The organism is Roseibium porphyridii, assembly GCF_026191725.2.
Classification (GTDB): Bacteria; Pseudomonadota; Alphaproteobacteria; order Rhizobiales; family Stappiaceae; genus Roseibium; species Roseibium porphyridii.
Genome location: NZ_CP120863.1, coordinates 1 through 56,330, shown reverse-complemented (window position 1 = coordinate 56,330; position 56,330 = coordinate 1). Strand labels below are relative to the sequence as shown.

The window sequence follows — 56,330 nt, the reverse complement described above, 5'->3', positions numbered from 1 at the left end:
CGCTGGCAGAACACGGTCGGTGGGCTGCAGGACGCCTTGCGCGTGCAGGCCGGTGTCGTCGGCAATATCGAGACCAATCGGGCTCAGATGTCCGCGCTGATCGGACAGAGCCAGGGCGCGACCGGTGCGCTCCAGACCGCCCAAGCAGGCAATCAGCTCCTGGCGCTCCAGGCCCAGCAGCTTTCCGACCTCACGGCAGTGGTCGCCGCCAATGGCCGGGCGATCGCCTTGAGTGAAGCGGAACGAACGGCCGCCGTCGAACAGGGCCGCATCCAGCGGCAGCGTTTCCTGACGCCGGGCTTCGGCTACCAGCCGGGCAACGCACGCATGTTCAACAACTGACTTTTTTCGGAAGGAAGTCCCGATGGACGGCAAGATGCTGGCCCGGCTGGCTGCAATCGTCTTCGTGGCGATCGCCATCACCGCGAGCCTGATCGAGATGTCCCGCAAGGACGAGCCGGCGCCCGAATTGTCTGCGCCGGCCGCACAGCCTTCTGACGATCCTATGCTTGCCGATTTGCGCCGTTGTCAGCAGATGGGCAGAGCCGCGATCGATGACGAAGACTGTCTGGCAACCTGGCAGAAGACCCGAGATCGGTTTCTCGGCCGGGGTCCTCGAACCGTCGAGGAGCGGTGATCCATGGGCGGGACGGGGGTCATCGACAACTTCCTTGGGGTCTTCACAAGTTACATCGACAGCGGCTTCGGCCTGCTCGGCGGTGAGGTGGCGTTCATCGCGACAACGCTGATCGTCATCGATGTGACGCTGGCCGCGCTCTTCTGGTCCTGGGGTGCCGATGATGACATCATCGCCCGGCTCGTAAAGAAGACGCTGTTTGTCGGTGTCTTTGCTTACCTGATCGGCAACTGGAACAATCTCGCCCGGATCGTCTTCGAGAGTTTTGCGGGTCTCGGTCTGATGGCGTCGGGCACAGGCTTTTCCGCCGCCGATCTGTTGCGCCCTGGCAGGGTGGCGCAGGTCGGCCTCGATGCCGGCCGGCCGCTGCTGGAATCAATCTCCGACCTGATGGGCTGGGTCGCCTTCTTCGAGAACTTCATTCAGATCGCCTGTCTGCTCTTTGCCTGGGCGCTGGTGATCCTGGCCTTCTTCATTCTTTCCATCCAGCTCTTCGTCACCCTGATCGAGTTCAAGCTGACGACCCTGGCGGGCTTCGTGCTCATTCCCTTCGGCCTCTTCGGCAAGACCGCGTTTCTCGCCGAGCGTGTCCTCGGCAATGTCATCTCTTCCGGCATCAAGGTGCTGGTGCTGGCTGTCATCATCGGCATCGGCTCGACGCTGTTCGCGCAGTTCACTGCCGGTTTCGGTGGTATCACGCCGACCATCGACGAAGCGATGGCCGTGGTCCTCGCGGCCCTGTCGCTGCTCGGCCTCGGGATCTTTGGACCGGGCATCGCGAACGGTCTCGTCTCCGGTGGACCGCAACTGGGTGCCGGCTCTGTGGTCGGCACAGGACTTGCGGTTGGCGGCGCTGCCGTTGCCGGAGTTGGGGCCGCCGGGCTGGCGGCCCGTGGTGGCGCGCTCGCCTTGTCCGGGATAGCTGCGGCTGCACGCGGCGGTGCCGCTGTCGGGGGCGGAGCCTCGACTGCCTACAGCCTTGGCTCGGCCGGAAAGTCAGACGCTGCCGGTGTCGCTTCCGGAGTTAGCGCTGTGGCAAGTGCCGGGGCGCGAGCTGCGGCTTCGCCGCTCAAACGGCTGCAGTCAAAGGCATCCGGGAGTGTACAGGCGAGCCATCAGTCCGGGGCCCGGACAGCCTTCGATGCGACAGGTGGCGCGGTTGGCAACGCAGGTGGTTCGGACGCCTCGTCTGCATCTCCTGCTCCAGCATTGCCTGCTGCCGATGGCCCGCCTGCCTGGGCAAGGCGCATGAAGCGTTCCCAGCAGCTTTCTCACGGTGTGTCCGCAGCCGCCCATGCCGTCCGTTCCGGCGACAGCCACGGTGGCGGCGCTTCCATTAATCTCCAGACAAGCGATCGCACATGAGCCTCTTCAAACGATCTTCCGTTCATTACGGCAAATCCCCTGAACCCGTCACGCCCTACCAGAAAGCTGCTCAGGTCTGGGACGAGCGCATCGGCTCGGCCCGTGTCCAGGCAAAAAACTGGCGACTGATGGCCTTTAGCTGCCTCATTCTCTCTGGTGGCTTTGCCGCGGCGCTCATCTGGCAATCCGTCAACGGCTCTGTCGTGCCCTGGGTGGTGCAGGTGGATAAGCTGGGCGAGGCGCAAGTTGTTGCGGCCGCCACCGCCGACTATGAACCGTCGGATCCGCAGATCGCGTTTCATCTGGCGCGTTTCATCGAGAAGGTTCGCAGCATACCGGCCGATGCCATCATTGTCCGGCAGAACTGGCTCCGGGCCTATGAATTCACCACTGATCGTGGAGCGCTCACGCTCAACGATTACGCACGTTCAAACGATCCCTTCACCAGGGTCGGCAAGCAGCAGATCGCGGTCGAGGTTTCCAGCGTCATCCGCGCCTCGCCCGGCAGTTTCCGAGTTGCCTGGGTCGAGCGACATTACGAGAACGGGCAGCTATCGGCGACAGAACGCTGGACGGCGATCCTGACCATTGTAATCCAACCGCCCCGCGATGCGGAGAGGCTGCGGGCCAATCCGCTCGGCATCTATGTCAACGCCATCAACTGGTCTCGGGAGATGGGGCAATGAAGACGGTTTTCCGTAAACCCGCATTTCCGGCATTCCGGATCTCCGCATGTGCGGCTCTGCTTAGCGCAGCAGCGTTGGCGGGCTGCGCCAGCTACACGCCGCCGCAGATCAGTTACGATCAGACTGTGCCGCCGTTGCTGGCGGTACCCAGAACCGTGGGCGAAGAGCGGCCCAAGCCTCTTCATGTGCCACCGGCCTGGTCCCCGGCAAAAGGTGGCAAGGCGGCAAAAACGTTAGCCGGCAGGATCGAGAATGCCAACGCAGCCGCACGCATCGAGCCGCGGCGCGAGGGCTACTACAATGCCATCCAGATCTATCCCTGGTCGGAAGGCGCGCTCTATCAGGTCTATACGGCTCCCGGAAAGATCACCGACATTGCGCTGGAACCGGGCGAAGCCCTGACAGGCACCGGCCCGATCGCGGCCGGCGATACGGCCCGCTGGATCATCGGCGATACGACCAGCGGCTCGGGTGAAGAGCCCCAAGTCCACATCCTCGTCAAGCCGGCGCGTCCGGACATCGACACCAATCTGGTCGTTACCACCGACCGGCGGATCTACAGGATCGAGCTGCGCTCGAGTGAGGGCTCCTATATGCCTGCCGTTGCCTGGAACTATCCCCGGCCACCCAGCTCGCAGCGTCCTGTCGTCCCGGCAACGCCGCGCATTCCGGCGGTCGCGGCACGGAACTATCGCTATGGGCTGACCGGCGACTCCCCGCCCTGGCGCCCGGTCGCCGTCTATGACGACGGCAGGCGGGTCTATGTCGAGTTCCCGGGCGGAATCGTTCAGGGGGAGATGCCGCCGGTCTTCGTGCTCGGACCCGATGGCAAACCTCAAATCGTCAACAGCCGCGTTTACAGGAATATCCTGATCGTCGATCGGATTTTTGGGGCCGCGGAACTGCGCCTCGGCAGCGACAAGCGCCAGCAGACGGTTAGGATCGTTCGGACGGAAGAACGACGCGAGGGTCCGACAGAAGGACAAAGAGGCGGTCCCCATTCCGGGTCAACAGAGTTCGGCAATGGAGGTGAGGGGGCGTGAACGATCAAGAGCAGAAAAACGAAGACGGCGAAACGCACATCAACGCTGATGTCAGGGCTGCGATGCGGCTGCGACCTGATCCACCACGTGTGACGCGTCTCTCGCGCAAGGTGCTGGCCGGGGTCGGGTTCGTCGCCTTGCTCGGCATCGGAGGAGCCTTGATCTACGCGCTTCAGGCACCGGACCGAAACGGTGAAGGTGAGGAGTTGTTCTCAACGGAAAACCGGAACACCGCTGATGGGCTGAGCACTCTGCCAAGTGACTATACCGGCCCGGTTCTCGGCCCACCCTTGCCGGGGGATCTCGGCCGGCCGATCCTCAAGGCGCAGGAGCGTGGACAGCCTGTTGTGCCGCCGGCGATCCAGACGCCCACACTAGATGAGAAGGAACAGCGCCGTCTTGCCGAGGAAGAGGCTGCCCGCACCAGCCGTGTTTTTTTCCAGACGGGGCAGGCGGCATCAAGTAGGGCAGGGCTCGGCGCATTGTCATCGATCAGCGGCAGTGCTCCAGGTGGAGTTACCGCACAAGACAGCAATACCGCGTTTCTGAATGCGGCTGTGGACCGCCGGACCACGGCTCCCGATCGTGTCATGGCGTCGGCATCGCCCTATGTGCTGCAGGCCGGGACCGTCATTCCCGCCGCGCTCATCACCGGGATCCGCTCCGATCTGCCCGGGCAGATCTCTGCCCAGGTCACCCAGCATGTCTATGACAGTCCGACCGGGAGATCGCTTCTGATCCCACAGGGCACCCGTATCATCGGCGAGTATTCCAACGATATCGGCTTTGGCCAGCACCGTGTGCTGCTCGTCTGGAACCGGCTGATCCTCCCGAATGGCCGGTCCATCGTGCTCGAACGTCAGCCGGGAGCAGACACGCTTGGGTATGCCGGCCTGGAGGATGGGGTCGACTATCACTGGTGGGATCTTGCCAAGGCGGCCGGGCTGTCGACGCTGCTCAGCGTCGGTGCAGAACTGGCAGCAAGTGACGACGACCGCCTGGTTCAGGCGATCCGCGAAGGCGCTCAGAACACGATCGACGATGCCGGTCAGCAGATGATCCAGCGTCAGTTGCAGGTCGCGCCCACGCTGACGATCCGGCCGGGATTCCCGGTGCGTGTGATCGTCACCCGTGATCTTGTGCTTGAACCTTACGGAGGTTGACTATGGCAAAGCTGAAACTGGGGCCGCTACCGGACGACAAGCCGGTCAAGGTGAGCGTGGAACTGCCGGCGAAGCTGCATCGGGATCTGGTGGCCTATGCCGAGATTCTTGGAAGGCAGAGTGGGCAGACCGTCGAAGAGCCAGTCAAACTGATCGTTCCGATGCTGGAACGGTTCATTGCAACGGATCGTGGATTTGCGAAGGCGAAGCGCACGGTTAGTCAAGACCGGCAAGTGAGGGATAACGCTCTTCCAGGAGAGCAATGAAGTTGGCCAGCGCTGGGTTGTGGTTGTCACCACGCCAATGAGCGGCATAGCTGATCCGGCTCGGGCCGTTTCCGCCCCGGAGTTCGCGATAGGTGACACCAGGTATTCTGGTCCCGATACTGGCCTCTGTAACGAGGCTGATGCCAAACCTTGCACCCACCAGGCTCCCAATGCTTTCTTGGCTCGCATCGTGAACAACTAACCTCGGCTGAGCTCCAAACTGTGCGAACTTGGAAACAAGAATATCTCGAAACTCAGCTCCTGGGTCAGCGCTTCTGAGAAGGAATGTTTCATCTCTCAAGTCGCTCCAATGAACCTGCTTCTTCTCTACCATGGGATGGATTTCAGGCAGGACTGCCATGACCCGCTCTGTCCAAAGACACATCGCATTTTTCTCTCCCGGCTCCGGGTCTCCGGTTACAACTGCGACGTCAAGAACCCCGCTCTCCAGATCGGAAAACAGATGTGTTCGAGAGGCTTCGACTGTTCGGAAAATGATCCTTGGGAACTTTCCTGCGAACTCCGTCAGGGTCGCGCGCAAGTTACCAGCTGAAAGAGAGGTATAGAATCCGACAGTGAAGTGACCTGTTTCACCTCGGCTGAGTGAAGCTGCGCTCGACTCCATTAGATCGATGGTTTCGACGAGATACCGGCAAGTTCGTATTATCTCTGAACCAACTTTTGTAAGTCGTACTCCACCATGGGTACGCTCGAACAGTATTAGGCCGAGTCGATTTTCCATTTGAGCAATCGTACGACTGAGTGTCGATTGCTTCACACCCAGAGCGAGTGAGGCTTTACGGAAGCTTCCGTGTTTTTCTGCTGCAGCGGCGTATTGCAAGTGCCTGATCTCAATGGATCTGGTAAAACTTTGCGGATTATTTTTTGTCAGTTCTGCAAATCTCCCCTGTAGTTAACGCTATTGCGATAGATGGGAGCTTCTGAGGCTTCTTGGAATTGCTCGGCTAGGATGTAAACCGCTTTTGCAAACGAAACCAAAATTCCCTCGGGATATGGTCTTGAGTCAGCATGTTCAGGAGGATCGCTTATCCGCCGTAGATGCTCCATTCTACTCAAGAGTTGGAGCCTCCGACAAAGCCGGGGCGGCCACTCGTTGCAATATAGCAGACTTTGCTTCAGGCAAATAACAACGGCCGGCGTTGGTAAGACGAACACTGGTATTGCTGCGCTCCAATAGCGAAACTCCCAGTTTAACGATTGTACGGCTGATGCTGGGTTCTCCCATACCCAGCGCTTTTGCCACCTTACGCAGACTTCCGTTTTCGGCAGCAGCGGCGAAGCACGTTAATTCCAGTAGTTTTGGCATGATTCATTCAAATTAAGCTTGTTATTTAGAAGTTTAAGATCTGCAACATCAGCCGCAAGTTCTGTGGAATTTACAGCACTTCAACAGATATAAAATAAATTTATCAATATTTTGTGCTTTTCATGGCGGAATCGTGTCAGGCAAAAAATTCACTTGCAAATCAAAATTGATATATTTATCACTTGTAAAAAGCAAGTGAGATAGAGGCCTCGAAAGAGGGAGGATCAATTGGCACCTTCAATTGTTGACCGATTTATTGTCGGGATCGTCCGGTTTAGGTGGATGGTCATCATCGCTGCCATCGTTGCTTCTGCAGCAGCATCTAGTGGAGTGACCAAACTAGAATTCATCAGCCACTACCGGATCTTTTTCGGAGAGCAGAATCCGGATCTAAAGAAGTGGGACGAATTTCAGGCGACCTTCGCCAAGAACGATAACGTCAACTTCATCCTGCAGCTTCCGGAAGGCAACGCCTTTGACAAGAGAATGGCGGTGATAGTTGAGGGGCTGACTGAGCGTGCCTGGACAATACCAAATGCGTCCCGTGTCGACTCCATAAGCAATTTTCAGCACACGACTGGTGACGAAGAAGGTTTGATCGTTACGGATCTTGTCGAGAGAGCCGAAGCGCTTACCGCTGCGGAGCTGAAATCGAGAGGCGAATATTCAATCTCCGAGCCCGCTCTTTACAAATACATGGTCTCTGAAGACATGCGAACGACGGCTGTCAATGTAACCATCAACTTTCAGGAAAATGATGCCGAAGGGTTGAAGAACACAGTCGCCGCCGCGCGCGAGATCGCTGCGGACTTACGGGCAGAACACCCGGACTTGAGAGTTGCACTCACAGGCGTTGCTATGTTCAACAATGCCTTCAATGAGTCAGGAGAGCGGGACGGCGCGACACTTGTTCCAATTATGTATGGGGCAGTTGTCCTGCTGACATTGCTGCTTCTGCGCAGTTTCGTGGGCACACTAGCAACACTTGCGACAATCATCCTGTCAACCTTTGTTGCCCTTGGCTTGGCGGGGCACCTTGGTATGTCGCTCGCGCCGATCACGATTATTGCTCCGAACATCATTCTGACGCTCGCGGTCGCGGACTGTATTCACATAATTAGCGCCGTGCAGAGAAACTTGCGAAACGGGCTTGAGAAATTCGATGCGATCCGGATCGGGTTGAAGAAAAACTTCACAGCCTTGTTCGTGACTTCAGCAACCACGACAGCGGGGTTTTTGAGCCTGAACTACTCCGATGCGCCTCCGTTTCAGTATCTGGGAAACATTACAGCTCTTGGCGTTTTGGCCGCATGGATTCTCGCCATCACATTGGTCCCTGCACTGTTGGCAGTTTTTCCGCTCAAATCCGCCGCAGAGCCAAAACCGGGACTGCTCGATAAACCGCTGGAGCGATTTGCTGAATTTGCCATCGCCTTCAAGGGGCGCATTCTGATTGTTGGCACTTTCGCGTCGATCGCGCTCGTTGGGCTCGCTTTCACAAACGATCTTGACGACAGATTTTCGCTCTACTTCTCGGAAGACCTGCAGATCAGGCAGGACAATGACTTCTCGACCGCCAATATTCGCGGAAACGACTATCAGGAATTTTCATTTGAATCCGGTCGCCCCGGCGGTGTTAGCGATCCGGAATATCTTCAGACGCTCGACAATCTCATGTCCTGGCTCCGCGAGCAGCCAGAGGTTCAGCATGTGTCGTCTTTTTCAGATACGATCAAACGCCTCAATCAGAACATGAACAATGATGATCCGGCGTTCTATCGGATCCCTGAAGATGCAGAGCTTTCAGCCCAGTATTTGCTGCTTTATGAACTGTCTTTGCCATATGGCCTTGATCTGAACGACCGGATCAATATCGACAAGTCTGCGTCCAGAGTAACTATCAGCCTTCACGATATGCGGGTGTCCCAGCAGCAGGCCTTCACTGCACGTATGGATACCTGGCTTGCGGACAACGCACCAGCCCGCATGGCGGCTTCGCCAACCGGAACCAGCGTGATCTTCGGGCTTCTCGCGCAGCGCAACATAGATGCGATGATCGTCGGAAACATTATCGCAGTGGTGTCGATCGCTCTTATGATGATGGTTACTTTGCGTAGCGTTTCCCTGGGTGCTTTGTCCGTGGTCACCAACATGGTGCCAGCGCTTGCGACATTCGGCTTCTGGGCGATAGCGGTTGGTTATATAGGAATGGCCGCCTCAGTGATCGGGGCGGCGTCCCTTGGCATCGTCGTAGACTACACTGTCCATTTCCTGACCAAATACCTGAATGCACGCCGCGAGAAGCATCTCAGCCGTGAAGATGCGATCCGATATGCCTTCAAGGAAGTCGGTGAAGCGCTTGTTTATACCAGCGTCATTGTCGGGATCGGATTTGCAATCATCGCTTATTCCTCATTCCAGGTGAATGGGCAGCTCGGCCTGCTGACGGCAATCACAGTCGTCGTCGCACTTGTCTTCGACTTCCTGATGCTCCCGGCCCTCCTGCTTTTGGGCGGCCGCAAGTCAGAAACCTCCTCTTCAAACATCAAAGACAAAGGAACAAATGACCATGCACTTTCCGCTTCCTAATACTTCAATCCGAGGCATCGCACTTGCCGCAACATTCTCAGCGCTCATCATACCTGGAGCACAAGCCGACTCGGCAAAAGGCAAAGAAATTGCAGCCCGCTATGATCAGATCGACAACGGATTTGGTGATCATGTCGCCACGGCAACCATGGTTCTCAAGAATTCAGGAGGACAATCATCAAAGCGCGAGCTGACTGTTCTGACATTGGAACGGGGTGGCGGCAAAGTCGGCGACAAGACGATCTCGGTGTTTCAGTCACCTAAAGACGTGAAGGGTACGGCTGTGCTGTCTCATGCCAAGCTGACCGCGAATGACGATCAATGGATCTATCTTCCTGCCGCCAAGCGTGTGAAGCGGATATCTTCTTCGAACAAATCCGGTCCTTTCGTCGGCAGTGAATTCGCCTACGAAGATATCACGGGTCAGGAGCTCGGAAAATACAGCTACAATTGGCTCAAAACCGAAAAGTGTGGCTCTGCCACTTGTGATATTGTTGAACGCGTTCCGCTCTACAAAAACTCCGGCTACTCGAAACAACATGCCTGGTTCAACCAGGGCAACGGTATGATCATGCGGATCGACTTCTTCAATCGTTCCGGTGATCTGGCCAAGCGGCTCTCATTCTCGAAGTACAAGAATGTCTCCGGCTATCTGCGTCCGCATCTAATGCGCATGGAGAACCTGCGAAACGGCAAAAGCACGGACTTGATCTTCAACAACTACCGCTTCAAGTCCGGTTTGTCCGCCTCCGACTTCAAGTCCGGCAGTCTCAAGAATTTGAGGTGGTAGCGAATGAGGCCACCTTTAATTTTGTTGGCTGGCGCAGTCTTTGCAGTGCAGGCTAACGCTGGAGAACTTGAGTTTTCGGGGTATGTCGGTGCCGACGCGACTTATTTTCCAGAGACCGGATTTAGTGCCGGTCAACTGGCTCACTTTCAGGGCGGTTTATTGGCAAGGCCAGAGCTGAAATGGACGACTGAAGAACGCGACACTCTCCTGAAGTTTGCGGCGTTCGGCCGGCTCGACAGCGCTGACACAGATCGGTCGCATTTTGATATTCGCGAAGCGTTTGTTTTTCATGACTTTGGCGAGTTGGAGACCCTTGCCGGGATCAACAAGGTTTTTTGGGGTGTAACCGAAAGTCGCCAACTGGTGGATATCATTAACCAGCGGGACGCTCTTGAATATAACGACCGGGATGCGCGCCTTGGCCAGCCAATGGTTCAACTAACCACCAGACAAGACTGGGGCGAACTCTCTTTTTTTGCCATGACAGGGTTCAGAAAGGTTCAGTTCCCCGGCGACAATGGGCGATTCCTGCTGCCGCTGCCCATCGACGAAGGGGCCGCAGTCTTTGAAGATAGTGCCGAAGAATGGGCACCTGACTTCGCGGCGCGCTACTCCAACACGTTTGGAAATCTGGATGTTGGCGTAAGCGCGTTCCATGGCACATCCAGAGAACCACGGTTGGTGCTCGACGGGGCCGGAACAGCGTACATTCCATACTATGATCGTATCACCCAGGGCGGCTTGGAGGTTCAATATACCTGGGATGCGCTGCTTCTGAAGTTTGAAGGTATTGTCCGCGAAGGGCAGGGTGACACGTTCGGCGCTCTGGTAACTGGCGCAGAATACACTCTCTCGCAGATTGCCGGTACGGACGGCGATCTGGGGCTGATCGGTGAATACCTTTATGACGGACGGACAGTTTTTCATCCGTTTACACCCTATGACAACGACGTGTTTCTTGGCCTTAGATATGCTGCGAACGACGAACGTGATACTTCCGCTCTTTTGGGTAGCGCGATCGATCTCGACGACGGCTCTATGGCTATCCGAGCCGAATTTGAAACCAGGATTGCCGAAGGGTTCACCCTGGATGCCGATGCTCAGTTCTTCGTCCCTCATGGCTCAAACAGCGACCTGAAGCCGCTAGAGAATGACGGGTTCATATCCGTAACCATCAAACGTCATTTCTAGCCTCCCCAGACGGCCCGGCTCTATTCGCCGGGCCGCCACCATCTTCAGCCGACCGAAACCAGTTTATGCCTAATAATCATGTCCTTCATCTGAACAACGGCGCACCGGAGGGCTGGCAGGTTCTCTTGGGCTTTGCCTTTAAAAGATTGCCCTGGGAAGGGGCGTTTGTCGGGAACTTCCTGGGAGACAATCTCCCTGTCGAAGTACTTGATCTGAGCCCAAGGGGCACGATGCCGGTGCTTCAGGCAGATGGCCACGTCATCCGGGGTGCGATTCCTATCTTGGCCTGGCTCGATCGAAAGTATCCGGAAATTCCATTGTTTGGAGCGACCGCCGACGGGGCCGCCTTGATTTGGGACTTAACCATCGGCTTCGCAAAGAACCTGGGCGAGGCCTGCACGAAAACTGTTCATCCCTTCCTGAAGCAGTCCACCTCCGCACACGAAATGCTGTGGGGCGGTCCGGATGCGCTGACGTATCGCATCGCATTGGACGATTTGTTTCAGGAGCTTACTCAGCTCGAAACGCTCCTCACGGACTACTCTCATCTCACAGGTCCGAACCCGACTGCTGTTGATGCGGTCGTGTTTCCGGAGCTGGCGATGCTGGATCTGTCGGTGGTGATGAACCCAGAGGACATGAATGAAATAGGCCTTTCGAATTGGCGCAGCAAGTTTCCCAGGTTGTCTGAGTGGGAGGAACGACTTCGCACTCTTCCATCGGTCGAAAGGACCTATCCGCCGAACTGGATTGCACACAGGAGTTAGCTTTGACAGATCACAATTCAGAATCAGGTCGCAAAAGCGACAAAAGAACCTCATATACATCGACAATAGACTTGGATTTTAAGGAGGCTGAACGTCTTTGGAGAGCTTCCTTCAGGAGATTGCAAAAGCACTTTGACAGCGATCCGGAAAAGCAGAAGTCTGCACCTTCAAACCAAGGTTAGCAGCAGTCGTTCAAGAATGGCGTTTGATCGAAATACGTATCTGTAAGTTCAGCGAGCCGAGGTAAATCATCGGCCGGTTTCTGCCCTCAACTGTGTAGTTAGGAACAACCTATGGCGAGTAAGGGCAACCAGGTAATCGATGTGTATCGCCGCCATGCCAATACGTGGACCAATTTGCGTGGAACGGATATGCCGGAGCGCAAATGGATCAACCGGTTCGTATCGGTTATGCCCGAGGCTCCGTCCGTGCTCGACCTGGGCTGTGGTTCGGGAGAACCTATCGGTCGGCACCTTGTAGACATGAGCTGCAAGGTGACAGGCATTGATGCTGCACCGGAATTGATTGAAATTGCAAAAAAAAGGGTTCCAGAGGCCAACTGGCTCCTCGCAGACATGCGCGACTTTCGACTGGATTTAAAATTTCACGGAATTTTAGCTTGGAATAGTCTGTTTCATCTCTCACCGGACGAACAGAGCCATATGTTTTCAACCTTTAAACAGCACGCGTTGCCAGGCACTGCGTTGATGTTTACAAGCGGTCCGGCTCGTGGAGAGGTTATGGGAGAACTTGGAGGGGATCCTCTTTACCACTCCAGTTTAAGCACAAAACAGTATGCAAATTTGCTAAAACTGAATGGCTTCGACGTGATTGCCCATGTCATTGAAGACCCTGAATGCGGTCAACATACAGTGTGGCTTTCGCGGTTCAATGTAGACCCTCCTTGAAACCAGAGAACCTTGTTGCAACGTCCGTAAGCGTTGAGCCTGTTCACGCTACGATTTAGGTACGGGTCGGGACAGAGAACAAAAAATCACGCTGCTGATCATCAGGACAGTCGGCTCGCCGAACTTTTCGCCCCCAATCCTTGCGAGTATCCACCTGTGCCGAGGATCTCTTTTGTCTGTTTGAGTTCTATCATCCAAACGCCGAAATCCGACAGGTGCCATGATCCCAAATCCGATTTGAGGCGCGTCCACGTCTGGCCGGGTGATAATGGCCCGCCATATGTCCTTGAGGCATCCTTATCAATGTAGAACCTTTGATAGGCATCGAGCCCGCATTTGCCTGGTGGGACCAACGGTAGCCGCTTGGTTTCAAATTTAGGGATTTTCGTGGCAAGCATTTTCAGCTCACGTGATTGCGAGCGTAGGAGCTAATTTTTCAACATAGAATGAAACGACATCGCCGGTTCGTTCCAGCGGATTAAGTTCACCTGTTGGCTCATCTGAAAGCATGACTGATAAGGTGCTCTCTGCCAACTCTTCGACCTGCGCGGAAATCACGTCTGAGATTACCCCGCACTGGATAGTCTTGAGGATTTTGCCTTCGCTATTGTTTTTTGAAACTGCGTAGAGATGAGAGGAATCCAAATTGACGATATCGCATCCATTTGAGCGAAATTCATCTAGCATTCGGTCATCTTCGCGATAGATAGCGTCGCCAGTAGCCGCGTTTACCGGATGCATTTTCACCGCTTGCGTTTGGTCCCACAGGTCTGCGACCTCGTCTGCCAGGGGGAAGTCTGGTTTGAATTTGCTATCGGGTGAATAATGACGAGAAGTACCATCGAAGGCGGTTGCCGAATTAACGACATAGAAGTCCCCCATGGCCAGCCCCTTCGTTCCCAGCCCACCTGCAAGACCATAGGCAAGAATGTAGTCAAATCCGTAAAAGGCCAGCTCTTCCACGGTTGAAGATGCGACAGGCCCTCCATAGACATGCTCAAGAGAGAGGAGCTTCAGTGATCCACGCTTGATGGTCCTCACGCTGCGTGGGGAAACGTGGATGAAGTGTTGATCGGTTTCTGACCGAGGTTGATACGCTTCCAAACTGCGAGGAGGAGGGCAAAATCCCATCAGTGCTATTCTGATATCGCCAAACGTGTTGGGAGCAAACCTTTGCCCCACGAGGTCTTTGGGCGTCAGGTGAAATCTGGTGAGTGATGTCATGGGCCTGTCTTCAGGGAGCGGCTTATAGGTTTGGCCGGATTTCCTACCACTATTGTGTTTGCAGCGACGTCCTTCGTCACGACGCTGCCTGCGCCGACAATAGCACCGTCGCCAATCGTGACACCTGGAAGGATCACAGCAGCGCCACCAATCCAAACCTGATTGCCGATCGTTACTGGCAGGGCGATTTCGAGACCGGCAGCCCGCTTGTCTGGGTTCTGATGATGTTCAGCGCAATAGATTTGGACGTTCGGCCCAAGCTGACACTGGTCGCCAATCGTAACGGAGGCGCTGTCCAAAATTGTGCAACCTGCATTCAGGAACGTATCATCACCAAGCGCTATGTTGAAACCGTATGGGCAATAAAAGGGGGCTTCGATAATGGCCCTTGGAGCGTTAAGCAACTTTCGCAATGATGGGCCCATACCATCGCGATCGGCTGGATGCATAAGGTTGTGCTCGTGGACCGCGGACTGCGCGACTTTTCTGAGTGCGTCCAGCTCGGGATCCAGGCAGGAATACCAATCTCCTGCCGCCATTTTCTCTCGTTCGGATTTCATTCTGGTGCTTGTGTGCTTTGAAGCGAGCCGCGGAGGCATAACGATTTTCTCAAAATGGTAATGCGTTTTGATTGCAAATCAAAAGTAATATTTGTGCTCATGCTTCACCTTGAGGATTCGGGGCGCTCCCGGCAACCAAGTTGGCGAGGTAATCCTGCGGAACCAATGTCTTGTCGTCCCATTTCTGCGACCATTGGATCATAGCCAGAAACACGGGAGCCAGATCTTTTCCTTTGCTCGTCAGCAGGTAGATCGATTTTCGGGCATCGTCCGGATCTGGCGTCTTTTCGAGGATCTCGTTGTTTACCAGGTGCTCAAGCCGGTTTGCCAACACGTTCGTGGCGATACCCTCTTCCGAACTCATGAAATCCGAATAGCGCATTGCCGTCCCGAACATAATGTCGCGAAGGATTAGCAAGCTCCATTTGTCACCAAATGCAGCTGCGGCATATCGAAAGGGGCAACCCACCCATTGTTCTTTGGATATTTTAGCCATACCTCTTTGGGTAGCACAGTCGATCTTAGTTGTAAAAAAGAAGTGGAAGATGCTTCAGGTAAGAGTCCTGATACCGTGCACGGTTTTGATCTGAGCTTGCAATTGAACTGGTCCGACTGCCACTTGAGTTCTTCCTCTCTCCAACCTGTTACCAAGCCAACTTGTAATTTTCTCAGCTTCAGGGTGTGTCACTCCGAGTGATTTCAGGCGACAGCCACGATCACTCATTTGGGCCGCGACGTGATCGTCAGACGGCCATTGTAACAACGTGGGAAAAGCGCCATCGAGCGGAAGTGAGCCATCGGCTGGCACGGAGATTTTCCAGGTTAGGCTGCCTCGTGATACTTTGACGACATTTCCTGCCAGGCCGTTCAGTGCTTCAACCTCCTGCTGAATTGATTTCGTGCCGACGATCCAGGTCAAGATTCGGGGCGGGCCCCGAAAGCTGTCAAGATTGTACCAGCGAGGGCCGCTTGGGCTGGAGGCTGCTGGATCTATCGCAATGACCTCAAGAAACGAGGTCGGTCCCAACGACATGAGCAGGTTATGCGTGCTCATACGCGGGTGTTTCCCACCTGGTGGCATCTCGATTCCCAGGCACTTATGGACATGAGCAGCACCTTCGCTAAGTGACACCGCACCTATAGCAATATGGTCGAAGAACAGGGGCGTAGACGAGGCACTGACGACGTCGTTTTTCTCGGAATTCAAGTGATATCCTTTATCGACAGGTCAGGACTCAAGCTATGCTTCCCAACTCTTCCGACTACGGACCTTTGCAGACCAATAAACGGCATTTACGCAATCGTTTGGAGCAGCGAGGTCAAAAATGTCGGCCAGCATCAGAGCGGTCATGCCTTGAACATCTGCAAATGTGAAAGTGTCACCCGTGATAAAAGGTCTCCCATCTGAAAGCTCTTGATCGAACCATTGCCACTTCTTCGGCATCAGCCGCCGTTGGGCGGCGGCAAATTCCGGGACTTGTTCGATAACATCTGCAAAGAGCGGCAACTGGTGGCGCACCATCAGGCCTATGGGAAGGAACAGTTCCTGATAGACCCTCTGGCTCCACATCTCAATTCGCCCGATCTCAACGGGGCTGCGCCCCATGAGGGGAACGTCGGGAAAGAGAGCATCCAGATACCGGCAAATGGCGATGCTATCGGTTATGACGTTCCCGTTGTCGAGCTCCAAAACAGGTACCTCGCCGAGCGAGTTCAGCTTTCTAAACTCGGAGGCCCGGGTGTCTTTACCGAGTTCTAACTCCACTTTTGGGACTTCAATCCCCTTTTCAGCTATGAATATTCTTACGCGTTTCGCGTTTGCAGCCTGAGCATCATAGAGTTTCATGTCTATTTCCAATGTGGCGGCCGGGTAGTGGCAACACCTTCAAGATTCAATATTCTTCTTTGCCACGCTGACAGAAGCGGGAACATTTCATCGAAATTCTCAATTCCAAACAGCTTCATCGATGTTGGTTTCGTCTCCAAAGCCCGCATCACGCGCCCTACGTCCGGAAAAGCCACCGCATCAGCCGCCGATGGTTCTTCGCCACACAGAAATGCGCCACCCTGCAGAAGTTGCTCAAGAGCGCCGAGTTCGATTTTAAGGAGCTTGGAAGCACGGGCAACTTGGTCGGGTTCGTCAGGGTCCAGTTTGGGCTTGCCCTCGGAACCATTAAAGACCGGAAACACAACGGCGTTCGTCGCGTTGAGCAGATAGTCGCTGTGCCGTGTGGTTGCCTGCCATATACGCTTCATGCTTTCGGGAGCACTCCCGAAGAGCGGGTGTTCAGGATACCAATTGTCGAGCAGGCACAAGATGCTGAGCGACTCTAGGAAGATCTCGCCATTATACTCGACAGCAGGAACCTTGCCGTGTGGGTTTATGGCCAAATAAGGCGCCTGCTTGTGCTCTTTGTCTGTCCCGTTGAGGTAATTGACCTCATAGTCAACGCCTTTGAATGCCAGCCCCAGCAGCACTCTCCAGCCCATGGGAGAGCCGCTGATATTATGTACGAGTACGCTCATTTTTCCCCTCCGTGTGTCATCGACACTTGCAGTAAGACTGATGCTCAGTTGTTCCAATGGACGGGGAGGCATTTCTCAAAGCCATCAAGGGCTTCAATGCGCCGTGCCCATGCATGTCCTTTTGGGAACTTCTGATCGAGATCGATGAAACCCAGCTGTGTCATCAGATCTGAATGTGTTTCGAGCGCTCGGGCCAGAATGCGCACTTCAGGATAAGTAACGGCATCCGCCGCCGTTGGGGTGTCGCCGGCCATGTAGTTCTGACCATCCAGCCGATTTTCCAGCCATTGAAGTTCATACATGACCGTATCGGCAGCTTCCTGCAGCTCTGGCGTCACCTTATCTGCTCCCTTGAAGAAGATTGGGAGCAACAGGGCGTTCATACCATCCCGCAGTTTGTCTGTTGTGTCTCGGGTGGTTGACCAGATTTTCGCGTGCTCTTCAGGGCTGCTGCCAAATAGGGGTTTAACTGGGTACTGCTGGTCAAGCCATGAGAGGATTGCCAGGGAGTCGGTGATTTTAATATCACCTGCCACAAGGGAAGGGACGCGGCCACGCGGATTGATCTCGAGATATGCATCCGACTTGTGATCACCGTCTGACAGGCTCAGATATTTGACGTTTAAGTCCAGGCCTTTGATGACCATGCCAAGCAGCACGCGCCAGCCACGGGGAGAGCCACTGATTGTGTAGATGGTAGGTTCCATTCAGTTACTTTCTATTGAGTTGTGCATTTCGCGAACATCCTGAAGCCCGATAGAGGCTCTGTCCGCCTTGATGCGGTTTAAGAATCCGGCTGGAACCTTGGAGTCTTTGTCCCAGTTTCCAGACCAGGCAATAATCTCGGTAAAGACCGGCAGCAGCGCATTACCCTTTTCAGTCAGAGCATATTTGAGGTGCTTCGAGCCGCTCTCATCTTCCTGTTTCTCAACCAAGCCTTCTTGTTGGAGCTTGTTCAGTCTTGCAGTCAAAACGTTCGTCGATATGCCCTCGGCTGAGTGAGTAAGCTCAACGAAATGCAGCGGTCCTTTGAACATCAGGTCGCGCAAAATGATGAGGCTCCAGCTGTCGCCCAGAATGGCCGCAGCGAAACGTAAGGGGCAACCGTGCCAGTCTTGTGTGGTTCTGAATGTCATTTGGTTTCAATACATAAATCACTTGTAATAAACAAGTTAATAGTTGATTTTTGTTCATGAAATGTGTAGTGAAGCATTGAAAAATTTCAAGGAAACGCGCGTCCTCTTGTGATTCCACTTTGTTATTAGTTTAAAATAACAAGCGAAATTTGACCTGGAGTGACTGTGAAATCATCCGTGCCAACGGATATAAGAACGAACAAGGAAAAGTAATGAACGGACAAAACTACAAGAAGTCTATCAGCGTGAACGCGCCGACAAAGGCGGCGTTTGATGCCCTGACGATTAACATCGCAGACTGGTGGACGAGCGAGGCAGGAAAGTTCGAAAAGGTGGGCGATGTGGCTAAGTTCGGTTTCTCGGGACGGAACGGTTACTGGTGCTTTAAGGCCACCAAACTGGACTCTGATCAAATTGAGTGGGAATGCGTTGAAGCTCTGCACATCCACGAAGGCATGCCTAAGGAAATCGAGCAAGAGTGGCTTGGGACCCGGACCTTATGGTCGATTGACGAGAAGGATGGTCAGACACGCATTCAGCTTGAACACCAAGGGCTGACTCCCAATTTGCATTGCTATGAGATATGCGAAGCCGGATGGGACATGTTCTTCGTCGATAGCTTGAAGGCGTACCTGGATACAGGTGTTGGGAAGCCATTTTCCTAGTTCTTCACCAATCGGACAAGTCAGACATCAAAGAAGGGGCGCGACCGCGCCCCTTCTTTTACGTCTTGATCGGGGGCTGTTTCGACAAATGCGCTTGTGGCGCAATAGCCCGTAATCAAGCTTTGGCTCTGGGGCTGAAAGCCAGCCAGGCCGCTAGGACTGTGGCGTGTAGGAAAATGAATCCCCCTGCAATCAGGAACCACCCTGTCAGATCACTGATCTCAACCTTTGCCGCTGTACCGACAAGCGCCGATGCTGCCGCATAGAGGCTGACGCACCAGCTCAGTTTCAATGCACCCCATAGACCGTGATCGGCCCACTTTGAATGGACGTAGAGCAAAGTGATCGCCGTTGCTTCCATGATCCATGCCAGAAACCCGAACGCGTAGATCGGATCTGCCATGCGGGTAAAGACGCCGAGTTCAAGATAACGCTGCTCAAATAGGGCCACGTGCCATATGATGCTAGTCGCCGCAGTCAGGACAAACACGCCAACCCAAGTAATCAAGAATTTTCGGTTCATGCTGCGGCCATCCCGGTTCCGGTGATCACAAAGGCCTTCTTCTCGGTTGGTTCCGAATGTCCCAGAATAGACACGACGTGACCGGCAATTTTGCCAGCAGTCAGCGGTTCTTCCCACTGGTTGAGAAACTGATCGAGTGGTTTACCGACAGCTGCCGAATAAGCTTCAGCTGCGGCAAGTCCAAGAACTGTCCCCTGGACCAGTTGTTTGGGGATGATCGAATAGAAGGTCAGCCCCAGATCCAACAGCTCAGCTTCGCGTTGAGCATAGTCGGTCAGGAAGTGCTGCATTCGCTTGGCCCCGGCATATCCACCGGACAGACGGGACCCTGAAAGTCCGGCCCCGCTCGAAAAGCTCACAACAATGCCGCCTTTTTTCATAGGTTGGGTAAGCGCAGCAGATGAGAAGGCATGAGCAATTCGGGTGTCAGTGTTCCATGCGCCGCTGAACTCGTCCCAGGACTGCTCATGAAACGGGATCATTTTTGGCTCATATCCAACAGTAAGGATTAGAAGGTCGGGATCTATCTCCTTCATCAATTTGTCTGCCACGCCATCACCGGTGGCGTCCATTGCCATTGTGTTGATGTCGGGCGCATCAGCCTTGAGTTTAGCCAGAGCGTCCTTTCCCCTTGCTACTACTGTCGTTTTGGTTCCTTGTGCCGATAGCGAGAGTGCAAGCTCTCTTCCAGCACCACGGCTGCCTCCGATGATAAGTGCGTTTTTGCTGCTTTTCATGTTCTTGCTCTTCTATTTTGGGGGGGTGGTGAGGTGTCGTGACATGTCGCCAAAAATGGGGTTGGAAATGACACGAGATGCGAACGCCCACTTGCCCGCGTCTTTGGAAAATGTGTCGGAGTAGCTACCCGAGAAAATCGGTTGCAGCGGATGCTCGCCCACCCGCTGAAGAACAGTTAGGTAGCTTGATGCCTTTGCCGAGCCATGATCTACGGCAACGGAAATTTCGACATTTGTCAGGACGTGCTTGGTTTTGGGAGTGCCATCTTCATATAGGATAATGCCAGAAAACAGGTCCATGACACCCTGCTGACCTTGTACTTTGGCAACTCCCTCAATTGAGAATTCTGCGTTTTCAAATAGTGCGGCACAGGCATCGATCTGACCGGCATCAAGTGTCCGGCAATATTCATTCAAAAGGTGATTAATCGCTTGGCGATCCGCAAAACCAGTTTCGCCGCCAGGTGAAGCAAGTGAAGCCGCTGGGAGAAAAGGCAACATGCTTGCTGCCAGTATTAATTGTCTGCGTGTATTCATTTCATATTCCATTGTTTTTTGTTGTCAGTTGATGAGCACCGCGACGGCAGCGCAAAGACAGGCGACACCAGTGGCGATACTGAATGGTTTCGGGTTTGGAAGGATCTTTTCCAGCGCCACGACTGCGGTCAGCAGGGCGACCCAATAGATGTTCATGACGCCGCCGACGAAGAGCAGCAGCATCAAAGGAAAAGAGGAAATTAGGCAGTTCAGGCCATAGGCCGTGCCATTTTGAACTGGAGATCTGTCAGAAGGGACCGCTTGGCACGTTGCCAGACTGCGAGCCTTTAAGCCCGTAAATTGATACAGCCCGGCTAATGCGAGCAGCGTACTGCTGAACCAACTGTTTGTGCTCCACATTTTCATGCCATGAAGAAGGCTGGCATCAACAAGCAGATACTGGATCGCGGTCGCTAAAACAGAAAATCCGAGCCAGATGCCAGCGTAGCTGATCCAGAATCCGAGCAAATTGGCCGTCGCTGAAAGGGTCCCCGTGCCTTGCGAAGGGAGATGCCTAAAGGCCCCTGGCATCATCATCGCGAGCATCATAGTCCACCACATGAATGTCATCGACATCGCGCTGACACTGACGGGGGACCCCATCATTGCACCATGATTGGTGGCAGGGGGAAACCCTGGCACGGACATTCTCCAAATATCCATACCGGTTCCAGCACCCGCAAAGAAAAATGCCCAGCATGCCAGAGTGAGGAGGATGAGTCCTGACCCAGCCATGGGCGCACCGCGCAGCATCTGTCTGACGCCTAGATCAATAGGCGTCATGATGCCTGACCCACTCCATGGGGTTTCCTTCTGGGAGTTCATTCCGGCCCTTCGGGACCATGTCGATATAGCTATAGGCTGCATTGGTCACGTCCAGCCCACGACCATATGTCGAATAGGTGTGGTAGATGTTGCCTTCATCGTCTTTGGCAAAAACGCTCGTGCCATGGGCTTCGTCCATGGGATAGAACGTCTTTTCCTTGAAGTTGTAGGTCACCGGGTTTTCAGGCTGGTGGTCAGATCCAAAACTGACATCAAAGTCCGCATTGAAGCTATTCGAATGCGAAGACACCCAATTGAACCCCCATCCCATCCGCTTTTTGAATGGCACGAGCAAGCTCATCGGCGCCCGTGAAATAGCCACGAATGCAATGTCGCGGCCGTTCAGATGTGGTTCGAGGCCATTAAAGCTGTCGGCCCAGAAAGAGCAGCTTTTGCAGCCTTCAGTCCATTCGGGGCCGAACATAAAATGGTAGACAATGAGCTGGCTCTTATCACCAAATAGATCGGCAAGGGTGACAGCGCCGGTCTCGGCCTCAAAAACGTAGTTCTTGTCGATCTTCACCCAGGGTAGGGCGCGGCGCTCTTGCGACAGGGTGTCCTTCTGTCTGGTGTGGGCTTTTTCTTTTTCGAGGAGCGCTTTACGCGCTGCGAGCCATTCTTCTCGGGATCCTGTCTTGATCGGTTGCATGCTGGTTTCCTTTCCGGATCAGCCCGGAGATAGAAGATCTGCGGGGCCGTAAAGTTTGACGGAAACCATATTGCATCCTAGTCTCTATCGACAAGAAGGCAGAATTTTTGTATATAGTACAAAAAATGATACTAATAGAACGGAGCGGTAACGAATGCTCGACAAAACCTCAAAACCGTCGGATCAGAAATCTGGCATCGCGAATGCCTCAGAGCCTGAGCTTTGCCCGATGCCAGACATCGCCAAGCTTATCGGAGGGAAATGGAAGCTCATTATTCTTCAGATACTGATTTTTCAGGGAACCAAGAGATTTAATGAGCTCCGGCGGCTATGTGATGGCGTCACTCAAACGATGCTGACCAACCAGCTTCGCGCATTGGAAAAAGATGGCCTGGTCGAGCGCAAGGTTTATGCTGAAGTGCCGCCACGGGTTGAATACACGGCGACACAGAAGGCCCTGGACCTGGAAGAAATGTTCGAGGCAATGCACAACTGGTGGCTCAGCTACAGTTAAATGCAACTGGTTTCTTCTTGCGGTGTGAAACTCACCATCTTGGAACAATTGAATCACCCGAATTGATAGTGCCATCTCTGAGAATCTTGCAATGCAGCCCACAGTCATCACCCAGCAAATCGATGACGGGCTTCTTCAGCAGCATTTGCAGATATCGGCAGGGCTTGTTCAACCGGATGCCGCTAACGAGCACAGATCCAATCAGGAAGTCTTGGCCCACAAGCTCCTGTAGGGGCACTCCGGCCGTGGTTAGATTTCGGCGATGCTCACCTTCTCCGATTATTTCGCCGTGCACATCTTGAACCATGCTCAAGGTTTCAGATGCCATCAGCGTGAGGTCTGCAGCATCAGGAAACGATGAGAACTTGCCACGACCCAAAAAGTATCGATCACCCTCAATGCCTTTGCCTGCGTGGCATCTGGCCTGCGACAGTTGCTGCATCGAGGCACCCGCAGATTTCGCGACGTGTATCGTCAAGAGAGATCCGGTCCACATATTATGTTTCGCGCCTTTGACTTTCCGGAACATTGCGAGGTGTCGCGAGTACGGCGCAGATTAGTGCTGCGGCTCCACATGCAGCAATCGCGACGGTCATGGTGATGATTGTTTCATCGAAGAATGGACCAACCAATAGAACGACTGCAGCGCCCGACATCCATTGCATCGCGCCGCCCACCGATGATGCGAGACCCGCAATCTCAGGATGGTCATGGATTGCGAGAACTGACGCGGTTGGGATAACGAGACCAAGGCAAGCGTTGGCAACAACCAGCACTGTGGAAATGGTAACCAGTCCCGTTTGACCCAGGATGCTCAGAAACATGAGCAGCGCGGTAAGCGATGCAAATCCGAGGATTGCGCCAAAGACGAGCCTTTGGGAGCCAAAGCGTTTGCTGAGGGGTGCAGCGAACTGGCTCGCGCCAAAGAATCCCATGGCGTTAATTGCGAAGGCCAGGCTGAATTGGGTTGGCGTCAGGCCGAAAACTTCCGTGTAGATGAATGGCGCTGACGCAATGAACACAAAGAAACTCGCAAGGCCGCAGCTGTTTACCAGTGACATGCAGAGAAATTGACGGTGCGATAGCAGCATTGCCATTCCAGCCGTCATGGTGCCAACATTAACAGGGCGTCTGTTTTCGAGCGGCAGAGTCTCAGACAGCACAGAGGTCGTCAGAAAAACGCCGATGATTCCAAGCAGGCACAGCAGGCCAAATACGACCCGCCAGCTTCCGAGCTGAAGCAATCCGCTGCCGATGAGTGGTGCAAACAAAGGCGATACGCTGACCACAATCATGATGGTCGACATCAGCCTGGTCGCGGTATGCCCGGTGTGTCTATCTCGCACAATTGCCCGAGGAATGACGCCCATCGCTGCGGCGCCCATGCCTTGTACAAACCGGGCTCCAATGAGCCATTCTACCGTTGGAGCGAAGAGACACCCTAAAGAGCCGGCCAGAAAGATGATGAGCCCAGCAAAGAGAGGGGCCTTGCGTCCATATTGGTCAGACAGCGGGCCAAAAACCAACTGACCTAAACCGAGCGCAATCAGGAACACCATGATTGAAGCCTGGCTGGCTGAAACCGAAGTACCCAAATCCATTGCAATCGTCGGCAATGCCGGCAGGTACATATCAATCGCGAAGGGACCGACGCTCGACAGAAGGCCCAACACAGCTCCCAGTTTCCATAAACTGCTATTCATCACCATAGCGAAAAAAAGGACGCCTTCGAGCATGTCAAAGGCGCCGCGTTAAGAGTCTGTCCGACGGCTCAAAAGCTGGACCAGCCGCCATCCAGAGTAATGGTTTCACCAACCATGTAAGATGAATCTGCCGTGGCAAGGAACAGGGCTGCCTTGGCGATCTCTTCCGCCGCACCGATGCGGCCCATCGGAATCGTGCCTTCAAGCATTTGCATCAAACCTTGAAGCTCTTCCTCGCTCATTCCGAGCTTGCTCATGCTTGGCGTTGCAATTGGACCGGGCGCAACGGCATTGACCCGTATGCCTTTCGGCAACAGCTCCACCCCGAATGTCTTTGTCATGGAGATAAGCGAAGCCTTCGTCGCGGAATATGCGCTCGTGTTTGGCACGCCCAGACCAGCAAGGTTCGAGGCATTGATCACAACGGTTGAGCCTTCAGACAACAGCGGTATGAGCTTTTGCAGCGTGAAGAACGGGCCTTTCACATTGGTGCGATAAAGGTGATCAAACTGTTCTTCCGTGACAGCTTCGACAGGGCAGGGGAGCGTAATTCCAGCATTCAGGAACACCGTGTCAACGCGGCGATACTCATTGCCGAGAAATTCAATCAGCCCATCAATTTCACTCAGATCTGTCTGGTCGGCTCTCCGGCTGATGACGTTGTTACCCAGAGAAGCGAGGGCGCTGTCCAGCCTCTCTTGGTTTTGCCCTGTGATGCAGACCGACGCTCCTTCGTCAATAAAGGCCTTGGCGGTCGAATAACCAATTCCTGTTGAGCCTCCTGTCACCAGTGCAAATTTTCCGTCCAATCTTGCCATGTAAAATTCCTGCCTTGTTCTGTGAGTGATTTGCTTGATCGAAAGCATAAATATTTGGTATCCTTGAACAAGTAGGCAGAATTTTTGCATATAGTATCAATGATGATACTATTGGGCATTTGCAGGGCTCAGGAAAGCAATACTCTAATGAGGCAAAGCAGAAATGACTGAGTCAGCCTCCAGGAACCCATTCTTCACAAACATCCTTGGGAGCGTGAACCCAGGCGACGGCCATTTCATATGGCAGGCAAAATCTCAAACCGTGCCCATGCTGGAGAACATTCAGCTGCCGGTCATATTGACGAAGGTCAATGAGCGCCACGTAAATGCGATCGATGAGGCGATCGCCCAGTTTCTGAAACTTGGTGATTTTGCCCGTGACGAGGCAGGACGCTCAGTACACGCAGACTTCCTTAAACTGACAGCAGCACCGGCGCATCTGACCGGTGATGCAATGTCACGGCTTGCGATTGAGCGCCCGGATGATGTCTGGCAGCATTTGAGGCCGCAATCTTTATGGCTCACCGCTGAACGATACGAAGGAGAGGAAACGATCTACATCGCGATCCATTGCGACTGCGACTGGGACCCCGAAGACGGAATTCAACTGGTCTACCGAGAAGGTAAATTGCTCACCCGGGTCAGTGAGCAAGACGGCGAAGTTGAAATTGAAGCCTTCTGATCATTGAAATGGCCAATCCAAGTCGCGCAGCTGCTTCGTGCGGCCGCGGCTGACAGGGATCGGTTCTCTGATGTCGGTGATGATAAACCAGTCGCGTCCCTGCCTCTCAATGGATCGAGCAGCCGACCTTGAAACCCACCAAGATCGATGAACCTGAGCTCCCTCAGCGTCTGATAGGTAGTCTACAGCGTCTGTCATCCGCCCTTTAAGGAAGACCTTCCCTCGGGAGGTCCAGATTTCAAGGTAGTGGTCGCAGGCATGAACCAGAAGCGCAGGTGCCAATGGCCAGCCGGCAGGTCTGGCAGAAGCGTCTGGCTCAAGGCCGAGCGGTGGGGTTGAGTGCTCATCATTCAAACGCTGTCGGTCATGTGAGCGATATCGTCGCCCAGATGTTCTTCGATAGAGGATGACTGAAATCGCAATCGTTGAAACAGGCATAAGTACAAAAAGGAACAGATCCAGAAATGGATCATGTGCTTTTGGCAATAACGGCGTGAACTTGAGTGCGTAGAGTTCGACGGTGGTCAGCAGGCAAGTTGCCAATATCGAACCAAATGCCCTCACCGCTGAGGACGCTTTGCCAATATTCACCAGGCGCTCGAACCAAGTGTCAGTAATGAACGCCTGAAACACGATGAGGCTGCAAACAACTGTCCACAAAATCGCGCGGTGCGGCGCGGTCAAGTCGTCCGTGTCATAGGCACCGCTGGATGCGAATGTCAGAGCCAGAGTAATGCTTGCAATCATGTAAGGAAGCAATGTCACTCCGGCTGAATAAAACCTACCAGTTGCTGGACCACTGACGAATGATCCGGACATTTGACGACTTGCAGCTTTCAATCCTGCGACCTCCCTTATTAGTTATGTCTTTCAAATCACTAGAAATATTCGGCGACCATAGAATCTTGCAGATGGTTCTGTCCAATATGAAGCTTGCGAGACTACATGATAATCAAAAGGTCACTTTTCATTGCACCAATTCTTGCCGCCTTATCGTCGGTCCCTGCCATATCACAGGAACCTCGGGAGATCCCCGCGGAACTGACGGTTGGAACACCGGTAGATGAGCTCGACTCGAAAGCCATAGATCAGCTTCTGTTCGCCTATAAAATGGCCTGGGGTTGGCAGGACACCGAAGCGCTTATGTCGCTTCATTCATCTGACACTGAGTGGATCAACGCCTACGCTAGAATGTTTCGAGGAACAAAACCGCTTGGCACGTTTCTCGAAGAGCGTTTGTTTACCCAATTTGACCCGGAGGTTTCGAGGCGAGAAGTCAGCAACATGAAAGTCATCTCGAGGCGATATGTCGGTGAGAAAGGCGCAGTCGTCCATATGTTCACAGATGGTGATCGCGGTGCGTCACGGAATGAAAATGAGGAGCTGCGCCGCACCCATATCCACTTGGTGCTCGAGAAACGAAAAGAAAATTGGCTCATCGTTCATACCGCGATCATGGATGCGCGTTAGCACCTGCATCGCCACAACAATACGCAGTGAACTGAAATGACAAACAGCATACAATCCAACGTTACAAATACTTACATAAAGTCGAAATTCGTGACGGACCCCAGCCCTACGCCCAAAACAACCGTTGCGGACACAGAGCCACAGAAGGCGCGATCGTTGGAAACACCGGCTGTTGTCTACTCATCGTCGTTGTCGGCCGGGATCGCCTATCGAGACAGCGGTCACCCCAATTTTGACCTCTCAGCATCCAGCTATGCGAAGTTTTTTGGCGACGGTTCCAGCGAAGGATCCATATCACTGGCTCTTGGTGTAGTGGATCCCGCCGCCGAAACGCTGTCACAGGGGAAGGCATTTCACGAGGTTGTCCAGGCCGCGCGGGCGTCGCTCAATGCTGGAAATGAGCGAGTGCGTGAACAAGGTGGTGGTCAAGGTTAGATCGAAACACTTGGCACCAAAGCGATTTCGCTCTTTCAAGACTTTGATCGTCGCGCCCTCAATGCGGTTGTTGTGGACGATACCAACCAGTTTACGCGTGAAGAGAAGGAATATGCACGAACGCTCATGATCCGGCAGCAAAGTTTGGCCGCAGGCTACTATAATGGTCCAAATTCCTTACAAGATGAGTATGTCGACCCGTTCGGCGGAGATACCCTTTCAAAGCTTGGCGCAAGCATCGAATACCTTGAGCGTGCCCACCCTGAAGAAAAAGCATCAGTCACATACGCCTTTGATCGGGCCAATGCAGAGGGAGGGTATAAGCTCCTTGCAGAGAAGGAGGGGCGACCTGTCGAGGTTGAGTTTTCCGAGGATCCGCTCGTTCGCCTCATAAGAGAGGCAATGGAAAGCCTGCAGAAGAGCGGTCATTCTAACTCATCATCTGGTGCAATCTTGAATGCTGATGACCTAAGAGACCAGGATTGGTTTGCGCCATTCCTGAGCAGGTTTGACGCTATTTCAACGTCAAGAGAAGGCGTTTAGGCGCCTTCTCTGAAGATCTAGAATTGGCTGGCTCGATGAGGATCAATCTACGATCAGCGGATCAACCGGTGTAAATAACATTTCCAGAATCCCATCCCTTGCGACCGCGCCTGGTGTCTGCTCAGGACGGCTGTCGAACCTGATCAGTCGGGCGAAGACCACTTGCCGATCATCCTTTTCTGCCCATCCTACGTACCAGCCGAAAGGCTGTCCTTGCAGGTGCTGTCCATCCTCACCAGTAGGCAAACCGGACCCGGTCTTTCCGAATGTAATCCAACCGTTTGGCTGCTCTCGCCGTTCCATTATTGCTTTGGTTTGCAAAACAGCGGTCTCTGTCACCGGCAACTTGCCAGCCAGCATCTTGGTTAGAAAATTGATTTGCTCCAATGGCGAAATCTTAAGAGTTGAGCGCAACCAGGCATAGGTAAGTCCGTCATACACTCCTGGCACGCCAGTGATGTCCTTGTTGCCGTAGTCGAACGCATTGACATATTCTTCGAAACGCTCAGATCCGATTTTTAGTGTGATCTGTTGCGAATACCAGACCACGGAGTGCTTCAACCAGGCCTCTGGTGTCGTAGATTGCTTCCACTCGGGTCGCCAGTCCAGATAGTCGGCTTTAAACGGCCATTCCGGCGTATCAGGGCTTGTCAGAATTCCGCTGTCGAACCCCATAAGGCTGATGGCGATCTTGAAAGTGGACGCTGATGACATGCGCTCATCGCACTGCCCATCTGAAAGGAGTGGCGTTTCTTCACCGACTTCCCAAGCAACCGAACAGATCACACGTTCTTCTGCCTTTGTATGTTGAGTGAGAGTGGCAAGTGCGGTAGATGCCGCAATGAGTATCTTGTACATATAAACTATCTTCTTATAGCGGATTTAGGTTTGTTTTTGTTGGGTTTCATAAGGCTTGGTGCCGGAATATGAATTCAAGGATCGCCAGCGGTCTACCCAATACGTGAATGGTCCATCTCCGGGCGAACTTGAGACAACGCTCGTTGCACTGGACGTAACAAGTGGCTGAGATCCGCAGATCAAGTGAACCGCTCAAATAGTTGACGGATACCGTCCACATCCAAGAGCTCTGACAATCCCAATGCAAGTAGTATCCTGGCCTTTTGCGGAGTCAGGCTACCAGCCCCTATCAAGCCGGGTATGTCGTTTTGCTTCAGCGGCAAAGTCGTGCCGTTAAGCGCGCGTGACGCCATCACAACAACAATACCCTGTTGCCGGGCTTTGCGAAGCGCCAGACGCTGATCCGGTGTTGCGTAACCCGGGGCAAGGCCTGCGACGATAAATCCTTGTGCTCCGGCGGTGATGGTGGCTTCAATAAGTGTTCCATCAGCTCCGGCGTAAGATGGAATGATCTCTACTCGGGGCCAAGTCTCGTGTTTCTCCAATCGAAGCTGCACTGGTCTGCGGAAAGGAGGTGATTGAAAGTTGACCGCCCGACCGTTGATATGACCAAGGGGACCGGACCGGGCCTGAAAAGCATCTAACGCGAAATTATCCACCTTCGACACGTCTGCAGCTGAAAAGATCAACCCATTCATCACCACTAGCACGCCACGGTCGCGTGCCTTTGGATCGGCCGCGACCTGAATGGCGCTCCAGAGATTATGCGGCGCATCTGAAGAAATCGCATTTTCAGGCCGCTGAGCGCCCGTGAAAACAACTGGTACATCGGTGTTATGGAGAAGATCAGTTGCGAACGCACTCTCTTCCAAGGTGGCCGTTCCGTGAGTGACGACTATGCCGGCAAGGTGTTCGATCTGTCTGATTGCTTGCTCAATCTCAGATATCAGGGCAAACCAGAATTTAGGCCCGAGCTCGGTACTGGAAACCGGCTTAAATCCAGAGGGTACGACATCAATATCGTCAAATGACAGCTTGAACATAGCCAGCATTTCATCGGTGGTGAGCCGCTCGCCCGAAACGGGGTAGTCATGCAAATCAAATGGATCGGAACCTAGGCACGATATCGTGCCGCCAGTGCCGATCACCATGACTGTCTTTTTCTGATTACTGCCGTCTACACCCACTATGATTCCTGCTCGCTCAAACTTTGAGACCCTGCATCCAGTTTAACTCATTGCGTTGCCGACAATCACCTTTTGGCGCTCACACGCTGCGGTTCGGTGCACGAAGGCCTTGCGATAGTTGGCATCAGAGTAAAGATCGATCAACGCCTGAAGGTTCGGATAAGATCCGATCGCGATCACGTCCCAATCTTCCTCAGCGCCAAGGAACATGCCACCAAACGCCCCCACGAATAGGAACTTTCCGCCGACGCGTTCCATGGTTGGAATGCTGACCTCTGCATAGGCATTGAACGCATCCTGACCGGTAGCACCTGCATCGCCGTTGTCCGCGAGTCCCCTGAGCTTAAAGAAGTTGATGAGCGTGATTGGCGCATCAGATGGCCTTTCTAAGATGCTTCGCCATTGCTCTTCAGACGGGCGACTATCGTCCGGAGCATCGCTGTACCATGCTGTGAGTTGTGTAAGTTGTTCATTCATAGTGTTGGAATTCCTGTATAATTCTATTATTCTTTACACATGTAAATAATAAGGTTGCTTTACACGTGTCAAGAAAAAAGGCGAGAGGTGTCACTCGAAACGAAATTTTGGATCGCGCATGGGACTTAATCGCTGAGCAAGGCGCTGATATCTCGATGAGCCAGATTGCGAGTGAATCCGACGTCAGCCGGCAATCGGTATATCTGCACTTCAAAACACGAGGTGGGCTGTTGCTCGCACTGGTTCAAAGGGCAGACGAGCGCTTTGAGGTTAAAGAAGGCTTCTTCGCAGCATTGGAGATCGGGGATCCAATCAAGCGATTGGATGCCTGCATGGAAGTCTGGTTCGATTTTGCAGTCAAAATTCACCCGGTCGCAACGGACCTCATTCGGCTTAGGCGGACGGACAGCGATGCCGATACGGCTTGGACCGACCGCATGTCTGAGCTTCGGGCCTGGGAACATCAGCTCATCCAGTCATTGTCGGATGACGAAGCTCTATCCAGTGATTGGAGTGTGGATGATGCGGCAGATTATCTATGGGCCAGCACATCGATTCAGATTTGGGATGTGCTGTACAATGACCGATCCTGGAGCGCAGAGAAAATATCCAAAGTCCTAAGAAGGTCCATTGCTAAAACGCTCCTGCAATAGTGTTCGCAAAAAGCTGTACCTCATGGAATTTGGGTCGATGCGACAATCACACCGACCCTAGGCTGGTTAGTCGACAATGTGACCAGCAGAATTGTTGATCATGGTCCCCGCGAGGAACGACGCCATGTCAGAGGCTGCGTAGGCGAAGACAGCTGCTGTATCGCTGGCTTCAGGGAGCTTCTTGAGCGCTGTCTTGTTCTGTTCGATGAAACCTTTCATCTCATCAAAGCCCATGCCCATGTTCGCTCCCATGGTCGCAAACGTGTATTCGATCGTCGGGGAGTCCGGCATTGCTTCGGATCGAACGCCCAGAACCCGCACACCAGCGGGGCCGTATTCATGCGCCAGAGACCGCATCAATCCTTCGGTTGCCGCGTGCGACGCTGTAAGGGCAGGGGACCATGGCGATCCGACTTTTGCGAGTGTCGAAGTGTTTAGAATGATCACACCGCTGCCCTTCTCGGACATATGGCGGTAGGCAGATTTCGCGGTGATAAACTGAGAAGCCGTATCGACGGCCAATGGCATCATGAATTGCTCGTGCGTAACTTCAGCCGCTGGTTTGCCGTGGTTGTAGCTCGCAGGCGCAACGCCAGCCATGTTGACTACGACGTCGATTGAACCCTGTTCTTCGGCAACCTGGTCGAGATAGGCATCCACAGCGACTTCGTCGGTTGCATCCACCTGTGCAGATTTCGGCGTGCTGCCGTCTACCGGGCCGTTGCTTGCCCGAAAAACGCTTGCTCCTTCAGCTTCAAAGCGATCTGCAATGTGCTGGCCAAGATGTCCACCAGCGCCGAAAACAACGGCGGTTTTTCCTTTAAGTATCATGTTTGTACCTTCTGATATTCTGTTTCAGTGAGTTGATTTTCGAAGTCTGTTCCTAATTGTCAGAAACGACCGGACCGGAAATTCATCAATCACAGTAAAATTTAGATATTAAGGAAGATATCGCAAGAAGGCAGAAATAATGTATATAGGCAGCATAACGAAACTAATGGGAGTTATCGGGCGTTACAGATGCGCTCCAAAACCAATCCTGATGCGTATCGAGGGAATTACCTGATCGCTAAATTAGAGGCGATAGGCCTCCGCAGCCATTGATAACCGCCGGCTGCGGAGAGGGTCCTTGCTGAGCCAGAACTTAACCGATGCCGTATGCAGCACGAGCGGCGTTAGGTAGAGGTATGGGGGTTCGGCTTCTCGCCGTCCAAGAATGCTTTAAGGCTGCTCTTGAAAAAGTGGTTCCAGCCATCAAGGCAAATGTCCCAACAGTTTAGGGTTGGTGTCAGGCCATCGTGAGTCATCCTGATCTCGGTCTTGTCTCCGGCGGCGCTGATATCCCAAATGATCTTGGTTCCCAGCCATTCCTGATCAATTTCTTCCGGTTGGCCCTCGACTTTGTGGTGGGCGTCAATACAGACCATCTCAATCCTGTTAGGGCGATCAAAAACTTTGGCTTCGAATGTCCAATACCCGAAACTAGGTGGAAAGCGCGCTGTCACTTTGTCGCCAACCTTTACTAAGCTACCCTCTGTTGTTTGTGTCCACCATTCGTTCATCTGGGTTGCAACGGCTTGGAAGCAGGCATCTTCAGTCGCGGTCACTTGAATGATTTCGTCATAATTCGTTGTCGGTTCGGTCATCATATTCTCCTTTAAATTACATCAATGGAGAGTTACTCCCAAACATTCAGTTTGAAAAGTAGGCAGAAAATTTATATATAGACAAGAAAAACATACTAATGGACAATGTATGGACGTGACCGATGCGCACCGGCCGTAGTTTTGGCGCGCATCGTTGGTATTCCTTGATCGTTACTTTGGAGGTGGAAGATATCCGCCTGCATGAAACATGTCGGCATCGCGATCAAAGATCTTCGGACTTCCCTCAATCCCATGACCATCGACCAGGCGATTGAAGCAACTGAACAGTGAGACAATGGCGATGACATCCTTCAATGCGGTCTGGCTGTGACCCGCGTCCAAGACCGCGGTTCTGTCCTGGTCCGTGACTTTGCTGGGTTCCAGTGTCAGTTTCTTTGTGAAATCCAACAGGGCCCTCTGCCGCGCATCGATAGGGGGCTGTGCATTGAACGGGTTAATTGTGCAGCCTTGGACAATCACTTCCATCGGATTGTGCAAGTGGCGGCATCGGTTCTGAATTTTTGCTGATTGGTATTAAGACCCGTTTCCGTGATCTCGACTGCTTCCGTGGCGCTTCCGTGGGCCGAAAGAAGCTCCCAAGCACAATAGTTCGATATTGCTAAATAGTTGATACTTTGATATAATTTTGGCGCACCCGAGAGGATTCGAACCTCTGGCCTCTGCCTTCGGAGGGCAGCGCTCTATCCAGCTGAGCTACGGGTGCGTGTCAGGCCGGTCGCAAGGAACCGGCGGATAGAGGGGCACTGTAGTTGGCTGAACAGGCGGAAAAAGCAACGCAAATTCAATCTGTTACTCGAACAAGATAGGAGCTTCGTGAGTCGAGGTCAAGGCGCCATGGTGATATATTCAGTGGACCTGACCACTGACGAACAGGGCTCCATAATCTCGAAAAATCGGGTCCGTTGTGACACCAGTGTGACAAGTTGGGTGTCTAGCAGTCTCCTTCACAGAACTGGCTGGAGACCCCTCCCCTGTCCTCTCAATTTGCCAGTGGGGGAGGGGGGGAGACACTGGCCGCCTGTCTCAGCCAGGGCCTCCTTTACATCGCTGGGGCAAAATTCACGCGTCTCTGGGTGCCCCGAAGAGCGCTTCGTATGACACGGACACGAACCCTCCGTATCTGCCGTCCATTCCCTCGACCAACTGCAGCTCATCCAAACCTGCCCCGAAGTCAGGATGCTTCCTGATGTCCTTTCTGAAGGTTGACTTATCAGAGCAGCTGATCGCTTCTTGGACATCGCGGAAAGGTACAAAGGTTCTTAGGTCTTCTTCGAACCTGTTTTCCAGATAGTCCAACGCCAGTGCTACGCGACCTTTCGCCCGTCGCCGAATGGGTCTCCATTTCTGCAGCTGGCAACCTGGGAAAGTCTCCAGTAGCACTTCGGGGAACCCTGACCGCTTGCTTCCGATCACATAGAGGTCGCAAACCCCGCATGAGGATCCAACAGAACTTCTGACTGAACCCCGACATGCAGCCTGTAACAGAACATGGGCTGTTTCGCCTCTCTGTACACTGATGAAGTCCTTTTCGGAGAATGGAGTCTTCCAGGCCGGAAGATCACCCGCCGCTCTTCCAACCGCCTCGATCACAGACGGCGGATAGAAAAGCGTTCCTGCCAGGATTACATTGGATATTTCCGCATAGTCGTTCGTCGCATCATGAGATCCCCAATTGAGAAAGCTGCAGAGTTCGGGCCTCTCAAGCTGGTCTTTGACTGCAGAGATGAAGTCCCGGCCGCCCTGAAAGGACTTATGGTGCACGACAAGCCATCGCTCCCACTGTTTATTGTTTTTGGTCTTGGCCACACCCTGAACATGCCGGTCGAAGTCCCGGGTTAAGCTGGATTTTCCGCCCCCAACTGGCCAATGATGAATCCGGAGTTTGCTATAGTCCTTCGATGCTGATCTCAACCGGGTTAGTCCTCCCCTGTGCACTTCCCAGAGTTTATAGGTTGCCCTAACGCGACCAGAGGCATCCAGGACAAGCACTGGTGCAAAGTCCTCCGGAAGAGACATCTGGAAGTGCAAGACTGTGTTGCGATTTATGCCATCTCGTCTCACGCTGACGGTTTGTCCGGACATCTGCCACAGCGAGCGGAGGGTGCGCCTGTTTGCTTCAGGCAGACCCTCTGACAGTCGATTGATGTCAGACCAGTCCAAACCGCTTTCTTGAGGGAGGTTCGGTATCGTTATCGTGCCCTTGTCCTGACATGACCTCAGCTTGTCATAAGTTTGTTCAAGTAGGTCCAGCAATAGCGGAGACATGGAACTGATCGGCTGGAGCAGCGACGAGATCTCTAACTGGTTCACGGTTATCGGGGTGGCGGGGAGCATGGTCTCATCCCAGATCACGACCTGACGTCGAAGACCTTGATACTGAAACTTTGACACTTGCTCGAAGCGACGCCCCTGTAAGCTGAGCTGGATCCTGCTTTGCGTGGTGAAGAGGACACGGGCCTTCTGCCAGTTGTCACTTCCCAGAGCATTCAACTCTTCGTCTGACGTGAGGACCGCGAACTCATCCTTGGTCAACCCAGTCGCACGGATCATTTCCTCGATCTGCTCCAGGCGACCAAGGCAAATGAGGATTGCCGCGTCCTGGTGATCGGGCCTGGGAGACAAGCGCAGGGCCTTAATGAAGCTGACCACTGCGCTGGTCTTGCCGACACCTGGGTCGAGGGAGGACAGGAACACGCGGTCCGGACACCTCTCTTCCGCCATCGCTTCCAGGGTCAACAGGACGTCCCGTATCGCAACAAGCATCTGGTTTGATGGGGCGTGTCCTCTGGCCTTGAACTCCTCCGTCAGAAGATTGAATGCATGATCGGCGAGACTGTGGGAGGGGGGGAAATCTTGATAAAGACTGTTTATACATATCTTCCCCCCCAACGGGTTCCAGGCACATGTGTTCGTTGCGAGCATGGGGTCCTCCATTCTCTTATCTCTTCAATAGGTTCGGGGAATTGCTGTGTTGCCTGAGGTTGGTGATTTGGAGATCAGGCAAAGAAAAATCGCCCGGACTTTTGGTGCCCGGACGGCGATAGTTTAATTGCTGAATTTCTCGGATTAGCTTGTTCGAGCGATCTTTGCTTCCTCTTTGGCAATTCGCCGTTGCATCAGCCCCATACCCCGCTTGATCAAATTGATTTCGTCTTCTTCGTCGCGAAGGACTTCCAGAGCCGGATAATCTCGTTTGTGGTGTTCTTCCCACCAATCCAACAGCTGTTTTACCTCATGTTCTTTGTCCAAGCGGAACGGAAATACCAACGTTCGACTGTCTCCAATCTCTTCGCGAAGCATGACTGCGTCGGGCGTTTGGAGCTTGTTAATTAGATCGGCAATGCCATTGGGAGCGATAAAGAACTCGGGGGCACCATCACCCAGTTTTATTGGCACTGATGTGGTGTGGCAGACATCAGCTGGGTTCAAGAACGGTCGAACTAACCGGTAGTCCGATATTCCAACCAGTTTGCAGATGTCCTCGGGGTGGTATCCGATGGAATACTCTTCGTGCTCTATGAAACGGATTACCGGGCCAGTGACGAGTGTGTGGAGTGTATAGATAGACATGGTACTTCCTTATTGCAGTGGATTGTTGCAATAGGTCCATGTTTTGTGTTCATCGGTAAAAAAGGCTGCTTGTATGCCGTTACCTGCATAAGGTATCTAGTATTTCAATAAAAAATTAACGCAAACGATCTTAATATAACTACAAAATTTTGTATATTTTATTGATTTTCGGTTGGTTGCGTAGTGTTAATGTCAGAATCGTTTGATGAAGTAATGTAAGATTACTAATTAAATGTAAGGTCAATCACCTTCCTTCCTTCCAATTCCTTCAGTATTCCATTGTTAATATTGATGCCACCTCTTTTTGTTTTTCCATTCTCAAAAACTGCAATGTATCGAACGTGCCCAGTTAAGTAACTTTCTTCTTTTATGGGAATCCAAAACCTGCAGTCTTTGGTGTCCCAAGCGGACTTACCTGTTTTTTTGCAGAGAAAATAATAAAAATCTGGAATGAAATATAGAAATTCGAGCTGGTTATAATCGCTTGTCTGTTTAATTTTCACTTTGGCCTCGACGTAACCTACAGGTAAGTCAGCGCAATCGCCCTGGATAAGATCGATGACAACTGGAGAAGCGATTTGGCCAGAAAGAAAATGATGTTCAAATAAGGAGTTGATGTCCCTTATTCGGTCGATGTCGACAACTGTGCCAAATTTCTCAACTCTGGGGTCGTGATAGTCCAGAAAGAATTTAGTACTGGCCGTTAAGCTGTTATTAATTCCGAAAAATTCAAGTAAAGATTTTACATTTGACAATACGCTTAAGTCATCTGGATAGTAACCAGCCTCTGAACTTTCCTCGTCCAAAATGAACAGCGGAGGTATCACGTAGCTACAGTCGCCAAGCGGAAAATAGTAGAGGTGATCTGAACGTAATATTTCTTTTAAGTATGCTTGGCTTCCATAATCTTCATTCCAAGTTATGTAGCCATCCTCAGTCCATTGGTCGTTTATTTCAAGGGATGGATTGTACTTTTCTGGAAAAATTTTGTGACGACTTTCATTAACCCATTCAACGAATTGTCTAGATTTTAGGTTTTTTGCCACAGCACTTTTGAACAATTGCTCTTCAAGCTGAGGGTTGTCTTTGAGCCATTGTTCATAGTCAATTTCGTTTTTTGAAAATGCAGACATGCCAAATAATGGTACAAAAATAATGGCCAAGCCCAAATAAAGGTACAACTTCATTTTTGCTGCATCCTTTGATGCACGACAAATAAGGCAACTATATTTGACAGAGATGCGAAAAATGCAATCCAAAACACCAGAATAACAAGAGCTATCGCGTTTATGCTAGAAACAGTCCACACAGCGAAAGGGTCATAGCTCGCTGAAGCCAAGATTTCGTGAAACTGACCTGGACAACTGTTGTCTACACTAGCACCAAACTCAGATACTATTAATTTTGCGCGTTCACTCCATCCGCAACCCAAGTAAGTTTTTTGATTAGTGACCGGTATTTCATATACAAAAAAAGAAAAAAGGCCAAAATAGACAATAGAGCAAAAAATACAGGACCACAGGCTAAGCAACATTCTTCGGTTTACGATCTTCTTTGAAGAATTTTTTGAAAATTGAAAAGCAAAAATAATTACAACTAAGGTGGCTACAGAAGTAATAATGCCAACCCCGTTCGGCCAAACTGGGGCAATTCCAGCGAAATGTGCAACGATAGGCGCAATAGATGTACCGCCAATTGCAAGTAGAAAAGTGCTTCGAAAATCTTCTATAGCTTTTCGGAAGTCATCTAGCCCGTTTGGCATTGAAGTATCCTTAACAACCCATTGAAAGCAATTGTCTCTAAAAATGCGCACAGTCCATCAACCTATGCGTATGAAATTCTTGCCGTAAAGATAAGAGTAAAGTCAACCGAATATTGTGATATATAGGTTCAGCATATTCTCTGATTTTTCTCCGCAAACAGCTTGGAACTTGTGATTTGATTGCGCGTTTCTGAGCTTTAGCGATCAATCCTAAAATACAAATGAAAGCGTTACTAGAAAACTCTATGCAGAATGTTGTAACTTGATCAGTAGCCAAAATTCACAGTTTGAAGTCTGCGTCAGTGTTAGTTGAGTTTCTCGTGATTGCTTAGGTTGTAGGCGTGATGCATGATCGATCTAGGTTGTTTCCACTAGGCGCTTGATTCGCTCTTGTAGTTTGAAGCAAAATCTTTATGCCCAATCCCATAGCCAGTGCTGCAGACGTTATTGCTGGATTTCGATATCAGTTGCTGCACAGTGTTGCGTCACTGCTATCGCTTGGAGAGAATGAGAAACTCCTGCTTGAGGTGTCGGAAGATTTTACGGTCGTTGCTCCGGAGCAGGTGACAGACCATCAAGTCAAGAACTCCCAGGCAGCAGCTGGGCCGCCGTCATATAGTCTGCAATCGAAACTCGTAAGAGAGTGCCTGGAGCGTTTTTGGCAAATGAGTTTGCAAGACTCTCAGCCGCGACGCCTCGTGTTTATGGCACGTGGTGGCGCCTCAGTTGAGCGCCGTTTTTCGTTCCCTGAGGGCCAGTCTGGTCTAGTCTATTGGCGGTCAGCAGCGATTGACGCAGACACTGCGCCAATTCGAGAAGCACTTCTTGATCTTTTTTCCGAACATCCGCTCGGCGAGTGGCTAACTGAAAACCCATCAGACGCGGAGCTGCGTGAGAAACTTCTTCGACGCGTGAGTTGGCAGTTGGAGCTTGAAGCTGCTGACATGTTGTCTTTGCAGATTAAAGATCAGCTGCGTCCCATTTTGCAACAAAAGGGCTGGCCAGTAACCCTTAGCAACCAGGCCTACAAACTGTTATTGGAGCATTCCTTTGAGGTAGCTTCCCGACCCAATGCTACTGACCGACAGCTTACGAAGATAGACGTACAAGAAATCCTTGAAGAAGTTGCGGCGGGGGCCTTCCTTGCAGATCAATTTGCACAACCCATTCAAGATGTTGCATCGTCTCAAGACATCCTAATCTCCGATCTTGAAACCACACAGCCGGGTGCGCAAAGACTAGGAACTGTTGAATCAGTGCTTGATGACGTGCGGGGGCAATCGCTTGTATGGCTTCATGGAGCGCATGGCGTAGGCAAGTCAACCTTGGCGAAGCTTTTAGCAAATCGTACAGGTGGTCGATGGACCGTGATCGATCTGTGGCCGGTTCGGAAAGATGAGACATCGGCGATTGCAGCATGGCGTGAGCTGATCAGAACGATTTCTGGCGAGAATTTAGACGGAATTATTATCGACGACTTTGTTGGCGAAGCCGCGAATGTGTTGACAAAACGCCTAGTTGCTCTGGTTCAAACACTTGCTCCTCTTGGCATTCGTGTAATTGTAACTTCACATCAAGCGCCCAGTCCTGCCCGCCTGGCAGACGCTGGTTCAGATGCGAATGCAATTGTTCAAGTTCCATATTTTACCCAGGGCGACATTGCCGAACTTGTTCAAAGAGCACCAGCACCCCCTAGTGAAATGATTCAACCTTGGTCCGCCATGCTGCATATAACCACACATGGTGGTCATCCGGTGTTGGTCGTTGCGAAACTCGCAAGCCTAAGAGCTCGCAATTGGCCGAGGACGGCGCTTGTCGAAGATATCGGTACACCCAGTGAAGCTGTTAAACTTACTCGTGAAGAGGCTCGTCGCGATCTGCTTGCCAATTTGCGAGAACTTGATGATGCGCGTTCACTAGAGGCTGGAAAACTATTACGTCGCGCAGCGTCTGTTTTTGATCGGCTGGACGAACCACTACTTCTCAAGCTTGCGCAAGCTCCACCAGCTCTATCCAACGCTGGTGATACTGTTGCGGTGTTGAAGGGAGCTTGGCTCGAAATCCTCCCTCATCAGGATTTGAGGGTGTCCCCATTAATTGCAGACATCTCGAACGATGTAATGCAAGAAGAGAAGAAGGGTTGGCAACAGCTAGCTGCTTATCATTGGCTTGAAAAGAAAACGCTCGACGAGCGTACACTACCGTTGTGTTTTTGGAATGCGTTGCATGGTGAGTTTGAACAAATTCTATTGAAAATCTGCGAAACCATGCAGACGATGGATAGGGATAAATTTCGAGCGGCGGCACCAATATTAGCACCTATAGCGCTGCTATCTACGGAGACATCTCTTTTCCCAAGCAATCCAGCGGTTGCTCTTATGCTACGCAGTCTTCAATTCGACGTAGCTGATGCAGTTGATGAACCAAAAATAGCAGCAAAAGCCGCTCAGCAGTTCCTACGGGAGTTCAGCAATGCCGGTGAAATTGGGACCTTGGTGCTCTCTGTAGCTGGCGTTCGAATGTTGATGTCCGCCACGGCGCCAATCAGTCCCAAGTTACGCCTAGAAATAGCACTTCAAATGCGAACAGCTTATACGGTCGCAGAAAAACTATCGGGTGGCGAAATCATAGACCCGAAAGAGTATCTCCCGGCTCAGTTTAGTGGCGAGATGGATCTCGCAGACTTTCTTTTCACAACGGTGATTCAGCACATTTGTCAGTCAGAAGACTTGCTTGAAGTAATCCAAGCGCTTGACCAACTGGAACCAACTTTACGAGACCGCTTTGTCGCAGCAATTTTTGCGATCTATGGAGGCGCGACCGTGTTTATTAATTCTGGTTGGTCCAAGGATCAATTAGCGGGTCGCGACATGCGCACTGCATTGAAGGTCTATGAGGAAATCAAAGAATTAGTGACTAAATGGAACTCCCAAGATCTCATTTCGGAAATCTGCTGCGCCCTATCAGTAATTATAGACGAGGGTCTAAGAGACACAAAGCAATCCTTGGATGTCATAGCATCTGCAATTTGTGACGTTGGTGAGCTGCCTAACCTTATTCGTCAAAAAGCGAAAGTGCTATCGCACCTGGATCGACATCACGAGGCAACCGAGTTGCTGGTGACCGTAGAAGACAATTTTGATTTTGAGACAAGTCTCGACAAAGGAATTGTTCTCCGGGAAGCGGGGGTGACTTCAGCAAAGGCTGGTCGTTTCCGAGATGCGATTCGGATGCTTGAGAAGGCGTACACAGCATTTCTTGATGCCGATGGCTGTGCTCCATTAGCTGTTGGAGTTTTAGTAGAAATTGCCCTGGTGCAATGGCGAGCCGGAGAAAAAGAAAATGCAGTACTAACAGCCGCCAAATGCCTAGAATCGCTGGAGCAGTTCGAGTCTTCTCACTCCCGTCAAGCAGAGCGTTCACATCAGTTTGCGCGAGCAATTGGTGGTCTAATGTCGAGTGAGGTTCTCGGCGTGAACGAGGACTACGAGCCACCTTTCTCATTTGGTCTTGCATCGCAACTCGAAGACAGTTCTGCAGAGTTGCTCAACCCTTCCTTGACGCCGTTGTCTAATAACTGGCGAATCCTAGCATTTGTTGAGGCAGCAATTGGGAGTGAGTTGGGCATTGATGCAAGATCAATGGAGAAACAGAATGGTTCTGTGTTGCCTCATATTGAGGCGGGCATTCTGGCTAACCGTTGCAATTCCGAGCTGAAAGCATTTGCGTTCAAAGAGGTGCTCATTACGGGAACAAAGGCGATTGCGGTTTCGAGACAGTTAAAGGGTGTAAGGCGTGAAGACCATGCTTCACTTCGCCTTGATGTCGAGGAACTCAGCTTATCGAATCCATCCATTCTACTTGAGGATCCTCAAACTTCAGAAGCAGTTGAATCCCTCCTCCTTGATGTGTTGGCAGCAAGTTTGTTCATGGACCCTCCTGAGGAACAGATATTGAATGTACTTGCGACTGAAATTGACAACCTGTTTGGTGCTCAGACAAAACTTGAAGCCATCTTCAAGTCGGCCTCGCAGTTGTATGCAGTTGGTTCAGGAGCTTCCTTCAACGTAATGGTGGCAAATGGTATAGGCGTTGCGCCCATGGACGTTGAAGAGAGTCCGCAGCGCCGTTTCTATCGTGACTTGTTTCTAGTTTCTCACGTTGCCAGGTCTCTGTGCCGCCCCGCGCTCGAAGTGCCAGTCGCAAAATTGGTATTGGCTGGTTGGTCACGTGTCATCAATAAGCAGAGGTTTCTACTTACTGACCCCGCAAAACATGCTGGGCAAATTGCTGATGCACTCGACAAAGAAAATCCGCCTAGTCTGCGTGTTGCAGCTGAAGTCCTGATCTCTGCACAAAGTATGGTCAGGCACCCGTTTGGCCAAGAGTGGTTTGACGCCTTAGAAAAGGTAACACTCGAACCGAAGCGCCGACACCAAATCTAATGAAGCCGAGTTTTGCAAAACCTTCGATGTGGGAATTGCCGCATCGAACGGGCAGTTGAAGCTGCCTGAAAAAGTATCTGCTCAGAAGCGCGGTCATTGGGGATGCCTTGCGGTGGAGTAGGTTAGGCCCACTCTTAATAAGGACACAAAACCTGCTCCACCGATATTCGACTTTCAAAGACGCCTCTACGAAAGCGGAACTGTTTACCTAAAGGCTCACTTCCCGAACAGCGCTTCAAAGTAGCGTGGCTCATAGTGCGAAAGAAGCCGTTTTGCGAAGTCTCTTGGCTTAACCCTTAGAGCTTTTGCCCAATCCGCCAATGCCTCTGGTGGTATGCGATTGCTCCCGTTCTCCACTCCTGAGATCATTGTGTAGTACTCCAGCCCCAGGAGTTTGGAGAGTTCCTTTTGTGTCAGGCCACGCTTTAACCGGAGCTCCTTGATGTAAGCACCCGCTGCCCTGCGGTTCTGTTTGGCTTCTTCCCTCGAAAGACGTCCTTCATTTCCTGCTATCTTGAAATCCTGCATTTGCGCGGACCGGAAACCAAGGACGGCTGACCATGGCCTCCGTTTCTCATGAATGAATGTGTGGTTGGATGTTGGCGCCTTCGCCTAAGCGAGCTTTTTTGCAATCTCTGTCGGCTTCGGGTGCGTGTACCGGAACAACATCCTCGGGTCTCTGTGTCCGCTGATGAGGGCGACTTCGGGGACGTTCAAGCCCAACTCAAAGAACCGGCTCACGGCCTCATGGCGGAGATCGTGGAACCTCAAGTCTTGGAGTTGAGCCCTTTCCTTCACCCGTTCCCAGGATTTCCGAAGCGCGTTGGACGATATCGGAAAAACAGTTCCATCACGATCCGGCAATGCCTTCAGAATATTCACTGCAGCCCCGGACAAGGGTACGGTTCGTGCGTGTCCGTTCTTGGTCTGGTGGATAACAGCGGTTCGAGCTTTCAGATTGATGTTTTCCCACACCTGTCCGAGGATCTCACCCCGCCTCATACCGGTCTCCAAGGCGAACTGTATGACCGGTTTGACATAGGGGTTCCGACACTCGTCAACGGCTTTAAGGAGCAATTTCAGTTCCTCTGTGGTGAGCCTTCGCTCGCGAGCCTTGCCGTCAGTGGGCACCTGGATGTTGTGGACCGGGTTTTCCTTGAGCGGTGCTTCCCATTCCTTACGGGCGATCTCCAGGCAATGCCGTAGGATCACCAGCTCCCGCCTTACGCTTGAAGAACTGACGACCTGAAGGCGCTCGTCCCTGTATCGGGCCACAGCCGAGGATGAGAGCTTGCTGACAGGGATCTTTGCGATCTCGTGACGCAAGAGTATCCGCAGCCGGTATCGCTCCGCCGTTGCGCCTCGCTTCCGGGGAGTGATCTCCTCCTGATAACGAAAAAGCAGGTCGGATAGGGGTGTTGAAGTTTGTTTCTGTACGATAATCCCCGCGTCGCCTCGTTTGAGATCGACCTCAAGCCGCTTTGCCCAAAGCTCAGCGTCGGCTTTTTGCTGGAAGGATTTCGTGATTGGCGGATGTCCTTGCCGCCTTACCTGGGCTTGCCAGGATCGACCTCTTTTACGAATGGTCGCCATCGTTCTCTCCGTCACTGTGACACCAGTGTGACAGATCGATTTTCGGAAGCTTTTCGGCTGGAGTGCCACAAGATCAAGTCATTGTGAAGACTTGAGTTTTGATGGCGCACCCGAGAGGATTCGAACCTCTGGCCTCTGCCTTCGGAGGGCAGCGCTCTATCCAGCTGAGCTACGGGTGCTGCTCGGCCATGCACTGAAAATGGCACGGCGGATAGACGCGTCTGATACTAGATCCGGAGATCCGGGGCAATGGCTTTCTGTTACTTTGGACAGGAATTCTGGCGTTTCACAAAGCGCTCGGGCCGAGACATTTTCGCGGCCACAGTCGCGCTTCGCAGATCGCGATAAGTCGGTCTGGAGCGAAGTTCGCAACAAAAACACCCCTGAAGTGATAGAGCTGCGCCTTGGCTGCGTATTGTTGAGTACCGACCTTAATCGTCGCAGGTACCGATGAACGAAACGTCTGATTGCCGAAAGCTTGTGTTGATCCTTGGAGATCAGCTGTCGCCCGATATGTCCAGTCTGAGACACGCTGACCAGAAACGGGACCGTGTGCTGATGGTCGAGGTCATGGAAGAGGCAACGTATGTCCGCCATCACAAGAAGAAGATCGCATTCCTGTTCTCCGCCATGCGCCATTTTGTGCAAGAGCTGCGCATTGCAGGCTGGTCGGTCGACTATGTCCGGCTCGATGCGTCTGGCAACACCGGCAGTTTCAAGGGAGAAGTCAAAAGGGCGGTTGCTCGACTGAACCCGGAGGGAATTCTGCTGACCGAGCCCGGTGAATGGCGAGTTCTGGCGGGTATGCGAAGTTGGCAGGAAGACCTCGGATTGCCGGTGGAAATCCTTTCAGATCAGCGTTTCATGTGTTCGCCTGCGGAGTTTCGCGCCTGGGCGACGGGGCGAAAACAATTGCGCATGGAAACCTTTTATCAGGACATGCGCCGCAAAACCGGACTGCTGATGGATGGCGAAAAACCCGTGGGGGGCAAATGGAATTTCGATAAGGAGAACCGCAAACCGGCAAGATCGGACCTTTTCATGCCGTCGCCCAAAAGGGTTAGGCCGGACAAAGTCACAAGAGAGGTTCTTGACCTTGTCGAGAACCGGTTTGCCGATCATTTCGGATCGCTCGAGCCGTTCTGGTTCGCGGTGACGAAGCAGGACGCCGAGGCCGCGTTCGAAGGCTTTCTTGAGGCGTCGCTCGAAAATTTCGGCACTTATCAGGATGCAATGTTGGAGGGCGAGAAATTTCTGTATCACGCAGTCATCTCAGCCTATCTCAATGCCGGGCTTCTTGATGCGCTAACGCTTTGCCGGAAGGTCGAGACGGCCTACCGGGAAGGCAAGGCGCCCTTGAATGCTGCGGAGGGGTTCATTCGACAGATCCTGGGCTGGCGCGAATATGTCCGGGGCATCTATTGGTTGAAAATGCCGGCTTATGCATCCGAGAACGCGTTGGAAGCGCGCCGACCTTTGCCGGACTTCTATTGGACGGGCAAAACGCGGATGAAGTGTGTCGCGGAAGCCGTCACGCAAACGATCGAGGAAGCCTACGCCCATCACATACAGCGGCTGATGGTGACAGGAAACTTCGCGTTGCTTGCCGGTGTTGATCCCAGCGAAGTTCACGAATGGTATCTGATGGTCTATGCAGATGCTTATGAATGGGTCGAACTACCGAATACCATCGGCATGAGCCAGTTTGCTGACGGCGGGCTGCTGGCCTCCAAGCCTTATATCTCGAGTGGCAATTACATCAACAAGATGTCGGATTACTGCAGATCCTGTTCTTACGAGGTCAGTCGGAAGACGGGCGAGGGCGCCTGTCCTTTCAACGCACTCTATTGGCATTTTCTTGACAGGAACGAACCGCACCTTCGAAACAACCCGCGACTTGGCCAGCCCTACGCAACCTGGAGGAAAATGGCTCCTGAAAAACAGGACCAATACCGGTCCACTGCCGAAGCCATTTTGAACCGGCTCGACCAGCGGGAGGAGCTTTGATCTTCCCCGCATATGCAGGTTGCAGATGCGTTGATTTTGAGCGCAAACGGGAGGTGACCGGCAGACATTTCAAATGGTTGAGATGTAAAACAAAAAAAACGCGCAGCCCTAAGACTGCGCGAATAAAGTTACTGTGCACGTGGCCCCATCGACCACGGCGGCAACTCTAGCGACATCTTTATCGATTGTCATTACCGTAAAATATTTTATTTTTTGATTCACTGTAATGCGACTGATCGTTATTCATACTGAGTCAGTTGTGAAAGTATCGTGTCATTAAATAGTCTCTGCAAATACAGAGACTTACTACGGAAAAAGCTGACTGTTTCCGTATGACAAGATTGCTGAAACCGATCGATTGAGCGCGAATTATCGGCAAAACTGCTTAGTATTCTTGGCGACTTGCTTCGGTCCGTCCGAGACATGCACCTTTGTTATTCCCTTGCGGATGAAGCCGAGCTTTTTGGCGGCCGCATAGGTCACATCAATCACACGGCCTTTCGAATAAGGCCCCCGGTCGTTGATCCGGACAGTAACCGATTTGCCGTTGGAGAGATTGGTCACCTCAACCATGGTCCCAAAAGGCAAGGTGCGATGTGCCGCCGTAAGGCCGTTTGGGTTGGCAGGCTCTCCGCTGGCTGTCGTACCGCCCAATTTATACCATGAGGCCTTGCCGCATTGTGTGAAGTTGTCATTGGACGCAAAGGCGGCGGATCCTGCCGCTATGAGCATAGTTGTGCAAAGACCTGCCCGCACCAGGCTCTTAAGAGCGCTGCGTGTATGCATGGTTGTATCCTGTCGGTTCTTGGCCAGCTCTTGGCTTTAAATTGACGAAACTGTGATGGGCACGCCTAACATTCCGTCGCGGCACGAATAGGTCGGGGATGTGAAAAAAATATGGCATGAATTCAACAATAAAGTGAAAATTGAAGAAAAATTTGCTAAAATTTTAATTAATATTAAATGTAGAAAGTTAATTTCCGGTTAAATATAAAAATTCTAAGAGTTGTGGGAAGTTTTCAGTTTTAGAAATAATCAAAAGAACTGTGATAGTACTTTGTGCATGATTTTGGCGCGTAAGTAGTGTGGTAGCGCCTTTCGATCCGAGTTTTTGAAAGGGCGGTCTGGTGCAAGTCAGCCATCGGTTTTTAGAAGACCGGCTGGAGAGGTCCGGTCACACAAGTGATAATAATAGTCTTGCGGGATTTCACACGTCCCTGCTGGAAGTCCTGCCATTTGCTGCTGCTTATGTTGCGCAGGACGGAAGCATACTTCACTGCAACACGCATCTGAGAGATGCCTGCTCCCGTTTGAAACTTGATTTCATGCCCGCCGGGCTGAAAACATTGTTGTCGAGGCCAAGCTGGAAACGGTGCAAGACCGTCTTGGCGACGGCGTTCAGTGGGGTCCCTTCGCAGGCCAGCGGCACAATGACACTGAAGTCGGGAAGCGAATTCTGTCACCATATGATCTGCACCTCCGTGGTGTCACTGACAGGTGCGAACCAGGCAGTCCTTGTTCAATTCGACATGGAAGAAAATGGCCAGGACGCCAAGCAGCTGCCGGAGACTGTTTCCCGGACAGAGGTTTCTTCCAAACCGGCGTCGGTAAGTCTCGACCTGCTGGAGCATTTTCCCGACGAAATTCTTGTTTTCGACGGATCGGAAAGTGCAGAGGAAAAAGCCGTGATGCTGCTTGAGCTGATCGGCAGTGACTATGATATCGGCGTTTTGATCGAGGCGTTGCAGGCGGGGAACGAGGATTTGGTACAAACGCTCCATATCCCTGAAAACCGAAGCTTCGAAGCCGCGGGCTATCTCACGGATCGTCAGATGTGTGAAGTCCGGATTGTGCCTATCAGGCAACAACCAGAAAAAGGCGTCCTTCACCGTGCCTCAATGGCAGTCATCCGGCGCAATATCGACTGTCCCCATGATGTTGCCGAAAACAGAAGGCTTGCCTACCACGATCCATTGACTGGACTGGAAAACCGCCGCGCTTTCACCAAGGCGTTGAAGTGGGAATTGACGCGACTTTGCTCCGACCATGAGACAGGGCTGGCCGTCTACTACATCGATCTGGACGAATTCAAGAAGGTCAATGACCTTGGCGGCCATGATGCCGGTGACGAAATGCTCATGCGGGTCGCAGCCTGCCTGAGCCTGACACTTGGTGAATTCGGGACCGCTGCACGCATTGGCGGCGATGAGTTTGCCGGGATGGTTCCCGCGGCCTGTGAAGGTGCTGCCCTCGATGTGGCCGAAAGGATCCTGGATGGCTTAGACAGGATCAGGTTGGAAGTCGGTGACAGGGTCTTCACGATTGGCGGCTCCATAGGTGTTGCCTTTGTAGACAGCAGTGTTGTGGCCGAAGAGATCGACGCCGCAGCGCTCCTGGGCGTTGCAGATCATGCGTGCCTGCGCGGCAAGAGGGGCGGCGGGCAATCCGTTCAGATCCACAGCGTACAATCGACAGATTGTCAGCGGCGGCGAAACGAACTGGCGGATATTCCTGATGCCGGCAGTTTCCGGGGCAATGAGCTGACGCTGTTCGCCATGCCGATCATGTGCCTGAAGAACGATCGGGTGTGTGGTCAGGAAGTTTTGCTGCGGCTGCAGGGTGATCGCGCCAGGGGCCTGTCGTCTCGTGCCTGGATCTCTGCTGCCGAACGATCGGGGTTTATTGCCCAGGTGGATGCCTGGACCCTGGACCGGGTTCTGGATGCAGCGGAGAGAAGCCCCGAGCGGTCAATTCTGACGATGAACGTTTCAGCTGAATCTGCTCGTGACCCGAACTTCCGCGATGGCCTGTATCACCGCCTTTCCGTCAACCCGTTGCTTGCGGCCAAGTTGTGCCTGGAGATTGCCGAAAAGGATTTTCTGCGCGAGCCTGCAACGATCGAGTCCTTTTTCAAGTTCGCTGCCGAACTTGGGTGCCAGACGGCCGTAGATGATTTTGCCGGCCATTGGCCGGTTCTGTCTCGCCTGACGGGTCTGCGGGTTGAATGGTTGAAGCTTGAATCCAGCTTGACACAGCAGGTCATCGAGGAACCCGCAAAAGCTGCAATTCTCAACGGCCTTGTGCGTGCAGCTCATGAACTTGGCATCAAGGTTGTTGCCAAGCATGTCGAAACACATGGAGAAGCAGACTTGCTGCGGGAGTTGAACATCGAGGCAGCGCAGGGTCATCTCTTCGGTGCTCCCGTGCCCTGGCCGGGCAGATGACAACAAAAAAGAGCGGCAAAACCGCTCTTTTGATTCTCGAATATAGATCCTGACTAGATGTCGAGATTGGCAACGGCCAGTGCGTTGTCCTGGATGAACTCGCGTCTTGGCTCCACTTCGTCTCCCATGAGCTTGGTGAAGATATCGTCCGCATCATCGGCTTCCTTAACCTTGACCTGAAGAAGGGATCGGACGTTCGGGTCGAGGGTTGTTTCCCAAAGTTGCTCGGGGTTCATCTCACCGAGGCCCTTATAGCGCTGAAGGGAAATCCCTTTCTGACCGAAGGCATAGACTTGTGTCAGCAGTGCGCGTGGCCCTCTGATATCCATTGAGTTGTCTTTGCGGCGCAGCGTTGCCGCCTTGCCGTAGACCTCGTGCAGATGGTCGGCATGCGCCGCAAGACGGCGGGCATCTGCCGATCCGAGCAGGGCGGCATCGATTGTGGCTGCTTCTTCGACGCCGCGCACGGTGCGTTTGAAGACAAGGCTGCCGTCATCACGGGCCTCGCCTGTCCAGCCGCGTTCGAACTCGTCTGCGAGAATGTCCATACGGCGGGCGATATAAGCTGCCGCCTCTTCCGCCTTGCTGCGGTCGTCCAATATTTCGGTGTTGAGCGCGCCGGCGATGGCCGCCTGTTCAACGACATCGCGATTGTAGCGAGAGTGCAATCCGTCGAAAATGTCGGAGATTGCACGTGCGGTCTGGACGACACCCTGAAGATCCTGGCCCGTTCGCACTTCTCCACTGGCGAGCGACAGCGAGGCATCGTCGAGCCCCTGTGAAATCAAATAGTCTTCCAGAGCACTCTGGTCTTTCAGATACTGTTCGGACTGGCCGCGCTTGACCTTATAAAGCGGCGGCTGCGCGATATAGACATAACCGTTTTCGATCAGCTCCGGCATCTGGCGGAAGAAGAACGTCAAAAGCAATGTCCTGATGTGGGCACCATCCACATCCGCATCTGTCATGATGATGATCTTGTGATACCGCAGTTTCTCGATATTGAATTCTTCCATGCCGATACCGGTGCCGAGTGCGGTGATCAGCGTGCCGATTTCATTGGACGACAGCATCTTGTCAAAGCGCGCCCGCTCCACGTTGAGGATCTTGCCTCGCAACGGCAGGACGGCCTGGTTCTCCCGGTGGCGGCCCTGCTTTGCCGAGCCACCCGCAGAATCACCCTCCACCAGGAAGAGTTCGGCCTTAGACGCATCGCGCTCTTGGCAGTCCGCCAGCTTTCCAGGCAGTGAGGCGACGTCGAGCGCGCCCTTGCGGCGGGTCAACTCGCGGGCTTTTCTGGCAGCCTCGCGTGCAGAGGCAGCCTCGACCACCTTGGAAACGATCGCCCTGGCCGGAGCCGGATTTTCTTCAAGCCATTCGCTCAGCGTCTGGGAAATCAGGTTCTCAACAACCGGCCGCACCTCGGACGAAACGAGCTTGTCCTTGGTTTGTGACGAGAATTTCGGATCCGGCACTTTGACCGACAAAACGCAAGTCAGGCCTTCGCGGCAGTCATCGCCGGACAGCGAGACCTTTTCCTTTTTCATAAGCCCTGTCGCTTCGGCATAACCGGTTACTTGACGCGTCAGAGCAGCGCGGAAACCGGCAAGGTGCGTACCGCCGTCGCGCTGCGGGATGTTGTTCGTGAAGCACAAAACCTGTTCGTGATAACTGTCGTTCCACCACATTGCGGCTTCGACGGTAATGCCGTCCTTTTCCGCGCTCATGGTGACAGGCTCTTCGATTAGGGGGTGCTTTGCCCGGTCCAGATAACGGACGAAGGCTTCAAGTCCGCCTTCGTAAAACAGCTCCTCGACGACATCCTCTACACCGCGTTTGTCGGTCAGGATGATGCGGGCACCGGAATTCAGGAATGCCAGTTCGCGCAGACGATGCTCCAGAGTGCTGAAATCGAATTCAACCTTGCTGAAGGTTTCCGGCGAAGGCAGGAATGTAACTTCGGTGCCTTTCCGACCATTGGCAGGACCGACGACCTTGAGCGGCCCTTGAGCATCTCCGTGAGAGAAGGTCATGTGGTGCTCCTGATCATTTCGCCAGATGCGAAGATCAAGCTTGGTCGAAAGAGCATTCACCACGGAAACGCCAACGCCGTGCAGACCGCCGGAAACCTTGTAGGAATTCTGGTCGAATTTACCGCCGGCATGTAGCTGGGTCATGATGACTTCAGCCGCTGAAACACCTTCTTCAGGATGCAGGTCCGTTGGAATGCCGCGCCCGTTGTCGGAAACGGTCACCGAACCGTCCGGATTGAGCGTGACTGTGACATGATCTGCATGACCGGCCAAAGCCTCGTCGATGGCATTGTCGACCACCTCATAGACCATGTGGTGCAGACCGGAGCCATCGTCCGTGTCACCGATATACATTCCGGGCCGTTTGCGGACGGCATCGAGGCCCTTGAGAACCTTGATGCTGTCAGCGCCATATTCGGCACCGTTTTCTGTTTCCGGGTTCGGGGTAGGCTCAGGCGTGGACGTGTCGCTCATGCGAATCAATCACCAATCGATTTATCTTTTCTCACCCCGTTATACGGGGTTCCGGCAGTCGTTCAACTGCGTGCGGCCTGTCAGGAAGCCAGCGAAGGGATTATGGTGGAAAACCATAAGATTCAGGCGGATTTAAGGGGTCACCTGGGGCTGCGAAGGTGGCTCTTGCCATCCTCGATCTCAAACACGGCGGCATCTCCGGGCAAGGCTTCGAAAAGAGCGCTGTCCGTCCCCGTCATGAAAACCTGCCCACCGAGTGAATTCAGCTTCTGGAACAGTGCAGACCGGCGACCGGGATCAAGGTGCGCGGCAATCTCATCGAGCAGCAGGACGGGTGTCATGCCGGAGACTTTCGCCGTCAGTTCGGCATGCGCCAGTACCAGTCCGATCAGCAGTGCCTTCTGTTCGCCGGTCGAGGATTGGGCGGCCGGCATGTTCTTTGTGGCATGAAAGACCTTCAGATCGCTCAGGTGAGGCCCGTTCAGTGTTCGTCCGGCGGCCCGGTCACGTGGGCGTCCTTCTTTGAGCATCTGGCGGTAGTGATCTTCCCTGTCCGAAGCGCTCAGCCCCAGCATCTCTGATTCAAACGCTCCCTCCAATGCGACCGATGCATGCGGAAACGGCAACGACTGAGCGACTTGTTCGGCAATCATCTGGCTCAACAGCCCCACAGTTTCCCCGCGTGCGATTGCAACGGCCGTTCCAAGTTCGGCAACCTGTTGTTCCAAAGCAGTCAGAAAAGCATCGCCTCCGCCTTGATCAAGCAATCGATTTCTCTGACGAAGTGCATTTTCGAAATCGGCAACGCGTCGTCCGTGAGAAGGGTCGATCGCGAGCGTGAGCCGGTCCAGAAACCGGCGCCTGTCTGATCCTGGCCCGGTAAAAAGGCCGTCCATGCTCGGTACCAGCCAAAGAACACGCATGTAATCAAGAAGGCTTTCCGACCCCCGGACTTCCTCGCCATCTATGCGCACTTTTCGGCCAGGTGTGCCCGCCGCGAGCCCTGTGCCGATTTTCGTCTCCAGACCGTCCAACATCACGGTTGCCGCAACACTCCAGCTGCCGTCACCACCCTTTTGGGCAATGTCAGCCAGAGTGGCGCGCCTGAGGCCACGCCCGGCGGTCAGAAAGGAAATAGCTTCCAGAATGTTGGTTTTACCGGCTCCGTTGGCACCAACGAATGTGACGAGCTTGGCCGAGATATCAATGGAAAGTGCAGAGTAGTTGCGGAAGCCGGTCAAGGACAGACGGGTCAGCTGCGCCGTCCTGAACTCTGTCATAATCCAACTTCCGCCTTTTCAACTGCCGGAGGTTCTCGTCAGACCCGCATCGGCATCAGCACGAACAGACAGTCATCAACCGTATTGTCCTGGATAAGTGTCGGCGAGCCGGAGTCTGCCAACCGGAACAAGGCTGTATCGCTGCTCAATTGATTTGCAATATCAAGCAGGTAGCGTGAGTTGAAGCCGATTTCCATAGCCTCGGCATCATACTCGACCGCCAATTCCTCAGTCGCACTGCCAGAATCAGGGTTGTTGACGGTCAGCACCATGCGGCCGTCGCCGAGCGACAGTTTGACGGCGCGCCCGCGCTCGGAGGAGATGGTCGACACGCGGTCGACGGCTTCCTTGAACTCGTCCCTGTCGACGCGCATCTCCTTGTCATTGCCTTGCGGAATGACCCGGCCATAATCGGGGAAAGTGCCGTCGATCAGTTTGGATGTCAGCACGACGGATCCAGTGGTTGCGCGGATTTTGGTGTCTGACAGTTCAATCTGTACGTCTGCTTCCGGCTCTTCCAGGAGCTTCTGGATTTCTCCGACCGTTTTGCGTGGCACGATAATGCCAGGCATGCCGGACGAACCGGATGGAGCTACCACTTCAGCTTGCGCGAGGCGGTGACCGTCGGTTGCAACGGCCCGGAACTGTTGACCGTTGTCGGCGTCCACCGTGTGCAGGTAGATCCCGTTCAGATAGTAGCGTGTTTCCTCGGTCGAAATGGCGAACTGCGTTGTGTCGATCAACTTGCGAATGTCTGAGGCCGAAAGGGTGAACCCATGGCTGAAATCACCGGCTGTGAGATCAGGGAAGTCCGTTTCCGGCAGCATTTGCAGTGTGAATTTCGAGCGGCCGGCGCGTATTTCCAGTGTGGCGTTGTCACTGGTGGTTTCCAGGACGACTTGTGATCCTTCCGGCAGCTTGCGCACGATGTCGTAAAACATATGGGCCGGCACGGTGGTCGCGCCGGGCAACTCGATCATGGCAGGAACCGTTTCAACGATTTCCAGGTCAAGATCGGTCGCTTTGAGATTGATCGCGCCGCCATCGGCCCGCAAAAGAACATTCGACAGGATGGGAATGGTGTTCCGGCGCTCGACCACCCGGTGAACATGGGTCAAGGACTTGAGGAGGTCGGTCCGCTCGAGGGTCGCTTTCATTCACTCGTTCCGTACTCATGAAAAGCCAGGCGAACTTGCCTGGCAAACTGGATTTGGGGCTCCGTTATGGAGCGGGGGAAAGACACTGCCCTTAACCGCTCTCAAAAGCAAGAGGGCGCTCCGTTGGAACGCCCTCAAAATGCTAGAAAACCGTGTATTTTCGGGCTCAGGTCGATGCGCTGATTGTCTCAGGCATCCAACATGCGCTTGAGCAATTCAAGCTCCTGCGCAAGAGCATAATCGGCTCTGGCCATTTCTTCGATTTTGCGTACCGCGTGCAGCACTGTGGTGTGGTCCCGGTTGCCGAAACGGCGACCGATTTCGGGCAGTGAGCGCGGGGTCATCACTTTTGCAAGATACATGGCTATCTGACGCGGACGCACGATCGTGCGGGTTCGGCGTGCTGACAGCAGGTCTGCCTTGGTTACGTTGTAGTGCTTGGAAACAACCCGCTGGATATCTTCGATCTTGACCCGGCGTGGTTCGCTGGAGCGGACCAGATCGCGCAATGTCATCTCGGCCATTTCTTGCGTAATCGGCTGGTTGGTGAGCTGATTATGCGCGATGAGACGGTTCAGAGCCCCTTCCAGATCACGGCCTGAAGAAGCGACGTGTCGGGCAACGTAGTCCAGAACAGTGTCCGGCACTGCGAATTGCGGATAGGTTTTCTGTGCGGTTTCGACACGGGAAGTTAGGATGTTCCGGCGAAGCGTGAAGTCAGGCTCTTGTATACCGACAACCAGGCCGCCGGAGAGGCGTGAACGGACACGGTCATCAAGCGTGTCGAGTTCAGACGGTGCACGGTCCGCAGCGACAATGACCTGACGGGCGCCATCGATCAGGGCATTCAGGGTATGGCAGAATTCCTGCTGTACCTGTTTGCCGTGAAGGAACTGCATATCGTCGATCAGGAGGAGGTCAATCGTCCGCAGCGTGTCCTTGAAAGCAAGCGCTGACTGGGATTTGAGCGCGGCCACAAATTTGTACATGAAGTGCTCGGCGGTGAGGTATAGCACCTTCCGTCCGCTGGCACGTGCCTTGGCGGCCACCGCCTGCATCAGGTGAGTTTTTCCAAGACCCACAGACGCATGCAGATAAAGCGGGTTGAAGGTAACGGCACCACCGGATGCGACCTGACGGGCTGCAGCAAGTGCGAGATTGTTGGATTCGCCTTCAACAAATGTGTCGAACGTATATTTGGGATCGAGCGCTGCCCCTTGCAGGACGTCTCTTGTGCTGTCGCCGCCCGTATCACCCCGTCCGAGAGCCGCTGTTGCAGCCTGGGCGCGTGTTACCTGTGCAGCATCACCCAAATTGTCGTTTCTGGTGTCGACTGTGACAGGCGTTGCGCCTGCAGGGCCTGCAAGACTAGCTTTGTTTGTCGGTGTCTGGCGCGGCCGGATAGCGCCACGAACAGTCAGCTCAATTCGGTGAACATTGTCGCATTCGCGCTGCCAAAGTCCCATGAGCCGATCATTATAATTGTTTTGGATCCACTGTTTAAGAAATCGAGTCGGAACGGACAGGCGCACAGTGCCGTCCTGATGTTCCTCAAGGTCGACACGAGCAAACCAGCTCGTGAAAACATCATCGCCCAATTCTGCGCGAAGCTGTTTTTTGACCCTTTTCCAATGTTCGGAGCCACCTGCCTCCTGAACCTGCAT

General features: G+C 53.1%; 58 protein-coding genes and 2 tRNA genes (1 of these 60 running past the window's edge). 22 read left to right on the top strand and 38 right to left on the bottom strand.

Going from position 1 to position 56,330, the window contains the following annotated elements; all coding sequences use genetic code 11:
- The 7 genes from trbJ to K1718_RS00260 all read left to right on the top strand — a co-directional run.
- Positions 1-342, top strand: the 3' end of a protein-coding gene (gene trbJ, locus K1718_RS00290) for a P-type conjugative transfer protein TrbJ (RefSeq protein WP_265680139.1). It extends 414 nt beyond the left edge of the window; the window shows 342 of its 756 coding nt (coding positions 415-756); the start codon falls outside the window, past its left edge; the stop codon is at positions 340-342.
- A 22-nt stretch (positions 343-364) separates the two neighbouring features.
- A complete protein-coding gene (gene trbK-alt, locus K1718_RS00285; protein WP_265680140.1) occupies positions 365-637 on the top strand; it encodes a putative entry exclusion protein TrbK-alt in 273 nt (90 codons plus the stop codon).
- 3 nt (positions 638-640) lie between these two features.
- Positions 641-2,002, top strand: coding sequence for a P-type conjugative transfer protein TrbL (gene trbL / locus K1718_RS00280; RefSeq protein ID WP_265680141.1), 1,362 nt, complete (start codon positions 641-643; stop codon positions 2,000-2,002).
- The gene (trbF, locus tag K1718_RS00275; RefSeq protein WP_265680142.1) at positions 1,999-2,688 is read left to right on the top strand and encodes a conjugal transfer protein TrbF; all 690 of its coding nucleotides are present in this window, start codon (positions 1,999-2,001) and stop codon (positions 2,686-2,688) included. Before trbL ends, trbF begins: the two co-directional genes overlap by 4 nt.
- Positions 2,685-3,731, top strand: coding sequence for a P-type conjugative transfer protein TrbG (gene trbG, locus K1718_RS00270; RefSeq protein ID WP_265680143.1), 1,047 nt, complete (start codon positions 2,685-2,687; stop codon positions 3,729-3,731). Before trbF ends, trbG begins: the two co-directional genes overlap by 4 nt.
- A 62-nt stretch (positions 3,732-3,793) precedes the next feature.
- Complete coding sequence (locus K1718_RS00265; protein ID WP_265682450.1) at positions 3,794-4,894, top strand: TraB/TrbI/VirB10 family type IV secretion system protein; 1,101 nt, start codon at positions 3,794-3,796, stop codon at positions 4,892-4,894.
- Between the two features lie 2 nt (positions 4,895-4,896).
- The gene (locus K1718_RS00260; protein ID WP_265680144.1) at positions 4,897-5,160 is read left to right on the top strand and encodes a DUF2274 domain-containing protein; all 264 of its coding nucleotides are present in this window, start codon (positions 4,897-4,899) and stop codon (positions 5,158-5,160) included.
- Here the strand turns inward: K1718_RS00260 and K1718_RS00255 are convergent.
- The gene (locus K1718_RS00255; protein WP_265680145.1) at positions 5,111-6,001 is read right to left on the bottom strand and encodes a LysR family transcriptional regulator; all 891 of its coding nucleotides are present in this window, start codon (positions 5,999-6,001) and stop codon (positions 5,111-5,113) included. The genes K1718_RS00260 and K1718_RS00255 overlap by 50 nt on opposite strands.
- A gap of 228 nt (positions 6,002-6,229) precedes the next feature.
- A complete protein-coding gene (locus K1718_RS27485; RefSeq protein WP_418068101.1) occupies positions 6,230-6,487 on the bottom strand; it encodes a LysR family transcriptional regulator in 258 nt (85 codons plus the stop codon).
- A gap of 228 nt (positions 6,488-6,715) precedes the next feature.
- Here K1718_RS27485 and K1718_RS00250 point away from each other — a divergent pair, with 228 nt between their 5' ends.
- From K1718_RS00250 to K1718_RS00230, 5 genes are all read left to right on the top strand, one after another.
- Positions 6,716-9,076, top strand: a complete 2,361-nt coding sequence (locus K1718_RS00250; protein ID WP_265680146.1) for an efflux RND transporter permease subunit — start codon at positions 6,716-6,718, stop codon at positions 9,074-9,076.
- On the top strand, positions 9,057-9,866 hold the full coding sequence (locus tag K1718_RS00245) for an outer membrane lipoprotein-sorting protein (protein WP_265680147.1): 810 nt from the start codon (positions 9,057-9,059) through the stop codon (positions 9,864-9,866). Before K1718_RS00250 ends, K1718_RS00245 begins: the two co-directional genes overlap by 20 nt.
- Positions 9,867-9,869: 3 nt before the next feature.
- On the top strand, positions 9,870-11,057 hold the full coding sequence (locus tag K1718_RS00240; RefSeq protein ID WP_265680148.1) for a hypothetical protein: 1,188 nt from the start codon (positions 9,870-9,872) through the stop codon (positions 11,055-11,057).
- 65 nt (positions 11,058-11,122) lie between these two features.
- Positions 11,123-11,824, top strand: coding sequence for a glutathione S-transferase family protein (locus tag K1718_RS00235; RefSeq protein WP_265680149.1), 702 nt, complete (start codon positions 11,123-11,125; stop codon positions 11,822-11,824).
- Between the two features lie 293 nt (positions 11,825-12,117).
- Complete coding sequence (locus tag K1718_RS00230; RefSeq protein WP_265680150.1) at positions 12,118-12,732, top strand: class I SAM-dependent methyltransferase; 615 nt, start codon at positions 12,118-12,120, stop codon at positions 12,730-12,732.
- Positions 12,733-13,137: 405 nt separating this feature from the next.
- Here the strand turns inward: K1718_RS00230 and K1718_RS00225 are convergent, their stop codons facing one another.
- The 8 genes from K1718_RS00225 to K1718_RS00195 form a co-directional block, all read right to left on the bottom strand.
- Positions 13,138-13,956 (bottom strand): phosphorylase family protein, encoded by an 819-nt coding sequence (locus tag K1718_RS00225; protein WP_265680151.1) that lies wholly within the window; start codon positions 13,954-13,956, stop codon positions 13,138-13,140.
- A complete protein-coding gene (locus K1718_RS00220) occupies positions 13,953-14,516 on the bottom strand; it encodes a sugar O-acetyltransferase (RefSeq protein ID WP_265680152.1) in 564 nt (187 codons plus the stop codon). Before K1718_RS00220 ends, K1718_RS00225 begins: the two co-directional genes overlap by 4 nt.
- A 97-nt stretch (positions 14,517-14,613) precedes the next feature.
- Complete coding sequence (locus K1718_RS00215; RefSeq protein ID WP_285806051.1) at positions 14,614-14,985, bottom strand: winged helix-turn-helix transcriptional regulator; 372 nt, start codon at positions 14,983-14,985, stop codon at positions 14,614-14,616.
- A gap of 81 nt (positions 14,986-15,066) precedes the next feature.
- Positions 15,067-15,648, bottom strand: a complete 582-nt coding sequence (locus K1718_RS27480) for a VOC family protein (RefSeq protein ID WP_418068152.1) — start codon at positions 15,646-15,648, stop codon at positions 15,067-15,069.
- 108 nt (positions 15,649-15,756) lie between these two features.
- Positions 15,757-16,362: a glutathione S-transferase family protein gene (locus K1718_RS00210; RefSeq protein WP_265680154.1), complete on the bottom strand. Its 606-nt coding sequence runs from the start codon at positions 16,360-16,362 to the stop codon at positions 15,757-15,759.
- Between the two features lie 2 nt (positions 16,363-16,364).
- Complete coding sequence (locus tag K1718_RS00205) at positions 16,365-17,042, bottom strand: glutathione S-transferase family protein (RefSeq protein ID WP_265680155.1); 678 nt, start codon at positions 17,040-17,042, stop codon at positions 16,365-16,367.
- 44 nt (positions 17,043-17,086) lie between these two features.
- Positions 17,087-17,749: a glutathione S-transferase family protein gene (locus K1718_RS00200; RefSeq protein WP_265680156.1), complete on the bottom strand. Its 663-nt coding sequence runs from the start codon at positions 17,747-17,749 to the stop codon at positions 17,087-17,089.
- Entirely contained in the window at positions 17,750-18,091 is a 342-nt protein-coding gene (locus K1718_RS00195) for a winged helix-turn-helix transcriptional regulator (protein WP_285806050.1), read from the bottom strand.
- Between the two features lie 299 nt (positions 18,092-18,390).
- Between K1718_RS00195 and K1718_RS00190 the strand changes: the two genes are divergently transcribed.
- Positions 18,391-18,843 carry an SRPBCC domain-containing protein gene (locus tag K1718_RS00190; protein ID WP_265680158.1) on the top strand — a complete coding sequence of 151 codons (453 nt, stop codon included), beginning with the start codon at positions 18,391-18,393 and terminating at the stop codon, positions 18,841-18,843.
- Positions 18,844-18,958: 115 nt separating this feature from the next.
- On the opposite strand, the gene K1718_RS00185 is transcribed toward K1718_RS00190, so the two are convergent.
- Genes K1718_RS00185 through K1718_RS00165 form a run of 5 tightly spaced genes read right to left on the bottom strand, consistent with a single transcriptional unit; the run spans position 18,959 to position 22,114 of the window.
- Positions 18,959-19,366 (bottom strand): hypothetical protein, encoded by a 408-nt coding sequence (locus K1718_RS00185; RefSeq protein ID WP_265680159.1) that lies wholly within the window; start codon positions 19,364-19,366, stop codon positions 18,959-18,961.
- On the bottom strand, positions 19,363-20,103 hold the full coding sequence (locus K1718_RS00180) for an SDR family NAD(P)-dependent oxidoreductase (RefSeq protein WP_265680160.1): 741 nt from the start codon (positions 20,101-20,103) through the stop codon (positions 19,363-19,365). The genes K1718_RS00185 and K1718_RS00180 overlap by 4 nt, the downstream gene beginning before the upstream one ends.
- 12 nt (positions 20,104-20,115) lie before the next feature.
- Positions 20,116-20,652 (bottom strand): nuclear transport factor 2 family protein, encoded by a 537-nt coding sequence (locus K1718_RS00175; protein ID WP_265680161.1) that lies wholly within the window; start codon positions 20,650-20,652, stop codon positions 20,116-20,118.
- Between the two features lie 12 nt (positions 20,653-20,664).
- Positions 20,665-21,423 carry a DUF2182 domain-containing protein gene (locus K1718_RS00170; protein ID WP_265680162.1) on the bottom strand — a complete coding sequence of 253 codons (759 nt, stop codon included), beginning with the start codon at positions 21,421-21,423 and terminating at the stop codon, positions 20,665-20,667.
- A complete protein-coding gene (locus tag K1718_RS00165; RefSeq protein ID WP_265680163.1) occupies positions 21,410-22,114 on the bottom strand; it encodes a DUF899 domain-containing protein in 705 nt (234 codons plus the stop codon). The genes K1718_RS00170 and K1718_RS00165 overlap by 14 nt, the downstream gene beginning before the upstream one ends.
- 154 nt (positions 22,115-22,268) lie before the next feature.
- On the opposite strand from K1718_RS00165, the gene K1718_RS00160 reads away from it, so the two are divergent.
- Positions 22,269-22,628, top strand: a complete 360-nt coding sequence (locus K1718_RS00160; RefSeq protein ID WP_418068100.1) for a winged helix-turn-helix transcriptional regulator — start codon at positions 22,269-22,271, stop codon at positions 22,626-22,628.
- A gap of 31 nt (positions 22,629-22,659) precedes the next feature.
- Here K1718_RS00160 and K1718_RS00155 read toward each other — a convergent pair whose 3' ends face one another.
- The 3 genes from K1718_RS00155 to K1718_RS00145 all read right to left on the bottom strand — a co-directional run bounded on the left by K1718_RS00155 (position 22,660) and on the right by K1718_RS00145 (position 25,149).
- Positions 22,660-23,106, bottom strand: a complete 447-nt coding sequence (locus K1718_RS00155) for an MOSC domain-containing protein (RefSeq protein WP_265680164.1) — start codon at positions 23,104-23,106, stop codon at positions 22,660-22,662.
- Positions 23,107-23,125: 19 nt separating this feature from the next.
- Complete coding sequence (locus K1718_RS00150; protein ID WP_265680165.1) at positions 23,126-24,331, bottom strand: multidrug effflux MFS transporter; 1,206 nt, start codon at positions 24,329-24,331, stop codon at positions 23,126-23,128.
- A 68-nt stretch (positions 24,332-24,399) separates the two neighbouring features.
- The gene (locus K1718_RS00145; protein ID WP_265680166.1) at positions 24,400-25,149 is read right to left on the bottom strand and encodes an SDR family oxidoreductase; all 750 of its coding nucleotides are present in this window, start codon (positions 25,147-25,149) and stop codon (positions 24,400-24,402) included.
- Positions 25,150-25,312: 163 nt separating this feature from the next.
- On the opposite strand from K1718_RS00145, the gene K1718_RS00140 reads away from it, so the two are divergent.
- Entirely contained in the window at positions 25,313-25,831 is a 519-nt protein-coding gene (locus K1718_RS00140) for a DUF6985 domain-containing protein (RefSeq protein WP_265680167.1), read from the top strand.
- On the opposite strand, the gene K1718_RS00135 is transcribed toward K1718_RS00140, so the two are convergent.
- Complete coding sequence (locus K1718_RS00135) at positions 25,832-26,671, bottom strand: LytTR family DNA-binding domain-containing protein (protein WP_265680169.1); 840 nt, start codon at positions 26,669-26,671, stop codon at positions 25,832-25,834.
- 105 nt (positions 26,672-26,776) lie between these two features.
- On the opposite strand from K1718_RS00135, the gene K1718_RS00130 reads away from it, so the two are divergent.
- The 3 genes from K1718_RS00130 to K1718_RS00120 all read left to right on the top strand — a co-directional run bounded on the left by K1718_RS00130 (position 26,777) and on the right by K1718_RS00120 (position 28,279).
- Complete coding sequence (locus K1718_RS00130; RefSeq protein ID WP_265680170.1) at positions 26,777-27,301, top strand: Cif family virulence factor; 525 nt, start codon at positions 26,777-26,779, stop codon at positions 27,299-27,301.
- Between the two features lie 36 nt (positions 27,302-27,337).
- Positions 27,338-27,736, top strand: coding sequence for a hypothetical protein (locus K1718_RS00125; RefSeq protein WP_265680171.1), 399 nt, complete (start codon positions 27,338-27,340; stop codon positions 27,734-27,736).
- A 72-nt stretch (positions 27,737-27,808) separates the two neighbouring features.
- A complete protein-coding gene (locus K1718_RS00120; protein ID WP_265680172.1) occupies positions 27,809-28,279 on the top strand; it encodes a hypothetical protein in 471 nt (156 codons plus the stop codon).
- 42 nt (positions 28,280-28,321) lie between these two features.
- On the opposite strand, the gene blaOXA is transcribed toward K1718_RS00120, so the two are convergent.
- The 3 genes from blaOXA to K1718_RS00105 form a co-directional block, all read right to left on the bottom strand.
- Complete coding sequence (blaOXA, locus tag K1718_RS00115) at positions 28,322-29,137, bottom strand: class D beta-lactamase (RefSeq protein ID WP_265680173.1); 816 nt, start codon at positions 29,135-29,137, stop codon at positions 28,322-28,324.
- Positions 29,138-29,316: 179 nt separating this feature from the next.
- Entirely contained in the window at positions 29,317-30,324 is a 1,008-nt protein-coding gene (locus K1718_RS00110) for an asparaginase (RefSeq protein WP_265680174.1), read from the bottom strand.
- Positions 30,325-30,366: 42 nt separating this feature from the next.
- A complete protein-coding gene (locus K1718_RS00105) occupies positions 30,367-30,801 on the bottom strand; it encodes a DUF1330 domain-containing protein (RefSeq protein WP_265680175.1) in 435 nt (144 codons plus the stop codon).
- 155 nt (positions 30,802-30,956) lie between these two features.
- Between K1718_RS00105 and K1718_RS00100 the strand changes: the two genes are divergently transcribed.
- Positions 30,957-31,454: a TetR/AcrR family transcriptional regulator gene (locus tag K1718_RS00100; RefSeq protein ID WP_285806049.1), complete on the top strand. Its 498-nt coding sequence runs from the start codon at positions 30,957-30,959 to the stop codon at positions 31,452-31,454.
- Between the two features lie 66 nt (positions 31,455-31,520).
- On the opposite strand, the gene K1718_RS00095 is transcribed toward K1718_RS00100, so the two are convergent.
- From K1718_RS00095 to K1718_RS00060, 8 genes are all read right to left on the bottom strand, one after another.
- A complete protein-coding gene (locus tag K1718_RS00095; RefSeq protein ID WP_265680177.1) occupies positions 31,521-32,285 on the bottom strand; it encodes an SDR family NAD(P)-dependent oxidoreductase in 765 nt (254 codons plus the stop codon).
- A 344-nt stretch (positions 32,286-32,629) separates the two neighbouring features.
- Positions 32,630-33,103, bottom strand: coding sequence for an SRPBCC family protein (locus K1718_RS00090; RefSeq protein ID WP_285806048.1), 474 nt, complete (start codon positions 33,101-33,103; stop codon positions 32,630-32,632).
- Between the two features lie 168 nt (positions 33,104-33,271).
- A complete protein-coding gene (locus K1718_RS00085) occupies positions 33,272-33,508 on the bottom strand; it encodes a carboxymuconolactone decarboxylase family protein (protein WP_265680180.1) in 237 nt (78 codons plus the stop codon).
- Positions 33,509-33,747: 239 nt separating this feature from the next.
- Positions 33,748-33,824 (bottom strand) — tRNA-Arg (locus K1718_RS00080).
- A 356-nt stretch (positions 33,825-34,180) separates the two neighbouring features.
- The gene (locus K1718_RS00075; RefSeq protein ID WP_265680181.1) at positions 34,181-36,043 is read right to left on the bottom strand and encodes a hypothetical protein; all 1,863 of its coding nucleotides are present in this window, start codon (positions 36,041-36,043) and stop codon (positions 34,181-34,183) included.
- A gap of 144 nt (positions 36,044-36,187) precedes the next feature.
- On the bottom strand, positions 36,188-36,691 hold the full coding sequence (locus tag K1718_RS00070; protein WP_265680182.1) for a hypothetical protein: 504 nt from the start codon (positions 36,689-36,691) through the stop codon (positions 36,188-36,190).
- 224 nt (positions 36,692-36,915) lie between these two features.
- Positions 36,916-37,878, bottom strand: a complete 963-nt coding sequence (locus K1718_RS00065; RefSeq protein ID WP_265680184.1) for a hypothetical protein — start codon at positions 37,876-37,878, stop codon at positions 36,916-36,918.
- Entirely contained in the window at positions 37,875-38,453 is a 579-nt protein-coding gene (locus K1718_RS00060) for a hypothetical protein (RefSeq protein WP_265680185.1), read from the bottom strand. Before K1718_RS00060 ends, K1718_RS00065 begins: the two co-directional genes overlap by 4 nt.
- Positions 38,454-39,118: 665 nt before the next feature.
- Here K1718_RS00060 and K1718_RS00055 point away from each other — a divergent pair.
- A complete protein-coding gene (locus tag K1718_RS00055; RefSeq protein ID WP_265680186.1) occupies positions 39,119-42,898 on the top strand; it encodes a DEAD/DEAH box helicase family protein in 3,780 nt (1,259 codons plus the stop codon).
- A gap of 216 nt (positions 42,899-43,114) precedes the next feature.
- Here the strand turns inward: K1718_RS00055 and K1718_RS00050 are convergent, their stop codons facing one another.
- The 3 genes from K1718_RS00050 to K1718_RS00040 form a co-directional block, all read right to left on the bottom strand.
- Positions 43,115-43,426 carry a helix-turn-helix domain-containing protein gene (locus tag K1718_RS00050; protein WP_265680187.1) on the bottom strand — a complete coding sequence of 104 codons (312 nt, stop codon included), beginning with the start codon at positions 43,424-43,426 and terminating at the stop codon, positions 43,115-43,117.
- Between the two features lie 84 nt (positions 43,427-43,510).
- Complete coding sequence (locus K1718_RS00045) at positions 43,511-44,491, bottom strand: integrase (RefSeq protein WP_265680188.1); 981 nt, start codon at positions 44,489-44,491, stop codon at positions 43,511-43,513.
- Positions 44,492-44,593: 102 nt separating this feature from the next.
- Positions 44,594-44,670: transfer RNA gene (locus K1718_RS00040), tRNA-Arg, on the bottom strand.
- Positions 44,671-44,941: 271 nt separating this feature from the next.
- Between K1718_RS00040 and K1718_RS00035 the strand changes: the two genes are divergently transcribed.
- Positions 44,942-46,498, top strand: a complete 1,557-nt coding sequence (locus K1718_RS00035) for a cryptochrome/photolyase family protein (RefSeq protein WP_265680189.1) — start codon at positions 44,942-44,944, stop codon at positions 46,496-46,498.
- A 369-nt stretch (positions 46,499-46,867) separates the two neighbouring features.
- On the opposite strand, the gene K1718_RS00030 is transcribed toward K1718_RS00035, so the two are convergent.
- Positions 46,868-47,284, bottom strand: coding sequence for a septal ring lytic transglycosylase RlpA family protein (locus tag K1718_RS00030; RefSeq protein WP_152498897.1), 417 nt, complete (start codon positions 47,282-47,284; stop codon positions 46,868-46,870).
- A gap of 644 nt (positions 47,285-47,928) precedes the next feature.
- Between K1718_RS00030 and K1718_RS00025 the strand changes: the two genes are divergently transcribed.
- Positions 47,929-49,722 (top strand): EAL domain-containing protein, encoded by a 1,794-nt coding sequence (locus tag K1718_RS00025; RefSeq protein WP_265680190.1) that lies wholly within the window; start codon positions 47,929-47,931, stop codon positions 49,720-49,722.
- A 53-nt stretch (positions 49,723-49,775) separates the two neighbouring features.
- Here K1718_RS00025 and gyrB read toward each other — a convergent pair whose 3' ends face one another.
- The 4 genes from gyrB to dnaA form a co-directional block, all read right to left on the bottom strand.
- On the bottom strand, positions 49,776-52,229 hold the full coding sequence (gene gyrB, locus K1718_RS00020; protein ID WP_265680191.1) for a DNA topoisomerase (ATP-hydrolyzing) subunit B: 2,454 nt from the start codon (positions 52,227-52,229) through the stop codon (positions 49,776-49,778).
- Positions 52,230-52,369: 140 nt separating this feature from the next.
- Complete coding sequence (gene recF, locus K1718_RS00015; RefSeq protein ID WP_265680192.1) at positions 52,370-53,509, bottom strand: DNA replication/repair protein RecF; 1,140 nt, start codon at positions 53,507-53,509, stop codon at positions 52,370-52,372.
- Between the two features lie 38 nt (positions 53,510-53,547).
- Positions 53,548-54,666, bottom strand: a complete 1,119-nt coding sequence (gene dnaN / locus K1718_RS00010) for a DNA polymerase III subunit beta (RefSeq protein ID WP_265680193.1) — start codon at positions 54,664-54,666, stop codon at positions 53,548-53,550.
- A gap of 188 nt (positions 54,667-54,854) precedes the next feature.
- A complete protein-coding gene (dnaA, locus tag K1718_RS00005; RefSeq protein WP_152498892.1) occupies positions 54,855-56,330 on the bottom strand; it encodes a chromosomal replication initiator protein DnaA in 1,476 nt (491 codons plus the stop codon).

Excerpts from the sequence above, each read along its gene's own strand:
- trbF (WP_265680142.1), top strand. The coding sequence starts at position 1,999 with ATGAGCCTCTTCAAACGATCTTCCGTTCATTACGGCAAATCCCCTGAA.
- K1718_RS00185 (WP_265680159.1), bottom strand. The coding sequence starts at position 19,366 with ATGAACCGAAAATTCTTGATTACTTGGGTTGGCGTGTTTGTCCTGACT.
- K1718_RS00130 (WP_265680170.1), top strand. The coding sequence starts at position 26,777 with ATGATAATCAAAAGGTCACTTTTCATTGCACCAATTCTTGCCGCCTTA.
- K1718_RS00070 (WP_265680182.1), bottom strand. The coding sequence starts at position 36,691 with ATGTCTATCTATACACTCCACACACTCGTCACTGGCCCGGTAATCCGT.
- K1718_RS00100 (WP_285806049.1), top strand. The coding sequence starts at position 30,957 with ATGAGCCAGATTGCGAGTGAATCCGACGTCAGCCGGCAATCGGTATAT.
- dnaA (WP_152498892.1), bottom strand. The coding sequence starts at position 56,330 with ATGCAGGTTCAGGAGGCAGGTGGCTCCGAACATTGGAAAAGGGTCAAA.
- K1718_RS00235 (WP_265680149.1), top strand. The coding sequence starts at position 11,123 with ATGCCTAATAATCATGTCCTTCATCTGAACAACGGCGCACCGGAGGGC.
- K1718_RS00180 (WP_265680160.1), bottom strand. The coding sequence starts at position 20,103 with ATGAAAAGCAGCAAAAACGCACTTATCATCGGAGGCAGCCGTGGTGCT.
- gyrB (WP_265680191.1), bottom strand. The coding sequence starts at position 52,229 with ATGAGCGACACGTCCACGCCTGAGCCTACCCCGAACCCGGAAACAGAA.
- K1718_RS00240 (WP_265680148.1), top strand. The coding sequence starts at position 9,870 with ATGAGGCCACCTTTAATTTTGTTGGCTGGCGCAGTCTTTGCAGTGCAG.
- K1718_RS00200 (WP_265680156.1), bottom strand. The coding sequence starts at position 17,749 with ATGGAACCTACCATCTACACAATCAGTGGCTCTCCCCGTGGCTGGCGC.
- K1718_RS00030 (WP_152498897.1), bottom strand. The coding sequence starts at position 47,284 with ATGCATACACGCAGCGCTCTTAAGAGCCTGGTGCGGGCAGGTCTTTGC.
- K1718_RS00190 (WP_265680158.1), top strand. The coding sequence starts at position 18,391 with ATGAACGGACAAAACTACAAGAAGTCTATCAGCGTGAACGCGCCGACA.
- K1718_RS00145 (WP_265680166.1), bottom strand. The coding sequence starts at position 25,149 with ATGGCAAGATTGGACGGAAAATTTGCACTGGTGACAGGAGGCTCAACA.
- K1718_RS00055 (WP_265680186.1), top strand. The coding sequence starts at position 39,119 with ATGAGTTTGCAAGACTCTCAGCCGCGACGCCTCGTGTTTATGGCACGT.
- blaOXA (WP_265680173.1), bottom strand. The coding sequence starts at position 29,137 with ATGTACAAGATACTCATTGCGGCATCTACCGCACTTGCCACTCTCACT.
- K1718_RS00220 (WP_265680152.1), bottom strand. The coding sequence starts at position 14,516 with ATGAAATCCGAACGAGAGAAAATGGCGGCAGGAGATTGGTATTCCTGC.
- K1718_RS00075 (WP_265680181.1), bottom strand. The coding sequence starts at position 36,043 with ATGCTCGCAACGAACACATGTGCCTGGAACCCGTTGGGGGGGAAGATA.
- trbL (WP_265680141.1), top strand. The coding sequence starts at position 641 with ATGGGCGGGACGGGGGTCATCGACAACTTCCTTGGGGTCTTCACAAGT.
- K1718_RS27485 (WP_418068101.1), bottom strand. The coding sequence starts at position 6,487 with ATGCCAAAACTACTGGAATTAACGTGCTTCGCCGCTGCTGCCGAAAAC.
- K1718_RS00160 (WP_418068100.1), top strand. The coding sequence starts at position 22,269 with ATGCTCGACAAAACCTCAAAACCGTCGGATCAGAAATCTGGCATCGCG.
- K1718_RS00265 (WP_265682450.1), top strand. The coding sequence starts at position 3,794 with ATGCGGCTGCGACCTGATCCACCACGTGTGACGCGTCTCTCGCGCAAG.
- K1718_RS00090 (WP_285806048.1), bottom strand. The coding sequence starts at position 33,103 with ATGATGACCGAACCGACAACGAATTATGACGAAATCATTCAAGTGACC.
- K1718_RS00170 (WP_265680162.1), bottom strand. The coding sequence starts at position 21,423 with ATGACGCCTATTGATCTAGGCGTCAGACAGATGCTGCGCGGTGCGCCC.
- K1718_RS00230 (WP_265680150.1), top strand. The coding sequence starts at position 12,118 with ATGGCGAGTAAGGGCAACCAGGTAATCGATGTGTATCGCCGCCATGCC.
- recF (WP_265680192.1), bottom strand. The coding sequence starts at position 53,509 with ATGACAGAGTTCAGGACGGCGCAGCTGACCCGTCTGTCCTTGACCGGC.
- K1718_RS00260 (WP_265680144.1), top strand. The coding sequence starts at position 4,897 with ATGGCAAAGCTGAAACTGGGGCCGCTACCGGACGACAAGCCGGTCAAG.
- K1718_RS00165 (WP_265680163.1), bottom strand. The coding sequence starts at position 22,114 with ATGCAACCGATCAAGACAGGATCCCGAGAAGAATGGCTCGCAGCGCGT.
- K1718_RS00050 (WP_265680187.1), bottom strand. The coding sequence starts at position 43,426 with ATGCAGGATTTCAAGATAGCAGGAAATGAAGGACGTCTTTCGAGGGAA.
- K1718_RS00225 (WP_265680151.1), bottom strand. The coding sequence starts at position 13,956 with ATGACATCACTCACCAGATTTCACCTGACGCCCAAAGACCTCGTGGGG.
- K1718_RS00245 (WP_265680147.1), top strand. The coding sequence starts at position 9,057 with ATGCACTTTCCGCTTCCTAATACTTCAATCCGAGGCATCGCACTTGCC.
- K1718_RS00060 (WP_265680185.1), bottom strand. The coding sequence starts at position 38,453 with ATGCCAAACGGGCTAGATGACTTCCGAAAAGCTATAGAAGATTTTCGA.
- trbK-alt (WP_265680140.1), top strand. The coding sequence starts at position 365 with ATGGACGGCAAGATGCTGGCCCGGCTGGCTGCAATCGTCTTCGTGGCG.
- K1718_RS00095 (WP_265680177.1), bottom strand. The coding sequence starts at position 32,285 with ATGATACTTAAAGGAAAAACCGCCGTTGTTTTCGGCGCTGGTGGACAT.
- K1718_RS00140 (WP_265680167.1), top strand. The coding sequence starts at position 25,313 with ATGACTGAGTCAGCCTCCAGGAACCCATTCTTCACAAACATCCTTGGG.
- K1718_RS00105 (WP_265680175.1), bottom strand. The coding sequence starts at position 30,801 with ATGAATGAACAACTTACACAACTCACAGCATGGTACAGCGATGCTCCG.
- K1718_RS00045 (WP_265680188.1), bottom strand. The coding sequence starts at position 44,491 with ATGGCGACCATTCGTAAAAGAGGTCGATCCTGGCAAGCCCAGGTAAGG.
- K1718_RS00065 (WP_265680184.1), bottom strand. The coding sequence starts at position 37,878 with ATGAAGTTGTACCTTTATTTGGGCTTGGCCATTATTTTTGTACCATTA.
- K1718_RS00035 (WP_265680189.1), top strand. The coding sequence starts at position 44,942 with ATGAACGAAACGTCTGATTGCCGAAAGCTTGTGTTGATCCTTGGAGAT.
- dnaN (WP_265680193.1), bottom strand. The coding sequence starts at position 54,666 with ATGAAAGCGACCCTCGAGCGGACCGACCTCCTCAAGTCCTTGACCCAT.
- K1718_RS00175 (WP_265680161.1), bottom strand. The coding sequence starts at position 20,652 with ATGGAATATGAAATGAATACACGCAGACAATTAATACTGGCAGCAAGC.
- K1718_RS00150 (WP_265680165.1), bottom strand. The coding sequence starts at position 24,331 with ATGAATAGCAGTTTATGGAAACTGGGAGCTGTGTTGGGCCTTCTGTCG.
- K1718_RS00025 (WP_265680190.1), top strand. The coding sequence starts at position 47,929 with ATGACACTGAAGTCGGGAAGCGAATTCTGTCACCATATGATCTGCACC.
- K1718_RS00210 (WP_265680154.1), bottom strand. The coding sequence starts at position 16,362 with ATGAAACTCTATGATGCTCAGGCTGCAAACGCGAAACGCGTAAGAATA.
- K1718_RS00125 (WP_265680171.1), top strand. The coding sequence starts at position 27,338 with ATGACAAACAGCATACAATCCAACGTTACAAATACTTACATAAAGTCG.
- trbG (WP_265680143.1), top strand. The coding sequence starts at position 2,685 with ATGAAGACGGTTTTCCGTAAACCCGCATTTCCGGCATTCCGGATCTCC.
- K1718_RS00205 (WP_265680155.1), bottom strand. The coding sequence starts at position 17,042 with ATGAGCGTACTCGTACATAATATCAGCGGCTCTCCCATGGGCTGGAGA.